Annotated in this window: 56 protein-coding genes, 1 pseudogene and 1 riboswitch (1 of these 58 running past the window's edge); of the genes and pseudogenes, 17 read left to right on the forward strand and 40 right to left on the reverse strand. The window is 41.1% G+C overall.

The genetic code is table 11. From position 1 onward, the window contains the following. A pseudogene (locus WA352_RS13685) lies at positions 1-519 on the reverse strand (alkane 1-monooxygenase); the annotation flags it as partial. Between the two features lie 189 nt (positions 520-708). On the opposite strand from WA352_RS13685, the gene WA352_RS13690 reads away from it, so the two are divergent. Then, positions 709-1,641: a cupin domain-containing protein gene (locus WA352_RS13690; RefSeq protein ID WP_033133110.1), complete on the forward strand. Its 933-nt coding sequence runs from the start codon at positions 709-711 to the stop codon at positions 1,639-1,641. A gap of 43 nt (positions 1,642-1,684) precedes the next feature. Here WA352_RS13690 and lpxA read toward each other — a convergent pair whose 3' ends face one another. The 12 genes from lpxA to rimO form a co-directional block, all read right to left on the reverse strand. Next, positions 1,685-2,473 carry an acyl-ACP--UDP-N-acetylglucosamine O-acyltransferase gene (gene lpxA / locus WA352_RS13695; RefSeq protein WP_033133064.1) on the reverse strand — a complete coding sequence of 263 codons (789 nt, stop codon included), beginning with the start codon at positions 2,471-2,473 and terminating at the stop codon, positions 1,685-1,687. Beyond that, the gene (gene fabZ / locus WA352_RS13700) at positions 2,470-2,955 is read right to left on the reverse strand and encodes a 3-hydroxyacyl-ACP dehydratase FabZ (protein WP_004653316.1); all 486 of its coding nucleotides are present in this window, start codon (positions 2,953-2,955) and stop codon (positions 2,470-2,472) included. Before fabZ ends, lpxA begins: the two co-directional genes overlap by 4 nt. Before the next feature lie 6 nt (positions 2,956-2,961). After that, entirely contained in the window at positions 2,962-4,032 is a 1,071-nt protein-coding gene (gene lpxD / locus WA352_RS13705) for a UDP-3-O-(3-hydroxymyristoyl)glucosamine N-acyltransferase (RefSeq protein ID WP_033133063.1), read from the reverse strand. A gap of 3 nt (positions 4,033-4,035) precedes the next feature. Continuing rightward, complete coding sequence (locus WA352_RS13710; RefSeq protein ID WP_004807405.1) at positions 4,036-4,536, reverse strand: OmpH family outer membrane protein; 501 nt, start codon at positions 4,534-4,536, stop codon at positions 4,036-4,038. Positions 4,537-4,580: 44 nt separating this feature from the next. Beyond that, positions 4,581-7,091, reverse strand: a complete 2,511-nt coding sequence (gene bamA / locus WA352_RS13715) for an outer membrane protein assembly factor BamA (RefSeq protein WP_216077037.1) — start codon at positions 7,089-7,091, stop codon at positions 4,581-4,583. A gap of 34 nt (positions 7,092-7,125) precedes the next feature. Beyond that, on the reverse strand, positions 7,126-8,481 hold the full coding sequence (gene rseP, locus WA352_RS13720) for an RIP metalloprotease RseP (RefSeq protein ID WP_033133061.1): 1,356 nt from the start codon (positions 8,479-8,481) through the stop codon (positions 7,126-7,128). Positions 8,482-8,486: 5 nt separating this feature from the next. Then, positions 8,487-9,683 carry a 1-deoxy-D-xylulose-5-phosphate reductoisomerase gene (gene ispC / locus WA352_RS13725; RefSeq protein WP_005315764.1) on the reverse strand — a complete coding sequence of 399 codons (1,197 nt, stop codon included), beginning with the start codon at positions 9,681-9,683 and terminating at the stop codon, positions 8,487-8,489. Further along, positions 9,684-10,508: a phosphatidate cytidylyltransferase gene (locus tag WA352_RS13730; protein ID WP_004807412.1), complete on the reverse strand. Its 825-nt coding sequence runs from the start codon at positions 10,506-10,508 to the stop codon at positions 9,684-9,686. Positions 10,509-10,510: 2 nt separating this feature from the next. Beyond that, positions 10,511-11,260 carry a polyprenyl diphosphate synthase gene (gene uppS / locus WA352_RS13735; protein WP_004807414.1) on the reverse strand — a complete coding sequence of 250 codons (750 nt, stop codon included), beginning with the start codon at positions 11,258-11,260 and terminating at the stop codon, positions 10,511-10,513. Positions 11,261-11,267: 7 nt separating this feature from the next. Then, positions 11,268-11,822: a ribosome recycling factor gene (gene frr / locus WA352_RS13740; RefSeq protein WP_004807417.1), complete on the reverse strand. Its 555-nt coding sequence runs from the start codon at positions 11,820-11,822 to the stop codon at positions 11,268-11,270. A gap of 76 nt (positions 11,823-11,898) precedes the next feature. Then, positions 11,899-12,627, reverse strand: coding sequence for a UMP kinase (gene pyrH, locus WA352_RS13745; RefSeq protein ID WP_004807419.1), 729 nt, complete (start codon positions 12,625-12,627; stop codon positions 11,899-11,901). 52 nt (positions 12,628-12,679) lie between these two features. Further along, positions 12,680-14,023 (reverse strand): 30S ribosomal protein S12 methylthiotransferase RimO, encoded by a 1,344-nt coding sequence (rimO, locus tag WA352_RS13750; RefSeq protein ID WP_004807421.1) that lies wholly within the window; start codon positions 14,021-14,023, stop codon positions 12,680-12,682. Positions 14,024-14,351: 328 nt separating this feature from the next. On the opposite strand from rimO, the gene glnL reads away from it, so the two are divergent. From glnL to WA352_RS13775, 5 genes are all read left to right on the forward strand, one after another. Further along, entirely contained in the window at positions 14,352-15,461 is a 1,110-nt protein-coding gene (glnL, locus tag WA352_RS13755; RefSeq protein ID WP_004807423.1) for a nitrogen regulation protein NR(II), read from the forward strand. Then, a complete protein-coding gene (gene glnG, locus WA352_RS13760) occupies positions 15,448-16,941 on the forward strand; it encodes a nitrogen regulation protein NR(I) (protein ID WP_033133060.1) in 1,494 nt (497 codons plus the stop codon). Before glnL ends, glnG begins: the two co-directional genes overlap by 14 nt. 145 nt (positions 16,942-17,086) lie before the next feature. Next, positions 17,087-17,728, forward strand: a complete 642-nt coding sequence (locus WA352_RS13765) for a TetR/AcrR family transcriptional regulator (protein WP_336142934.1) — start codon at positions 17,087-17,089, stop codon at positions 17,726-17,728. Between the two features lie 111 nt (positions 17,729-17,839). Continuing rightward, positions 17,840-18,760 (forward strand): ornithine carbamoyltransferase, encoded by a 921-nt coding sequence (gene argF, locus WA352_RS13770; RefSeq protein WP_004807430.1) that lies wholly within the window; start codon positions 17,840-17,842, stop codon positions 18,758-18,760. A gap of 145 nt (positions 18,761-18,905) precedes the next feature. Continuing rightward, entirely contained in the window at positions 18,906-19,430 is a 525-nt protein-coding gene (locus WA352_RS13775; RefSeq protein ID WP_005188959.1) for a protein tyrosine phosphatase family protein, read from the forward strand. Here the strand turns inward: WA352_RS13775 and ispF are convergent. Beyond that, positions 19,418-19,909 (reverse strand): 2-C-methyl-D-erythritol 2,4-cyclodiphosphate synthase, encoded by a 492-nt coding sequence (gene ispF / locus WA352_RS13780; protein ID WP_004807433.1) that lies wholly within the window; start codon positions 19,907-19,909, stop codon positions 19,418-19,420. The genes WA352_RS13775 and ispF overlap by 13 nt on opposite strands. A 98-nt stretch (positions 19,910-20,007) precedes the next feature. Between ispF and WA352_RS13785 the strand changes: the two genes are divergently transcribed. Then, a complete protein-coding gene (locus tag WA352_RS13785; protein ID WP_005315780.1) occupies positions 20,008-20,655 on the forward strand; it encodes an A1S_1983 family putative colistin resistance protein in 648 nt (215 codons plus the stop codon). A 47-nt stretch (positions 20,656-20,702) separates the two neighbouring features. On the opposite strand, the gene WA352_RS13790 is transcribed toward WA352_RS13785, so the two are convergent. Then, positions 20,703-21,947 carry a D-amino acid dehydrogenase gene (locus WA352_RS13790; RefSeq protein ID WP_033133058.1) on the reverse strand — a complete coding sequence of 415 codons (1,245 nt, stop codon included), beginning with the start codon at positions 21,945-21,947 and terminating at the stop codon, positions 20,703-20,705. 179 nt (positions 21,948-22,126) lie between these two features. Then, a riboswitch (glycine riboswitch) is annotated at positions 22,127-22,216 on the reverse strand. 136 nt (positions 22,217-22,352) lie between these two features. Then, positions 22,353-22,844 (reverse strand): hypothetical protein, encoded by a 492-nt coding sequence (locus WA352_RS13795; RefSeq protein WP_004807438.1) that lies wholly within the window; start codon positions 22,842-22,844, stop codon positions 22,353-22,355. Between the two features lie 514 nt (positions 22,845-23,358). Between WA352_RS13795 and WA352_RS13800 the strand changes: the two genes are divergently transcribed. Next, a complete protein-coding gene (locus WA352_RS13800) occupies positions 23,359-24,012 on the forward strand; it encodes a hypothetical protein (protein WP_227505273.1) in 654 nt (217 codons plus the stop codon). A gap of 78 nt (positions 24,013-24,090) precedes the next feature. Here the strand turns inward: WA352_RS13800 and fumC are convergent, their stop codons facing one another. Next, positions 24,091-25,485, reverse strand: a complete 1,395-nt coding sequence (gene fumC, locus WA352_RS13805; RefSeq protein ID WP_033133056.1) for a class II fumarate hydratase — start codon at positions 25,483-25,485, stop codon at positions 24,091-24,093. Positions 25,486-25,600: 115 nt separating this feature from the next. Next, positions 25,601-26,608: an NAD-dependent epimerase/dehydratase family protein gene (locus WA352_RS13810; protein ID WP_336142938.1), complete on the reverse strand. Its 1,008-nt coding sequence runs from the start codon at positions 26,606-26,608 to the stop codon at positions 25,601-25,603. A gap of 66 nt (positions 26,609-26,674) precedes the next feature. Here WA352_RS13810 and tusD point away from each other — a divergent pair, with 66 nt between their 5' ends. Genes tusD through WA352_RS13830 form a run of 4 tightly spaced genes read left to right on the forward strand, consistent with a single transcriptional unit; the run spans position 26,675 to position 28,072 of the window. Then, positions 26,675-27,043 carry a sulfurtransferase complex subunit TusD gene (gene tusD / locus WA352_RS13815; protein ID WP_005203370.1) on the forward strand — a complete coding sequence of 123 codons (369 nt, stop codon included), beginning with the start codon at positions 26,675-26,677 and terminating at the stop codon, positions 27,041-27,043. A gap of 43 nt (positions 27,044-27,086) precedes the next feature. After that, positions 27,087-27,437, forward strand: a complete 351-nt coding sequence (locus tag WA352_RS13820) for a hypothetical protein (RefSeq protein WP_033133055.1) — start codon at positions 27,087-27,089, stop codon at positions 27,435-27,437. Positions 27,438-27,446: 9 nt separating this feature from the next. Continuing rightward, the gene (locus WA352_RS13825) at positions 27,447-27,722 is read left to right on the forward strand and encodes a hypothetical protein (protein WP_033133054.1); all 276 of its coding nucleotides are present in this window, start codon (positions 27,447-27,449) and stop codon (positions 27,720-27,722) included. A gap of 38 nt (positions 27,723-27,760) precedes the next feature. Further along, positions 27,761-28,072: a TusE/DsrC/DsvC family sulfur relay protein gene (locus WA352_RS13830; RefSeq protein WP_336142940.1), complete on the forward strand. Its 312-nt coding sequence runs from the start codon at positions 27,761-27,763 to the stop codon at positions 28,070-28,072. An 8-nt stretch (positions 28,073-28,080) separates the two neighbouring features. On the opposite strand, the gene WA352_RS13835 is transcribed toward WA352_RS13830, so the two are convergent. Continuing rightward, entirely contained in the window at positions 28,081-28,944 is an 864-nt protein-coding gene (locus WA352_RS13835; RefSeq protein WP_033133053.1) for a DMT family transporter, read from the reverse strand. Positions 28,945-29,069: 125 nt separating this feature from the next. Here WA352_RS13835 and WA352_RS13840 point away from each other — a divergent pair, with 125 nt between their 5' ends. Beyond that, a complete protein-coding gene (locus WA352_RS13840; RefSeq protein ID WP_033133052.1) occupies positions 29,070-30,467 on the forward strand; it encodes an aminotransferase-like domain-containing protein in 1,398 nt (465 codons plus the stop codon). Position 30,468: 1 nt separating this feature from the next. On the opposite strand, the gene WA352_RS13845 is transcribed toward WA352_RS13840, so the two are convergent. The 8 genes from WA352_RS13845 to WA352_RS13880 form a co-directional block, all read right to left on the reverse strand. Beyond that, positions 30,469-30,951 carry a winged helix-turn-helix transcriptional regulator gene (locus tag WA352_RS13845; RefSeq protein WP_336142942.1) on the reverse strand — a complete coding sequence of 161 codons (483 nt, stop codon included), beginning with the start codon at positions 30,949-30,951 and terminating at the stop codon, positions 30,469-30,471. Positions 30,952-31,132: 181 nt separating this feature from the next. Then, the gene (locus WA352_RS13850; protein WP_241345100.1) at positions 31,133-32,362 is read right to left on the reverse strand and encodes a molybdopterin molybdotransferase MoeA; all 1,230 of its coding nucleotides are present in this window, start codon (positions 32,360-32,362) and stop codon (positions 31,133-31,135) included. Continuing rightward, positions 32,362-33,285, reverse strand: a complete 924-nt coding sequence (gene moaCB, locus WA352_RS13855; RefSeq protein WP_033133050.1) for a bifunctional molybdenum cofactor biosynthesis protein MoaC/MoaB — start codon at positions 33,283-33,285, stop codon at positions 32,362-32,364. Before moaCB ends, WA352_RS13850 begins: the two co-directional genes overlap by 1 nt. Positions 33,286-33,302: 17 nt before the next feature. Further along, entirely contained in the window at positions 33,303-33,842 is a 540-nt protein-coding gene (locus WA352_RS13860; RefSeq protein WP_033133049.1) for a molybdenum cofactor biosynthesis protein MoaE, read from the reverse strand. A gap of 2 nt (positions 33,843-33,844) precedes the next feature. Next, a complete protein-coding gene (locus tag WA352_RS13865) occupies positions 33,845-34,096 on the reverse strand; it encodes a MoaD/ThiS family protein (RefSeq protein WP_033133048.1) in 252 nt (83 codons plus the stop codon). 24 nt (positions 34,097-34,120) lie between these two features. Beyond that, entirely contained in the window at positions 34,121-35,158 is a 1,038-nt protein-coding gene (gene moaA, locus WA352_RS13870; RefSeq protein ID WP_374755506.1) for a GTP 3',8-cyclase MoaA, read from the reverse strand. Positions 35,159-35,440: 282 nt separating this feature from the next. Continuing rightward, entirely contained in the window at positions 35,441-37,720 is a 2,280-nt protein-coding gene (locus WA352_RS13875; protein ID WP_033133046.1) for a molybdopterin-dependent oxidoreductase, read from the reverse strand. Between the two features lie 18 nt (positions 37,721-37,738). Continuing rightward, complete coding sequence (locus WA352_RS13880; RefSeq protein WP_033133045.1) at positions 37,739-38,614, reverse strand: MaoC/PaaZ C-terminal domain-containing protein; 876 nt, start codon at positions 38,612-38,614, stop codon at positions 37,739-37,741. Positions 38,615-38,941: 327 nt separating this feature from the next. On the opposite strand from WA352_RS13880, the gene dsdA reads away from it, so the two are divergent. Continuing rightward, complete coding sequence (gene dsdA / locus WA352_RS13885; RefSeq protein WP_033133044.1) at positions 38,942-40,267, forward strand: D-serine ammonia-lyase; 1,326 nt, start codon at positions 38,942-38,944, stop codon at positions 40,265-40,267. 74 nt (positions 40,268-40,341) lie between these two features. Here the strand turns inward: dsdA and WA352_RS13890 are convergent, their stop codons facing one another. Both WA352_RS13890 and WA352_RS13895 read right to left on the reverse strand, forming a co-directional pair. Continuing rightward, on the reverse strand, positions 40,342-42,174 hold the full coding sequence (locus WA352_RS13890; protein ID WP_033133043.1) for a DUF1302 domain-containing protein: 1,833 nt from the start codon (positions 42,172-42,174) through the stop codon (positions 40,342-40,344). Positions 42,175-42,404: 230 nt separating this feature from the next. After that, positions 42,405-42,998, reverse strand: a complete 594-nt coding sequence (locus WA352_RS13895; protein ID WP_033133042.1) for an RBBP9/YdeN family alpha/beta hydrolase — start codon at positions 42,996-42,998, stop codon at positions 42,405-42,407. Between the two features lie 300 nt (positions 42,999-43,298). Here WA352_RS13895 and WA352_RS13900 point away from each other — a divergent pair, with 300 nt between their 5' ends. Further along, positions 43,299-44,315 carry an AraC family transcriptional regulator gene (locus tag WA352_RS13900; protein ID WP_033133041.1) on the forward strand — a complete coding sequence of 339 codons (1,017 nt, stop codon included), beginning with the start codon at positions 43,299-43,301 and terminating at the stop codon, positions 44,313-44,315. Between the two features lie 73 nt (positions 44,316-44,388). Here the strand turns inward: WA352_RS13900 and WA352_RS13905 are convergent, their stop codons facing one another. The 8 genes from WA352_RS13905 to WA352_RS13940 all read right to left on the reverse strand — a co-directional run bounded on the left by WA352_RS13905 (position 44,389) and on the right by WA352_RS13940 (position 51,833). Beyond that, positions 44,389-45,393 carry a YeiH family protein gene (locus WA352_RS13905; protein ID WP_033133040.1) on the reverse strand — a complete coding sequence of 335 codons (1,005 nt, stop codon included), beginning with the start codon at positions 45,391-45,393 and terminating at the stop codon, positions 44,389-44,391. Then, positions 45,386-45,712, reverse strand: a complete 327-nt coding sequence (locus tag WA352_RS13910; RefSeq protein ID WP_033133039.1) for a Rieske (2Fe-2S) protein — start codon at positions 45,710-45,712, stop codon at positions 45,386-45,388. The genes WA352_RS13905 and WA352_RS13910 overlap by 8 nt, the downstream gene beginning before the upstream one ends. Before the next feature lie 5 nt (positions 45,713-45,717). Then, the gene (locus tag WA352_RS13915) at positions 45,718-46,365 is read right to left on the reverse strand and encodes a DsbA family oxidoreductase (protein WP_033133038.1); all 648 of its coding nucleotides are present in this window, start codon (positions 46,363-46,365) and stop codon (positions 45,718-45,720) included. Continuing rightward, positions 46,362-47,702, reverse strand: a complete 1,341-nt coding sequence (locus WA352_RS13920; RefSeq protein ID WP_033133037.1) for an MFS transporter — start codon at positions 47,700-47,702, stop codon at positions 46,362-46,364. The genes WA352_RS13915 and WA352_RS13920 overlap by 4 nt, the downstream gene beginning before the upstream one ends. Before the next feature lie 117 nt (positions 47,703-47,819). Beyond that, positions 47,820-48,872 (reverse strand): 3-keto-5-aminohexanoate cleavage protein, encoded by a 1,053-nt coding sequence (locus tag WA352_RS13925; RefSeq protein WP_033133036.1) that lies wholly within the window; start codon positions 48,870-48,872, stop codon positions 47,820-47,822. Positions 48,873-48,932: 60 nt separating this feature from the next. Then, complete coding sequence (locus WA352_RS13930) at positions 48,933-49,781, reverse strand: TauD/TfdA dioxygenase family protein (RefSeq protein WP_005315873.1); 849 nt, start codon at positions 49,779-49,781, stop codon at positions 48,933-48,935. 11 nt (positions 49,782-49,792) lie between these two features. Further along, positions 49,793-50,779 (reverse strand): quinone oxidoreductase family protein, encoded by a 987-nt coding sequence (locus tag WA352_RS13935; protein WP_033133035.1) that lies wholly within the window; start codon positions 50,777-50,779, stop codon positions 49,793-49,795. A 175-nt stretch (positions 50,780-50,954) separates the two neighbouring features. Continuing rightward, on the reverse strand, positions 50,955-51,833 hold the full coding sequence (locus tag WA352_RS13940) for a LysR family transcriptional regulator (protein ID WP_033133034.1): 879 nt from the start codon (positions 51,831-51,833) through the stop codon (positions 50,955-50,957). 102 nt (positions 51,834-51,935) lie between these two features. Between WA352_RS13940 and WA352_RS13945 the strand changes: the two genes are divergently transcribed. Then, positions 51,936-52,061, forward strand: coding sequence for a hypothetical protein (locus tag WA352_RS13945; RefSeq protein ID WP_017402313.1), 126 nt, complete (start codon positions 51,936-51,938; stop codon positions 52,059-52,061). A 19-nt stretch (positions 52,062-52,080) separates the two neighbouring features. Beyond that, entirely contained in the window at positions 52,081-53,238 is a 1,158-nt protein-coding gene (locus WA352_RS13950; RefSeq protein WP_033133033.1) for a YbfB/YjiJ family MFS transporter, read from the forward strand. Here the strand turns inward: WA352_RS13950 and mobA are convergent. The 3 genes from mobA to nirD form a co-directional block, all read right to left on the reverse strand. After that, a complete protein-coding gene (gene mobA / locus WA352_RS13955) occupies positions 53,235-53,861 on the reverse strand; it encodes a molybdenum cofactor guanylyltransferase (protein WP_033133032.1) in 627 nt (208 codons plus the stop codon). The genes WA352_RS13950 and mobA overlap by 4 nt on opposite strands. Continuing rightward, on the reverse strand, positions 53,858-56,638 hold the full coding sequence (locus WA352_RS13960; RefSeq protein WP_033133031.1) for a nitrate reductase: 2,781 nt from the start codon (positions 56,636-56,638) through the stop codon (positions 53,858-53,860). The genes mobA and WA352_RS13960 overlap by 4 nt, the downstream gene beginning before the upstream one ends. A 318-nt stretch (positions 56,639-56,956) precedes the next feature. Next, positions 56,957-57,671, reverse strand: the 3' portion of a protein-coding gene (gene nirD, locus WA352_RS13965) for a nitrite reductase small subunit NirD (RefSeq protein ID WP_033133030.1). Its footprint extends 905 nt past the window's final position; only the last 715 of its 1,620 coding nucleotides appear in the window; its start codon lies off the right edge, out of view; it ends in the stop codon at positions 56,957-56,959.

The raw sequence follows: 57,671 nt of genomic DNA on the forward strand, positions 1-57,671 counted from the left end.
GTTATACCCTGTTGGTACCAACGCCAAATGCGAAAGAATATGGTCAATACGATCAGATTTATGACTTAGCTCATGTGCAGTATTAATGGCAATCCCATTAATTGCGCCCATTGAAATACCTAGAAAAATCTTATCAATGAAAGAGGTTTCTTTACGGCTTGATAAATAACATGCATAAACATTGGCTGCATATTGTAGTGGAATAAAGCTTTTAACCAATCGAGAATAATATGGGTCTTTTTCTAACAGCTTAATATCTTCATCGGTTGGATTATTGGCATCTTTCCCAATAATCGTATCAATTGTTGGAATCACAATGTGTAAAACAATTGGACCACCTAAAGCAAAGATTTTTTTCAATGGACGTGGTGCAAATTGATAACCTGCCAAAATACCAATTCCGATTACAGGCAAAGCTGGGCTAATGGCCCATAAATAACGTTTACGATCCAACTGAGTTTTTGACTTTGGAATGCTTACTGGCGTAAGTTCTTGCTCAACATTTACTGGCGCATTCATCATCGAATCCATGTCTTTGTATATATAAGTATATTTTGAGGAATTATGAAATTCATGACAGTTGCAAGCGTCCAAAAAAGCTATGTCAAAGTCTTTGGCATCATCCACCCTGTTTTTGTCCTATAAACACATATTGAGTTATTGGCGCAGCTCTCTATAATTTAAATGAATACATCGTTAAAAAATCATATGGATGCTTTAAGTAAAATATTTGCTGATATTCATTTAAATCACACTGAATATATCTACTTGAAAACTCAAGGAGAATGGAGTTTTATCTGCCAAGATCAAACCGCCTTAATTGTTCATATTGTTTTAGTTGGTTCTTTTTTTATTCAAATTGACGCACAAAATAGTTTAACTGCACATGCGGGTGAAATTGTGGTTATTCCATCAGGAAAAGCACATACAGGCGCAGATAATACGATTACTAAACTGGTCGATGCTGTTGATATTTCAAAGCTGTTCGATGGTCATAAAGAAGAAGCCATCGAATTCGGCACACAGTCATCCGAAAAAAATCTCATTCTGACGGTACGCTGCCAAATTGACACTATTATGGCGCGTCCTTTTATTCAGGCCTTACCACCCATTATTCATCTCCAACACGGAGATACCAATGCACCAGAATGGCTACAAATTGGCTTACATTTCCTTGCCTTAGAAACACAAAATATTCAAGCAGGCCGCGATATCATCATCGATCATTTGGTCAACATTTTATTAATCAAATGTATTCGAGATCATATTCAACAAATCTCAAGTCAACATGGTTGGCTCAGCGCTTTAAATCATCCTGAGCTCAGTAACAGTTTGGCAGCCATTCACAACCATCCAGAAGATGCTTGGACGGTTGAATTACTTGCCGAACAATGTTGTATGTCACGTTCAAAGTTTGCTAGTCTATTCCACGAAGTGATTGGTGAATCACCTCTTGCTTATCTACAGCAACATCGTATGCGCTTAGCCAGCCAATATCTGCGTAAAAGTAATTATTCAGTTCAACAAATTGCCAATAAAGTGGGTTACTCATCAGAAACTGCATTTAGTCAGGCTTTTAAACGTACTTTTGAACACTCTCCGAAACAATATCGTCAGCAGTTTGTAGAACAGGAAAATTAAGCATAAAAAAAGACACCGCAGTGTCTTTTTTTTAATCTAGCAATTAGCGAACAATACCGCGAGTTGACTGTTCTAAAGAGTCAATAAACAATTGCGCTTCAGGCGTCTTCACTAGAATTTCATTACGAATCTGTTCAATCGCTTGTTCAGTGGTTAAACCAGATTTATAGATTAATTTATAGGCTTCTCTTAAACCTTGAATGGTATCTCTAGACCAGCCCTTACGACGCATTCCTTCGATATTCATACCAAAGGCACGTGCAGGATTACCAGAGGCCATGATATAGGCAGGAACATCTTTAAGAATTAAAGCAGCTCCACCGATCATGCTGTAAGAGTCAATTCTACAGAATTGATGAATGCCCGCATTACCGCCGACAATTACATGATCACCAACATGCACATGCCCAGCGACACCCACATTATTGGCAAAAATATTATGGTCCCCAATGACACAGTCATGTGCAATATGCGTATTCACCATTAATAAGTTATGGCTACCAATCTTGGTCAAACTATGATCCTGAACTGTACCGCGGTGCAACGTACAGTGCTCACGAATCGAATTATGATCACCAATTTCTAGCCAAGTTTCTTCGCCTTGATATTTCAAATCCTGGCAAATTTCCCCAATACTCGAGAATTGGAAAATATCATTATTTTTACCAATTCTCGTAAAACCACCAATAACAACATGTGAATGTAATTTGGTACCAGAGTCAATACTTACATTTGGACCTACAATACAATATGGACCAATTTGTACATCAGAAGCGATTTCTGCAGACGGGTCAATAATTGCTGTAGGATGTATTAAATTTTGACTACTCATGTCTGCTCTATTTTCTGGTGGGAAATAATAATCTCTGCTGTCGCGGCAACCTTGCCATCAACACTAGCGGTACAATTGTACTTGTAAATGCCACGTTTTTGCATCACAAGTTCAGATTTTAAGATGAGCTGGTCACCCGCAACAACTTGTTTTTTAAATCTGATTTTCTCAGCACCCGCAAACAGGAACAAAGAACCTGCTTTTGGCTTTTGATTTGTAAGTACAAAACCTAATATACCAGAAACTTGTGCGAGAGCTTCAATGATCAGCACACCTGGCATAATTGGATAGGTTGGAAAATGCCCTTGTAAAAACTCTTCATTAATCGAAACGTTTTTATAACCGACAATACTATTTTCAGTGACTTCGGTAACACGATCGACTAATAAAAATGGATATCGATGGGGTAAATATTCACGAATCGTAAGAATATCCATCGGTAATTCAGGCATTGTAAATGCTGGAGAAGTAGACTCAGTCATAATAAATTATTTACGCAACTTAAAGGTTGATTCAAGGGACTCTAATTGAGCTTGCATATGATCAAGTCTTTTAGTGATTTGGGTCAATGGCACATCTGCTAATTGTCTTAAGCGCACAATCGTCTTTTTCCAGTGACTATTTTCAAAAAGTCCCATGCCAGAAGAATATGTTCCAGCTTCAGAAATATTTTTTGTGACCATTGACATTGCTGTAAGTGTCACGTTATCTGTAATTTCAAGGTGTCCAACCACACCTGAAGCACCGCCCATGATACAGTTTTTGCCAATTTTCGCGCTTCCTGCAATTCCGCAATTCGCGGCAATCGCAGTATTCTCTCCAATTTGAACATTGTGAGCAATTTGCACAAGGTTATCAATAATGACACCATCTTCTAAAATTGTGTCATCGAGTGCACCACGATCAATACTACAATTTGAACCAATACGAACATCATTTCCAATACGCACTGAACCAAGTTGAGCGATGCGATGCCACTTCCCTTGATAAGGAGCAAAACCAAAACCTTCAGTGCCGATGACCGTATTGGCATGAATACGAACACGGTCTTTTAATTTTGCAGCACCTGTTATGGTAACATGCGCATCAATAAAGCAATCTTTACCAACTTCGACTTCATCATCAAGAAAAGCGTGAGCTTGAATAATGGTATTATTACCCACGACACAGTTTTCACCGATCACAACATAGTGCCCTATATAGGCATCATCAGCGATAATTGCAGATGGATGAATTCGAGCAGTACTCTCGATACCGCATTGAGTTATCTTTTTTTCAAATAAATGTGTAAGTGTGGCAAATGCCAAATAAGGATTATCAACAACAATAAAATTTTGTTTGTTTACAAGCTGCTGTTTAAGTGCTGCGGTAACAATATATACACCAGCGTGACTTGCTTCAGCTGCCGCCAAATATTTTTCACCATTTACAAAGCAAATATGCTGTTTTTCTGCGTGTTCTAAACTTGCCAAATTAGAAATTTGGAAATTCTTCTCACCAAAATGCTCACCTTTGACAAGGTGAGCAACTTCTTCTAAACGATAAGTACGTCTATTCATTGATTATTTAATAGCATTGACCTTTTGGATCATTTTATCAGTTAAATCATACTGTGCGTCAGAGGCAATCGTAGAATTTTTATTTAAAATAAAGTCTAAATTACTTTCTTTACGCAATTGTTCAGCAGCTTGCTTCACACGTGACTCAAAAGTTGTATTCATCGCCTGTAAGCTTGACTGAACTTTAGTCTGTAAGCCCTGTTGAGTCGAATTAAATTCACTTAACTTTGCCTGATATTGAGCAGTAAGTTTCTGAATATCAGCCTGATTCATTTTTTGACCATCAGTCTGTGCTTTTTGCTGCAAAGATTCTAATTCTTTACCCAATTGCTCCAATCGAGTCGAAGTTGGTTTAACTGACTGGGTGAGGCTCGCATTTTGTTGTTTTAGATAAGTACTGCTTTCAACAACTTTCGCTAAATCAACCACACCAAGTCCTGCAGCATTTACAGACGCAGAAACCGTGAATCCCAAACCTAACATGAGCATTGTTAATGTTTTCATTATGACATCCTTTATATATATTACAGCGCTAAATAAGGTCGACCTTAGAAGGTACGACCGATTTCGAATTGGATTGATTTAGTATCATCGCCTTTTTTATCATTCAGCGGGAATGCATAGCTCAATGATAATGGACCAATCATGGTAATCCATGTGAAACCAACACCGACGCTATAACGCATATTACCAAAATCAAAATTGTAGTTGTCTTTACAATACTGCTTAATATCAATATTGCTATTATTCATTTTCATTGTGCCAGTTGGAACATCACATTTCGTATCGAAAACTTGAGCACCCTCGGCAAACAATACTGGACGTACTTGACGTGTCCAATCCCCTTTAAATGGTAAAGGAATCGCAAGTTCTGTACCGAATTGGACGAGTGCATTACCACCAACCTCTTCTGGGTCAAGGTCAGTTTGATCAGTTTTCTGGAAAATTACACTTGGATATCTTGGGCCTAGAGAGCTATTGTCATAACCACGAACAGAACCGTAACCACCCGCATAGAAGTTCTTATAGAATGGTAGATCATTACCATAGCCTAACTTACCGTAACCACGAAGGACAAAACCACCCCAAAGTGATTTAAACGCTTGCGCATCATATGTTACTTTTTGATAATCAACATCGCTACCTGGCAAGCCAATTTCTAAACCGACACGATGTGACATACCTGAAGTTGGGAAAATTGGTCGGTTTAATGTGTTATATGACCAACCCAAGTTCAAGTTATAGGTTAAGAAAGTACCTTCAAATGCATTATCGTAAGTTGTTAAAGGAACCTTACACTGCAAAGTCGTCTCGTCAATTTGTGAATTACCATTCTCATCTAAAGGACAGTAGCTTGAACTACCAGTCGCTTTACCACCATTCGCTAATAAGTAATCACGGATATAAGTCGAAACGCTCGGACCAGTACGTACTTTGGTTTGATCAACACCTAAAGAGGCACTTAAGCTTTGGTTTTCATCGATTGGATAACCGAAACTTACACTACCACCAATACTATCGGTGACGTAGTTGTTAACGTTATAGTCTTTATTCAGCTTGGTTTTACGGTAATAAACGTTATAACCACGGCTGACACCATCAATGGTGAAATACGGGTCAGTTACGCTTAAGTTATAGTAATCTTGTGTTTCAGAACGTGACAAATCGACCGCAACACGATTACCTGTACCCATAAAGTTGGTTTGACTTAAACCCGCTTGGAAAGTTACACCACCATTCTGAGAGTAACCTACTGCAAGCGTAGTCGTACCAGAATGTTGTTCTTCAACATTGACATTTAAGTCAACTTCGTCTGTAGAGTTTGGAACACGGACAGGTTTAACATCAACAGTTTTAAAGAAACCTGTACGCTCTAAACGCACTTTAGATAAGTCAATTTTCTCATTACTTGCCAACGCACCTTCCATTTGGCGCATTTCACGACGCAATACTTCATCCGCAGTTTTACTGTTACCTGTGAAGTTAATACGACGTACTGTTACTTGTTGACCAGGATTGATGTAGTAATTTAAACCAACAATACCAGTTTGGTTATTAATATCAGGTACAACATTCACTTCAGCATAGTAATAGCCAGCATTACCATATTTACGCAATAACAGCTGCTTAACCGCATTTACTCGTTCTTGTGAATAAGTTTCGCCATCTTTATATAGTTTTAGTGCTTGTAACTCTTCAGGTTTATAAAGTGCATCACCTAAGAACTTCGTTTCACCAAATTTAAACTGACTACCTTCATCTACTGAAACTTCAATGAAGATGTGCTTTTTATCTTCACTAATATTCAATTGCGAATTGATGATATTAAAGTTGATATAACCTTTGTTTAAATAGAGTGCACGTAAAGCTTCTAAACTAGCCGCCATTTTCTCACGTGCATAACGGTCGTTACGCGTAACAATCGATGCCCAACCACTTTCTTTGACTGCAAAAGCCTGCTTGATATCACTATCACTAAAGACTGTATTACCAATAATATTGATATCAAATACTTTAGCCGCCGTACCTTCATTAAAGTTAAGCTTTAATTCAACACGGTTATTTGGACGCGCAACAGTTTCAACCGTTACATCCGCATCATAACGACCTTGCTGGGTATATTGTTGTTCAAGCTCAGTTTCAATGGTCTGCAATGCAGACTTCTTAAACACTTCACCTTCAGCAATACCCATCTTCTTTAAGCCTTGTTCTAAGGCTTCTTTCGGAATAAGTTTATTGCCTTTAAATTCCAATTTAGAAATAACTGGACGTTCAACAACTTTAAAAACTAAAACATCATTTTCTTTATAAGTTTTAATATCGTCAAATAAACCTGAGGCATATAAAGTGCGGATTGACTCAGCAATCATTGGATCACTTACTCTATCGCCACTATTTATTGGTAACATAGAATAGATACTTGCAGGTGTTAAACGCACTAAGCCATCAATTCGTATATCTCGTGCAAGAAACTCATCTGCTGCGTATGCTTGTTGTACCACTGCCATCGCACTAACCAGTGCCAAAGGCATTAATAAATGTGTGTGACGCATGCCCATATATTTTCCAGTAAGTTAAATTCCATTTGCGTTGTTATAAACGCATGAAGTCGTTAAATAAAGCCAAAAGCATCATGCTACCGAGCAGTACCATACCAACTTTTAGACCAAACATCTGTATTTGTTCAGAAACAGGTTTACCACGAATTGCTTCGATAAAGTAATAAACTAAATGACCACCATCCAACATAGGAATCGGCAATAAGTTTAGAATCCCCAAACTTACACTCATCAAAGCCATGAATGAAATAAAGGTTTGCCACCCCATTTCTGCACTTTGACCAGCAACTTTGGCAATTGTGATTGGACCAGATAAATTATCTAAACCAATTAAGCCTCGCACCATTTTAATGATGGAGTTGAAAATCATGCCTGAAAGCTGTGTTGTCTTTTCAAAAGCTACCACAAGCGCCTCAACAGGCGAATATTGAATGGTCTGCTTGTAATCATTTGGAATCGTGATTTTGCCAGCATCACTTTTCACGCCGAGCATCCCAGTCGTATTACCCATATTATCGCGTTGCCCTTGAGGCATCACTTGTAGATGTACCAATTGACCTTGACGTAGCACATCAATATTCAAAAGCTTTTCTGGTGATTTTTGAACCACATCAACCACATCAAACCAATCTTTCATTGCAACATTATCAATTGCAACAATTTGATCTCCAACCTTCATTCCTTGACGGACTGCCGCGCCATCCGCACTCAGTTCTTTGACTGTTGCAGGAATAACAGGGCGATAAGGTAAGAAGCCAAGTACATCTAATGGCGATTGGCTCTGATCTTTCAAAAATTCTTTAATCGGTAAACTAAATTGCTTCTCGGTTCCAGCACGATCAACAATGATTGAAACCTGCCCAGTTTCACCTACACGGTTGACCAAAGCATAATTCAACTTTTCCCATGTCGATGTTGTTTGACCATCAACCATCAACACTTTATCGCCTACATGTAGATCAACTTGTGCTGCTGGCGTATTCGGCATGACTTTACCAATACGGGTATTCAGCTGTTCTTGCGCTGGCAAGAATAAAATCCAAAACAGGAATACTGCAAAAATCAGATTAATTAACGGGCCAGCAGCAACAATCGCAATCCGTTTCCACGGAGATTGACGGTTAAACGCATAAGGTAAATCTTGTTCAGCAACATTCCCTTCACGCTCATCCAGCATTTTGACATAACCACCGAGTGGTAATGCTGAAAGTTGATATTGGATGCCTGATTTTTTAGATTGCCATTTCAACAAAGTTGGGCCAAAACCAATGGAATAGACCAGGACCTTAACACCCAGTTTACGCGCGACCCAATAATGACCAAATTCGTGAATTGCGATCAGAGGACCAAGCAATAAAATCGCTGCAACAATCATAAATAGTGCATTCATACGATTTAGCCTCCTATACCCACAATATACTTTTCTGCAATTCGTCTTGCGATCATATCAGTCTGTAAAATGATGTCTATGTTTTCTGCTTTAGCATTTTGTACAGTTTGCAAAGTATTTTCGACTACTTCAGCAATCTGAGTAAATCTAATTCTTTGTTGCAAAAATGCTGCAACTGCAATTTCATTTGCAGCATTTAAAATCGTTGGTGCTAAACCGCCTGCGCGCATCGCTTGACGTGCTAAATCCAATGCTGGAAATTTAACAAGATCAGGTGATTGGAAATTTAATTGAGCTGTCTCAAATAAATTTAATGCAGGAACGTGTGTTGCCAAACGTTTTGGCCACGCCAATGCATGTGCAATCGGTGTGCACATATCAGGATTACCCATTTGTGCCAAAGTTGATCCATCCACATATTGCACCATGGAGTGAATAATACTTTGTGGATGAACAACAACTGTAACAAAATGTTCTGATATTGAAAACAAATGGCAAGCTTCGATCAATTCTAAGCCTTTATTCATCAAAGTTGCAGAATCTACGGAGATTTTTTGCCCCATAGACCAGTTCGGATGCTTACATGCTTGTTGCGGCGTTACGTCTTTTAATTGCTCTAAGGTGTGATTCAGGAAAGGACCACCAGATGCAGTCAATAAAATTTGCGAGACACCTAATTGTGGCTGCCCCGTTCTTTCTGCATTTAGATAATTATGTGGTAAAGACTGGAAGATTGCATTGTGCTCAGAGTCTACAGGCAATAATAGCGCATTATTCTCTTTTGCCGCCTGCATCATAATGTCGCCAGACATTACCAATGATTCTTTATTCGCGAGTAGAACACGCTTACCAGCTTTTACTGCAGCAAGTGTTGGCAGCAGACCAGCAGCACCGACAATCGCTGCCATCACTATATCAACATCAGCATGTTCAGCGATTGTGATCAAGCCTGTTTCATCAGTTAAAATTTCAATCTGTTTTAGATTTTCTTGATTGAAACGTTGTTGCAACTCCAATGCTTTCTCATTTGGCACAACAACAATTTTCGGATGATATTTTTTACAAATTTCTAAAAGTTCATCTAAACGACTATATGCAGAGACTGCAAATACAGTGTATTGATCTGGGTGTTGTTCCAATACTTTTAAAGTACTTTGGCCAATTGAACCCGTAACACCCAATATACAAACAGCTTGAGTCATTTAAAGATCTACACCAATAAGTTTTAATATATACATACCTGTCGCAAAAATCGGTGCGGCAGCAAGCAAAGAATCGATACGATCCAATACACCACCATGCCCTGGAAGAACACGACCTGAATCCTTAATTCCCGCACGACGCTTAATCATAGATTCAAACAAGTCACCCAATACCGAAGCAAACACGGTAATAATTGAAAGGACCAAAAATAAGATCAGTTGTATAACACTTAAATTTAGATAGAAATACTGCACAACCAACATAATGATAATGGTTGTTGCAATACCACCATACAAACCTTCCACAGATTTGTTCGGGCTCACAAAGGGTGCAAGTTTTTTCTTACCGAATTTACGCCCAACAAAGTAGGCACCACTATCCGCTCCCCATACCAAAAGGAACAAATACATCAGCCACCATGGTGAACTATGCCACACGCCATAAAGGGCGGTCACTGCAGCAGAAATAAGAATAAATCCAACAATATGTAATGATACATTGTACCAACTATCAGATTGTGGGAAATTCTTAACCCAATAGATACTACCCAACCAAGTGAGAATGGATGCAGCCCAAAGTAAAAGTGCTACATCATCAAAAAATAATGCCAGTGTTGATATTAGCGCAACACATCCCCCATATACCCAAGCCTTAGGTTTTGACACAGGCGTTGTAGTTCTAGGCATAAGCTTAAACCACTCATAACCTGCAACCCCCGCGGCTAAAATCATAAGCACAAACATTGGATAATGTGATTGCGTTGCAAACATGCAACTTAAAACAACAGCAACTAACACCAATGCGGTAATAATCCGCTCTAACATTATTAATTCTCTATTTTCGCTTGTTGAATCTGTTCTGAGGTTTTACCAAAGCGTCTTTCACGTCCTGAAAAAACACGAAATGCGCGATCCAACTCTTCTATGGTAAATTCTGGCCACAAGGTATCGGTAAAATACAACTCCGCATACGCAGCTTGCCACAATAAGAAGTTAGATAAACGGTAATCTCCGCCTGTACGAATTAACAAATCCACAGCAGGAAGATCATTTAGACTGACATATTTATCAAATAAATCAACATTTATCTGATCTGCTTGAAGTTTTCCAGCAAGTACTTCTTGCGCAATCACTTTTGCTGCATGTGCCATATCCCACATACCACCATAACTAATGGCAATGGTAAGCGTCATTGAATCAAAAGCTGCGGTTTTCTGCTCTGCATATTGCATTAAATCACGCAACTCATTTGACAACCGAGAACGGTCTCCAATGAAGCGTAGCGCGATATTGAACCTCTCCATACGCGGTAATTGCTCATGAATTGTTTCTTCTAACAACTTCATTAACAAATCAACTTCGTACTGTGGTCGATTCCAGTTTTCGCTTGAAAATGCAAAAACTGTTAATGCACGAACACCTTCTTTTTTGCAATGTTCAACAATAGGATCCAAGACATTTTTGCCTTCACGATGCCCATCACCTTTTTGCATTTGCTTTTTTTTGGCAAAACGATTGTTGCCATCCATAATGATGGCAACATGTTGGGGAAGAAGCGGTTCTTCTTGCAAGGTCATAATAACATTAGACCTTCATCAATTCTGCTTCTTTCGCTGCAAGACGCTTATCAACCTCTGCAACATATTTATCAGTCATTTTCTGAATCTCATCTGACGCACGGCGATCATCATCTTCAGAAATTTCTTTTTCTTTCAACAATGCTTTGATATCACCTAACACATCACGACGAATATTACGAATCGCAACTTTGGCATTTTCAGCTTCGCTACGCGCAACTTTTTGCATGTCACGACGAGTTTCTTCAGTTAACGCAGCCATTGGTACACGGATTGCGTCAGCAGTAATTGGGTTCAATCCCAAACCGGCTTCACGAATCGCTTTATCAATCGCAGCAACCATCGAACGTTCAAATGGTTGTACCAATAGTGTACGCGAATCCTCAAGCCCAACGTTTGCCACTTGATTCAATGGAACATCAGAGCCATAGTAAGAAACCATCACACCATTTAAAATAGATGGGTGCGCACGACCTGTACGAACTTTAGCAAAGCCTAACTCTAACGAGTCAAGCGACTTCTGCATACGCTGTTCGCCATCTTGTTTGAGATCGTTAATCATATGATCTTCCTTACTTATTCATAGGTATTACAAAATATTTAGACATTAGTATAAAGAGCTTTATGGCTCACGTACATTAGTTCGTTACGTGAGTACCCTCTTTTTCGCCCATTACAACAGAAAGCAATGCACCAGATTTGTTCATATCAAAAACTTGCAATGGAACATTATGGTCACGGCATAAACAAATTGCCGTAAGATCCATTACACCCAGCTTCTCATCAAGAACCTGATCAAAAGTTAAATGATCATATTTAACCGCATCATCGTATTTACTTGGATCTTTGTTATAAACACCATCAACCTTAGTTGCTTTCAAGATCAAGTTTGCTTCAATCTCGATACCGCGCAAGCAAGCAGCTGTATCCGTAGTAAAGAATGGATTACCTGTACCAGCAACAAATACGCATACTTCATTTTGGCTTAAATGACGAATCGCATCACGGCTTGAATATGGTTCCACCACCGTACCAATCGACAATGCAGACATAAGACGTGTTTTGATATTGCGGCGCACCAATGCATCGCGCAGTGCCAAACCGTTCATCACAGTTGCCAACATGCCCATCTGGTCACCAGTAACACGACCAACCAAGCCGTCTTTCTGTAGTTGGCTACCACGGTATAAATTACCACCACCAACAACAATACCAACCTGAACACCTAAACCAACCAAGTGAGCGATTGAAAGTGACATTTGATCTAATACTTGGGCATCAATACCCATATCTTTATTACCAGCTAAAGCTTCACCCGAAAGCTTTAGCAAAATTCGTGCATAACGTGGATTTTTAGAAGCTGACATACCTATACTCCAAACCGACTAATCTCAAAACTTTCTTAAATTTAATTCAACATCAAGCAGATTTAATCTGAATTAACTTTGCATACAAATCATATTCATCTGCATCGGTAATCTCGACTTCTAGCAAATCGCCAGCTTTAATCACACTCTTATCAATATCTTCAACAAAAACATTGCCATCAATTTCTGGTGCATCCGCATATGAGCGTGCCACAGCAACTGGGAATTCGTCTTCTAGACCATCCACCAATACAGTCATAGTTTGACCAATACGTTTTTGCAGTTTTGCAGCAGAAATCTCTTGCTGGACTTCCATAAAACGCTCATAGCGATTTTGTTTAATTTCTTCTGGCACATGATCAGGTAGATCATTTGCTGTCGCACCTTCAACTGGTGAATAGGTAAAACAACCAACGCGATCGAGCTGAGCTTCTTTGAGCCATTCCAACAACATTTGGAAATCGTCTTCAGTTTCACCAGGGAAACCAACAACGAAAGTTGAACGAATCACCAATTCAGGGCATTTTTCACGCCACAATTTAAGACGTTCTAAAGTATTTTCACTATGGGCTGGTCGCTTCATCAATTTTAAGATGCGCGGACTGGCATGCTGAAAAGGAATATCTAAATAAGGCAGGATTTTACCTTGTGCCATCAAATCAATGGCAGCATCTACATGCGGATATGGATAAACGTAATGCAAACGAACCCAAATCCCAAGCTGGCCAAGCGCTTCACACATGTCATAGAATTTGGTTTTTACTGGCTGACCATTCCAAAAATCTAGCTTGTACTTGGTATCAACACCATATGCAGACGTATCTTGAGAAATCACAAGGACTTCTTTTACACCGGCGCGTTTAAGTGCAGCTGCTTCATCCAACACTTTCCCTACAGGACGAGACACGAGGTCGCCACGCATGCTTGGGATAATGCAGAATGTACAACGGTGGTTACAACCTTCCGAGATTTTTAAATAAGCATAATGCTTCGGTGTTAAACGAACACCTTGCTCAGGAACTAAATCAATAAATGGATTGTGCTTTGGAGGAGCTGGCACATACTCATGCACTGCTTCCATTACATCTTGATAAGCTGCCGCACCTGTTACTTTAAGCACATTTGGGTGCATTTGGCGAATTTTGTCTTCGTCTTTACCTAAACAACCGGTGACAATCACTCGACCGTTTTCGCTCATGGCTTCGCCAATGGCATCTAAAGACTCTTGCACTGCAGATTCAATAAAACCACAGGTGTTAACAACAACCAAATCTGCACCGTCATAATCTGATGCAACCTGATAACCTTCAGTCTTTAACTGAGTTAAAATTCGTTCAGAATCTACCAATGCCTTAGGACAACCTAAAGATACAAAACCGACTTTGGGGGTCTTCATGAATCTGCGCTCCACTTGAATCGGCGTATTGTATGACTTTTCTTTGCTTCCGCATAGCTGCAAAGCCATCTCTTTGTGTAATGCACCAAAATACGACCAAATTTTTAAACAAAATTCAACAACGCACCAATTTGGAACATAATAAAATATTGAAATAAGCAGATGTATGTGAAAAATACCGTATAAATCGATTCTTTCAGATTTAAGTGATTGAAATTTAGTTAATACAAAGTTGGCTTGTATTTTGCATAAAGTACATTTTAGAAGTTAATGGCTATTCATTAAAATTTATATTTATTGCGCCATTTTAAAACAGGATGATTCACAAATGGATCAACAGAACACTATCGACTATCGACTCTTAGTAGATAATCTGAGCACTGCCATTTTATTGGTCGATAGTAAGCTTAATATTTTTTATTTAAATTCTGCTTGCGAAGCATTATTTGATATCAGCTTGCTCCGCGCCTCGGGTCAACCTGTATTAAATTTACTGCATGCGCATGATGATTCATTTAATACACATGAAGCATTATTAAACACTTTAGAAAGTGGGCAACACTATACCCGTCGTGAAGCCGTGATCAATGTGAATTTTAAACCGATTCATGTCGATTACACTGCATCACAACTCAATGCAGGCAAAAGCTATCATCCACTCCTGTTAATTGAACTCAATCCGATTGACCGCATGTTGAAAATTTCGAAAGAAGAAAACCTAGTTCAACAACATCAAGTCGCTCGACAGTTAGTTCGCGGTGTAGCACATGAAATTAAAAACCCACTAGCAGGTATTCGTGGCGCAACACAACTACTTGCCCGTAGTTTGGGTGATGATAACTATCGTGAATTTACTGACATTATTATTAGTGAAGTCGATCGTTTGACCAATCTTGCGGATACCATGCTTGGCTCTCGTCAGTTACCAAGTTATGAACATGTCAATGTACACGAACCCTTAGAGCGCGTTCGCTCACTCATTGCAAATCAAACTAAGAAAAAAATTAAGATCACACGCGACTATGACTTGTCCTTGCCTGATGTCATGGCCGATCGGGACCAATTGATTCAGGTCATGCTCAATATCAGTGTTAATGCCGTACAGGCCATGACTGAGAATAAAGACTTTTTTACCGACTCAGAACCAGAGCTGGTTTTAAGAACCCGAATACAACGCCTTGTCACCATTAATGGTGTGCTGAATCGCTCAACGGTTCGCATTGACATTGAAGACAATGGCCCTGGTGTTCCTGAAAGTATCTTGGAGTCTGTTTTCTATCCGCTAGTCACTGGCCGCGCCAAAGGCACAGGACTGGGTCTCAGTATTGCTCAAAATATTATGCATCAACATAACGGAATGATTGAGTGTCAATCAGTTCCAGGAAAAACCGTATTTAGCCTATATCTACCTTGGGAGTTAAACCATGTCACGAAATAAAATTTGGGTAATAGATGACGATCGTGCCATGCGCTGGGTACTGGAAAAAACCTTTAAAGAAGAGGGTTTTGATGTCACCAACTTTGAAGAGGCACAAACTGCGCTTGAGCGTTTACATGATGATGCGCCCGATGTGATTTTAACCGATATCCGTATGCCAGGGATTGACGGTTTAACCTTCTTATCTAAAGTTAAAAATACGCATCCAGATCTACCTGTCATCATCATGACAGCACACTCTGATTTAGAGTCAGCTGTTTCGAGTTATCAAACAGGTGCTTTTGAGTATTTACCAAAACCATTCGATATCGATGAAGCATTAGCTTTGGTTAATCGTGCGATTTTGCATATCAATAAGCTGCAACAACAAGAAGCAACCAAAACCGCTTCACCTTTGCAATCGACCGAAATTATTGGTGAATCACCTGCAATGCAGGAAGTATTCCGTGCAATTGGTCGCTTATCACAATCCCATATTACCGTATTGATTAATGGTGAATCTGGTACAGGTAAAGAGTTGGTTGCCCATGCACTGCATAAACACTCACCTCGTCGCGCCAAACCTTTTATCGCACTAAACATGGCAGCCATTCCAAAAGACTTGATTGAAACCGAGTTATTTGGTCATGAAAAAGGCGCATTTACAGGTGCAAACACACAACATCAAGGCCGCTTTGAACAAGCCAATGGTGGTACTTTATTTCTTGATGAAATCGGCGACATGCCGTTTGAAACGCAAACACGTTTGCTTCGTGTTTTAGCAGATGGTGAGTTCTACCGCGTAGGTGGTCATATCCCAGTCAAGGTGGATGTACGTATCGTGGCTGCAACCCACCAAGATTTGGAAAAACTGGTGAATGAAGGACGTTTCCGTGAAGACTTATATCACCGTCTAAATGTCATTCGTATTCACATTCCAAAGCTGTCTCATCGTAGCGAAGACATTCCGATGTTAGCGCAACACTTCTTGGCACGTGCGGGCAAAGAGCTTGGAGTCAGTCCTAAAATTTTACGCACAGAAACTACGGATTATATGCAACAACTGCCATGGCCAGGTAACGTGCGCCAGTTGGAAAATACTTGTCGCTGGTTAACGGTGATGATTACGGGTCGTGAAGTCTATCCGGAAGATCTGCCTGCTGAGCTTAAACAAGCGTCTGTGCATAAAAACAATGATGCTCAAGCTGCGTCTAATACCAGCCCTGCTTTGGTTGAACGCATTGCCGTTCATCATTGGGATGAATTATTGGCACAATGGGCAATCCAAAAGCTTAAAAATGGTGAAATGAAACTTTTAGACATCGCCACACCTATGTTTGAGCGCACGCTGATTAATGCCGCACTACAACAAACACGTGGACGTAAACGCCATGCCGCTGAGCTTTTAGGTTGGGGACGTAATACTCTTACCCGCAAACTCAAAGAGCTCGGTATGGATTCTACCGATGACGATGACGACGAAGAAATTCGTTCTGCATAATTAAAAGACAATGAAAAAGCGAGTACAAGTTACTCGCTTTTTCATTTGGATTGAGAAATTTTGAAACACTCATCAATTCCATAACCATACAATGGATATGGTTTTTGTTATACTAGAATCAACCCCAACCACCCCAAAGTAGATAATGTCTGATATTTGCTATCCAAGCTGTGCTAAACCTCAAACTCGCCGCGGAGAAGAACGTCGTCTCGCACTATTATTGTGCGCAACCGATTTATTCCTAGAAAAAGGTTATGAGGCAGTCTCTTTGGATGATATCGTCAATCATGCTGGTGGTTCAAAAACATCTATTTATAAATATTTTGGCAATAAAGAAGGTCTATTCACAGCGATTTGCGATTATCGCAGAGAAGTTTTCTTTAAAGGTGTTTGTTTTCCTTATACGCCTGAAAAACCTGATTTAAGAAGCTACCTCACACAAACCCTTCAACGTTTTTATCACCACATTATTCAACCTGAAAATATCGCTTTCATGCGGATGTTTACCGAGCAAACTCAAAAAGATGCACAGCTCGCTCATTATTTCTATGATCAATGTGCACTCAATATTCAAAATACTATTGCTTTTGCACTTGAGTATGCCCATAACAGCGGCGAGATTTATTGTACGAAACCAAAATTCTCTTCGACCATGTATTTTGGCATTTTACGCGATGTCAAGTGGCGCAACTTAATGGGCTTAGACGTACCAGCCGATGATGAAGAAACCATTGATTATATTAACTATTCTGTAGATTTGTTTTTAAAAGCCCACCAAAAGGTCTAATTCTTTTGCTTTTTTTTACGCGTATAGTATAGTATTCAATTCCTTTTTTTCTACACCCATTAATCATCACTTAATTATTGTTTTTATTCAATAATTATTGGGGGAGCAAATATGGCGCTTCGGCATTTTCTTACTTTACGAGACCTATCCTCTTTAGAATTGCAGCGTATTTTAGATCGCGCACAAGAACTTAAACGCATGCAACATAGCAATACGGTCTATCAACCTTTTGCTGGTAAAGTTTTGGGAATGATTTTCGAGAAATCGAGCACACGTACGCGTATTTCTTTTGAAGCAGGTATTTGCCAATTTGGTGGTAACGCAATTTTTCTTTCACCACGCGACACGCAATTAGGGCGTGGTGAACCGATTGAAGATTCTGCTCGTGTCATTTCGAGCATGCTGGATATCGTGATGATCCGTACTTTCGGTCACGATATTGTAGAGCGTTTTGCATCTTACTCGACCGTACCTGTCATTAATGGTCTGACGGATGATCACCACCCTTGCCAGTTACTTGCTGATTTGCAAACCTTCCAAGAACACCGTGGCAGCATTGAAGGTAAAACCGTAGCGTGGATTGGTGATGGCAACAATATGTGTAACTCATATATTGAAGCGGCACATATGATGGGCTTTAAGCTTAAAATCGCATCGCCTGAAGGTTATGAGCCACAAGCAAGATTCCTCACTGAGTTTGCTGATTGCGTAGAAGTCTTTAATAAGGCTGAAGATGCAGCTGTCAATGCAGATCTTATCGTAACTGATGTCTGGGCTAGCATGGGTCAGGAAGAAGAACAGAAGTTACGTGAAAAAGCATTCTCAGATTTCCAAGTCAATGAAAAACTTATGGACTTGGCACACCCTGATTGCTTATTCATGCACTGCTTGCCCGCACACCGTGGTGAAGAAATTTCTGAACACATGTTAGACCACAAAAATGCTGTGGTTTGGGATGAAGCAGAAAACCGTTTGCATGCACAAAAAGCGTTGATGGAATTCTTACTGAATGAGAATCTGAAAAAAGACTAAGTTTAAAAAAAACAGCATCATTCGATGCTGTTTTTATTTGTGCGTTCTAAATTGAACACTGAAATAAAAACACTTATAGTAAGACAAGCCCATTAGATTAAGTTTCTCATGATATGAGAACTTCACTCAATACACAGCGGACGTTATGACTTCACTTGAACAAGCCCTATCTCAAATACCAAGCTTTTCTTTGGTGCATGAACATCTGTTTAGCTCTGCTCAACCGACTGCTGAGCAACTGCAACAGATCAAAGAATATGGTTGCAGTACTGTCATTAATCTTGCGACCAGCAAATCAGATAACCATCTATCTGAGCAAGATCAAATTTGTTTAGACTTGGGTTTAAACTACATTCATATTCCAATCGGCTGGGATGTGCCTTGCTCTGAACAATGTCTTTTTGTTTTGGATCTCATTGATCATCTAGTTCAAAACGAGATCATTTGGTTACATTGCGATGACAATATGCGTGTCAGTAGTTTGATGTATCTCTATCGCCAATTCTATATGAATATCGACCTACCCACCGCCCAAGAACTTTTACACCAAATTTGGGAACCGAACGAAACTTGGACAGGCTTAATTCATAGCATTACTTTACAACTACAAGGCCGTAAAGCAACACAAGAACTAGAACAATCATTAATTAACAGCAATCACTTTGCTTGATGCGAAATTAACACCGTTGCCGTTGCCAAGATCCCTTCTTGGCGACCAGTAAATCCCAATTTCTCAGTTGTTGTGGCTTTAATACTGATTTGAGTCACATCAACATCTAACACATCTGCAATGCTTTGGCGCATCTCTAGATTATGCTTCGCTAATTTAGGACGTTCGCAAGCAACCGTGATGTCTGCATTATTCAGCTGATAGCCACGATCCAAAATCAATTGATAAACATGTTTGAGTAACAAGCGACTATCTGCACCTTTATATTCAGGGTCTGTATCTGGAAAATGCTGACCAATATCACCGAGTGCCAACGCGCCCAACAAGGCATCACTCAGCGCATGTAATACCACATCCCCATCCGAATGTGCCTTTAAACCATGCGTATGTGGAATTTGAACACCCGCCAAAGTAACAAAATCACCTTCTTCGAACGCATGTACATCCATCCCTTGTCCAATCCGAATTTGAGCAACCATATGATTTTCCTTTTACAATATACCGAACAAATCTTGTATTCAGGCTTTCTATTTCGCTATAGTACGTTGAGCAAATTAGACTGAAAGTATAAGTGATTATGCTGTTTAACACTGTAAGAAATCAATTAAAGAAATCTGGCTACATCATCACATTGAGTTGTTTTTGCTCAACATTTGCCTATGCGGAATCAATTGACTGTACGAGCAAGGATTTGGAAGCGCAAAAAATCTGCGCTAAGCAATATAAAGAGCAGCGTCTGAAGCTCAATGCCAAGTTTTTAACCGCTTATTTGGTGACCGATGCTCCATTACAGTTATTACATGACACCCAAACCTTGTGGCTGAATCAAGTACAGCAATGTAAAAGCAAAAGCTGTTATCAGCAGCAATTTGATGCACGTTTGGATGATTTGAATTTTTATACCTCAATGAACCAAACCTTGACACAGCATTATTTGAAATATGAACACGGTAAACTAGCAGCTCAACCGGTGCATTTACAGATCCATCAGTTGGATAAGGATAAACTCAAAATAGAAGGCACGGCATACCGCAATCCCAATAATCGTCTAGAAACTCAAACCTTGTCTTTATTGGCATATAGTACGCCTGAACAAAAAGGCCAAATCATTGATAATGAAAAAAAATGCCAGTATCAGTTTGATTTTCAAAAAGCCTTATTGATTATTAAATCTACGCAGAAAGATTGCGGCAGATTTACAGGGATCTACCGCCTGTACGATTAGTGGTCTTAACATTTAAAAGCCGATGTTTTCACATCGGCTTTTTTGCTTCAGTTTGGGAATTTTTCAGCAATTTCTTGGCTAATCAATACCGCTGTTGCCGCAGATAAAGTCCAGCCCAAATGTCCATGTCCAGTGTTATAAAACACTCGTGGTTGCTTACCCTGTTTTACCACAGGCAGCATATTCGGCATCATTGGACGCAAACCGGCCCATGGCACAACATGCTCAGTCGAAATATCAAAGTTTTGGTTGACCCAATTAATTAAAGGCTGAATACGATCTGCACGAATATCTCGGTTATATCCATTAAACTCAGCTGTACCCGCGATACGTAAACGATCAGCACCGAGGCGAGAGGTCACAATCTTGGCACTTTCATCAAGTAAGCTCACCCATGGCGCATTTTTTACACTACGCTCATCTTTCAGCTGCACCGTAATTGAATAGCCTTTGACTGGATAGACATTCACACTATCACCGAGCATGTCGGCTAATTGGTAGCTTCCTACACCACCACAAACCAAAACTAAATCGGCAATAATTTCCGTGATTCCATCCGCACTTGGATTGACATTTTCGGAACTGTTTTTACAGTGAACAATCGCTTTGTCTTGCGTAAATTTGACATCAACAACATCTAAGCCAAAACGATATTTCACACCATTTTGCTGAGTTTTTTCAGCCAAGCCAACAGAGAATTTATGAATATCTCCTGTTGCATCCCCAGCCGTGTAATATCCCCCAAAATAATCACCTGTTAGCGTAGGTTCAATGGCTCTCATTTCGTCAGGTGTAATCGCATTTCGTTCAAGTTTTCCTTCAACCAACACATCATTGACCTTTTTGGCAATCTCATAGTCTTCCTTGGTGTGATACATATGTAAAATGCCACGCTTTTCCAAGTCAAACGAAATACTTTCTTTTTCTGCAATCTCAAACAAGCGTTGTCTCGCCAAAAGTGCCAAACGTACAGTCTCAATGGTATTGGCTTTATAATTTTTAATATGCGTTAAGAATTCGATCAACCAGCGATATTTATGTGCACTAAAGGATGGATTGAGCAATAAAGGTGCATCCTTTTTACTCATCCATTTAATACCTTTAAGTACGGTTGCCTTTTGATTCCAAACCTCGGCGTTACAGGCAGACAACTGTCCGCCATTGGCAAAAGACGTTTCCATGGCTGGAAAGAGATGACGATCGATCACCGTCACTTCATAACCTAATTTATTTAATTCATAAGCAGACGTTACACCCGTAATCCCCGCACCAATGACAACAACATGTGGCATAGCAAACTCCTAGAAATGCATAACATTTCTTAATGCATAGCCCCATCTGTCATGGTACCTGAGAGTTTCGGCAGATGATTACCAATTAATCATTGAGCCTTCCCCTTCGGTGAGTGTTTATCATAGAAGAAAAAAGTTGTTAATTTCTACAAGTTGAGCACTGCTCTCCAGATTGTATTTCTATTATTACAGTCCTTCTGCCTGAGAGTTTCCGGGGTCGTTGCTCCTTCGGCGAGTTCATTGAAGAACTTCTCTCCCGCAATAATATTTATATCCTTATAAGCAATATATATGCCGCCTAAAAATACCGACACTAAATTCTTGTAATTGTTTGTAGGCGAAGAAGTGTTCTATTTCAAGTTACTTAAGCCATAAAAAAGCAGACTCTAAGTCTGCTTTCAAATATTAAAATTTACATTGCAAAATTTGTTCTGGGAACTGACCTTTCCAGAGTTCGCGTAACGTTGGTAAATAGAATTTCTCCCCAATCATGACTAGTTCAGCATCAATCAGCGCATGAATTTCATGCATCAACACATAATCCAAAGCAATGAGTGATAATTGCGGCTGACTTTGGGTTATTTGCTTACGTCTAACTTGCGCTTTTTTTACCAGTTCATTGGCAAAGTTTTTGTCTTTATAGGTGGTGATCGCACTTAAACGTAGCTCGATAATGCCCCAGCCTTCCAATAATTTTTTAAAAGTCTCAAAGTCTTTTGATGTTGCTTCCCATGTCACATTGTCTAAATTACTGTCTTCAGGTAGTACGGGCAATAATAAATCTGCAGTGCTAGGAAAGATTTTCTTTAAATTCAACAGAAACTTAACAGGATTTTCATTCGGAAGATCAGAAAATTGGATGTTGGTTTGGGTATCTGTTAAATAGATAGAGAGCATCAAAAAAAATCCTAAGGTAAAATACTGTTTTATATAAAGTTAATTTCAGCTCTGCACAGTTTTGGCAAAACAAAAAAGATAAAAACAGAAGGAGATGATCATTCTAACAATTATGACAATTTATTCAATGTTAGTTTCGCTCTAAAGACTTTCCTCTACACATTAAGTAGCTCCTACAAAATCATAATCTCAAGCATAAAACATAGTCAAAGAGAGATCTTTGACCTTAACCAACTGCCTACCACATCATGGAGAATAATTATTTACATCATCATCGTGTAGCAGATACATAAAAGTTTGCTATCCGTTCTCTACCTTTGGAATAATAGAACTGACCATGCAGGTCAGTTCAAAATTACTCATTTCACAGCTTTTTGAAGATAAAAAAACATGTGAAATATCTATTAATTCAATAGGCTTTAAAACAACGGACATCATTTACTGATTACCTTATGTCCGTTCTGAATAGGCTTTGTAGGAGTTAATCAAAGTGATTAAGATCAAAGAATTGATAATGTCTGAACGTATAGTCTTAGATAAATCAAAACTATTAGATACATTAGACAGCACATCCATCTCATTAAAAAATAAACTTGTATTTCTACCTTTTATCGCCCATTTCGTTATGAATTTTGGTGACTTTAATAAATATGTATTGCCATTTAAAGCGCCAACAAATGAATTGGAAAATCTCGTAAACATACATGCAGCAGAAGATGCCGAACATTGGATTTGGTATGTGCATGATTTAGAAAAACTAAGCTATGATCTTCCTGAAAAATTTACGACAACTTTAAAAAAATTATGGTCAAAAGAAAATGAAGAAAACCAAATCCTTTTTTTCGAGTTAGTCCATCTAGTTCACAACCAACCAGCCAATATTCGACTTGCAATTATCGAAGCAATCGAGATTACAGGTCATATCATCTTTTCAAAATTGAGAGATATCACCCAACATTCTAATTACCAGTTAAGTTATTGTGGAGACATCCATTATCATAAAGAAACAGGTCATACCATTGGAGCTGAAGAAAAAATCATAGATCAGCTAACCTTCTCAACATATGAAAGTGAAATTGCAACTCAATCCATAAAACAAGTCTTTAAAGCATTTAGTCGCTGGTATCAGTACTTGGATTTCCTTATTTGTACACATCATAGATCCTGACCAACTACAGTACTTGATATCTCTATTTTATAAAGAAATCCCTCTATTAAAGAGGGATTTCTTATTCAGGAATCAAGCTTACTTACTATTCGGTGACACCATATTTTCAGGTTTCACCACCTCATCAAATTGTTCAGCAGTCACTAAACCAAGTTCAACCGCGACCTGCTTTAAGGTTTTATTTTCCTTATAAGCCGTTTTCGCAACTTTGGCAGAGTTTTCATAGCCAATCACAGGATTCAATGCAGTGACCAACATCAATGAGTTATGCAAGAAATGATCGATCTTGTCACGATTCGGTTCAATACCCACTGCACAGTGATCGTTAAAGCTATTGCAAGCATCGCCCAACAATTGAATCGATTGCAGTAAGTTATAAGCAATCACGGGCATAAATACATTGAGCTCAAAGTTACCTGAAGCACCCGCTATATTAATTGTGGTGTCATTCCCTAAAACTTGAGCAACAACCATGGTCATCGCTTCGCTTTGGGTCGGATTAACTTTACCTGGCATGATACTTGAACCAGGTTCATTTTCTGGAATACGAATTTCACCAAATCCGCAGCGAGGGCCACTTGCCAACCAACGAATATCATTGGCGATTTTATTTAAGCTTGCAGCAAGTGTTTTTAATGCACCTGATGCAAACACAGCAGCATCACGACCAGCCAACGCTTCAAATTTATTCGGTGCTGTCACGAATGGCAGACCGGTTAATTCAGCTAATTGCTCCGCTGCTTTAACCGCATAATCTGGATGTGCATTTAATCCAGTACCAACCGCTGTCCCACCTAAAGGCAATTCATATAAACCAGACAGTGCTTGTTGTAAACGCTTCAAACCATGCTCTAATTGTGAAACATAACCACTAAATTCTTGGCCCAAGGTCAAAGGTGTCGCATCTTGTAAATGGGTACGGCCAATTTTGACGATATCATCAAATTCTTCTGACTTACGCTGTAATGTATCTTTTAGCTTCGCAACGGCTGGAATGAGTAATTCATTAATTTGAATACTTGCAGCCACATGGATTGCAGTTGGGAATGAGTCATTGGTTGATTGTGCACGATTGACATGATCATTCGGATGAACTGGTTTTTGTGCACCCAATACTTGACCTAATTTCTGATTGGCGATATTGGCAATCACTTCATTACAGTTCATATTGCTTTGCGTACCTGAACCAGTTTGCCAAACCACCAATGGAAATTGTGCATCCCATTGTCCAGCAATTACCTCTTCAGCAGCACCAACGATATATTGGCTTAAATCTTCAGGAAGTTGTTTTAATTCAGCATTGGTAATGGCAGCAGCTTTTTTCACCAAACCCATTGCTCGAATCATGGCACGTGGCAAGCGTTCTTGACCAATCTTAAAGTTTTGTAAACTTCGTTGCGTTTGCGCACCCCATAAGGCTTCATTCGGGACCTCAATGTCACCCATTGTGTCGTGTTCAATTCGCATTTGCATAAACAACCTCTACTCTATTTGGTTAAAGTTCTCACGGGCTGAAGCAAAGTGATGCTTTGGCTAGTTGCCGTTATCCTAATCAAAGCAGATATAATTGTAAATAATAATCATTATCCTAATTGCCTTTTAAGGTATTCAGATAAAAGCGCCATTCATCTTCAATCATCTGTGCTAAAGGTCGTTTTGGTGACCAGTTAAGAATCTTCCCTGCCTTATCAATTATTGCACCTAATTGTGCAATCTCATCATGCTGAAATACTGCGGGCTGAACATGCACTTTCGCCTGAGTCACTTTCTCAATTTCATTTAATAAGTTTTGAATTGAGGTCAGTTGTGAATGTGCGATGTTGAATGACTCCATACAGTTGTTCTGCGTACTTAACCAATTTAGAGTCATTAAAATGGCATCACATGCATCTAAAACATGCAGAAAGCTTCTCTCAACAGTTCCATCAGTAGTTGCGGCCTGATTCTGCAATTCAATACATTCACGCTGCATAGCAGCAACTTGTAAAGCTAATGGCACGATATTCTTAGGCAATTGAGTGACAAACTCACCTAACACACCATGCTCAAATGCACCAACAATATTGGACAACCTCAGATTTACAATCCTCCACTCGGGATCGACATGATAAGTATCTGCAATAATATCTTCAACCATTTGCTGAGATCGAACATAAGGGTTCGAATATTTATAATTAAATTCAGTCTCTTCCTTAAGCTCAGTACTTGATTGCCCATAAACCGCCAGACTGGACAAATTGATTAACTGTCTCACCCCCATGCGTTGCATGGCTCTTAACAGGCTCATAATGCTGCTAACATTGTCATTATAATATTCAAGAGGTTTTAAAGTAGATTCTTCTAATGATTTAAAACTGGCAGTATGAATCACAGTGTCGATGGAATATTGTTCAAAAACTTTATTAAGTGCAGGTGTATTTCGAACATCAAGTTTCGCAAATGGAATATACATTCCTGAGATATATTCTAAACGTTCTAAAGTTTGTAAGGTCGAATTGGCTAAATTATCCACAATGACGATTTCTTGCCCGTGAGCCAAAAGGCTCAAAGCAATATGTGAACCAATAAAGCCTAAACCACCTGTCAGCAAAATCATTGTATACTTACCTTCCTTTATATCTGTCCATCATTTTTTGCCAATTATGACCATAGTGAATATTCCATGAGCACACTATTGCTAATTACTTCCTCTCCTACGTCGATTATGGCTTGGCATGCTTTTGGTCTAGCTCAAGCGCTTCAAAATAAGGATGAAGAAGTTCGTGTCTTCTTTTACCAAGATGGTGTTCAGGTTGCGAATGACTTACAGTGGTTTCCCGATGATCAACGCAACTTAAAACAAGAATGGCAAAAGCTTGGCATCCGACTCCCTGTCTGTGTCAGTGCTGCCCTTGCTCGGGGTATCACTGATGCGGACAATGCAAAACGTCATTCACTTCAACATCACAACTTAGCCAATGGCTTTGAACTTGTGGGTCTCGGAGAACTTGCTGACGCAGTACAAAGCTGTTCTCGTTTAATTCAATTTTAATTAAAGTTCTTTACTAGCGTGTTGCTTTGAAAAGGTAAATTGTGTGAAATCTGTACTCGTCATTCTAACTCAACCTAACTTAACAAGTTTGCAAATCAATGAAAGCTTGTCCGCTACTATGGTTTTAGCAACCTTTGGTATTTCTGTCAAAGTATTATTAAAATGTGCAGCAATTAACTTATTGGATAATAAATTAGAATTTGATCAACTTTTACACGAGTTTAAAATTGCATCCAACTTGGTTGAAAGTTTTGAGTTCTATGATTTAACCCCAATTTTAATTGAATCAAAAAATCAAGAACTTAACGCTGTTAAAAATACAGAACAGGAAATTGAATTTGTTGATCTCTGTTCTGAATTCATTCAATCATTTGATCATATAATGTACTGGTAAGGCCACTCCATGCAAGCAACAACACTGTTCCTCGTGCAATCTAATGCTGATCAAATTTGGTCGGATTTAATTAAAATGGCACAATCTGATGACTATATTGTGATTATGGGTAATGCAGCAATTCAAATACCTAGCGCGATTACAGCAACTTATTACAACATTTATTGTTTAACAAATGAGCACAACTTACTTGATGATGAAATTAAATCTCGGATTCAAGCGATCGATTATGCACAATTTGCGGATTTAACTCTAAAATTCAAACGTTGTGTTTCTTTGAAATAAGACATCTTCAATTCATTTTAAATTTGTTAGGCTATTTTATGCAGTTAGAGTTAGACCAAGACGGCCATTTAGTTGATTACACCATTTGGAATCAAGACGTTGCACAAGAATTAGCGAAGTCTTTAGATTTGCAGTTAACCGACTGGCATTTTGAGATTCTTTATGCAGTACGCCAGTTTTATCAGCAATTTGGACATTCACCTGCAACACGTCCGCTGATTAAGTTTTTAATGAAAACCTTCAGTCCTGAAATTGATAATGCAGCATTACAGCAGAAATTTAATACAGGTTTAGTCGCTCGACATTTAAGTCGTTTAGCTGGCGTACCTAAACCTGCAAATTGTTTATAATTTTTTATTTACGCAAATTTCTTGGCACAAGCAACACAGGCAATTACTGCAATCGTGACGCCAAACATGGCAGGACTTACTTGTTCATGTAATAAGACTGCGGCAATCGCCAAACCAAAGATCGGTTGCAACAGCTGGAGTTGCCCAACAGTTGCAATCCCACCTTGTGCCAAGCCCTTATACCAAAAGAAAAAACCAATCAGCATACTAAATAAAGACACATAGGCCAAACCAAGTTTTGCCGATGTTGAAATTTGATCAAAGCTCATAGGCATATAGAGATATGAAATGAGCAGCATGATCGGCAATGTAATAATCAATGCCCAGCAAATCACCTGCCACCCTCCCAAATGTTTAGAGAGTTTTCCGCCTTCGGCATAACCAAAACCACAGAATATAATTGCCAATAACATGAAAATATCACCATAGTTAAAGGCCCAACTCCCTGTTTGGACTAACATATACCCAAAAACCAGTGAAGCACCTAAAACTGCGAATAACCAAAATACGAAATTCGGTCTTTCTCCACCTCGTAGCACACCAAAAATAGCAGTCGCCAAAGGCAATAAGCCTACAAAGACAATGGTGTGTGCAGCACTGACATATTGAAGTGCTAATGCTGTAAATAACGGAAAGCCAACTACAACCCCAATCGCAACATAAAATAATGGCAACCAATCTTTTCGTGTTGGTAATTGCTGACGTGATAATAAAATCAAGGCCAAACCAAGAAGACCCGCGATTGCGGCACGAGCAGCAGTTAAAAAGGTAGGGCTAAAATCCATAACCGCAACGCGTGTGGCTGGTAGTGAACCGGCAAAAATAATCACACCGATCAGACCATTCATCCAACCACGACTTAAAGTTTTCATTTAAATTCTCCAAATCTATATGAAGAATTTAAACTGTGATATGGTTTAAGCACCATACACAGTACAGTACAATTCCAAATAACCGTATTGGCTTACTACCCCATACAGTTTAAAGATAGATCGAGATGAAAAGTACAAAAATTGATTTCGTGATCCAGCACATTCAGGAGCAAATCAAAACCCGCTCTTTACTGCCAGGTTCTCGTCTACCTTCAGTTCGCGCTTTAGCTGGCTTGCTGCATTTATCTGTTTCAACCATTGTTGAAGCTTATGAACGTCTTGCCTCTCAAGGGATTATTGAAGCTAAAACAGGATCGGGCTTTTTTGTTGCAGGACCACTTGCACCCTTGTCTATCTCTGAAATCTATCCAAAGATTGATCGAAGTATTGATCCACTCTGGATTTCTAGACAAGCTTTGGAAGCAAAGCCAGATGTATTAAAACCAGGATGTGGTTGGTTACCTGATGACTGGATGCCACACGAAAATATCCGCAAAGCCATTCGTAAGATATCTAAAGCCACTTCCAACATTTTGACTGATTACTCAACACCTTTAGGCCTAGCACCTTTACGTGAATTACTTTCAAGAAGAATCTTGAGCAAAGGCATTGAAGCGCGTCCAAATCAGATCTTATTGACAGATTCAGGTACGCAGGCGATCGATTTAATTTGTCGTTATTTTCTTAAACCGAACGATGTAGTTCTGGTTGATGATCCCTGTTATTTCAACTTTCATGCCCTACTCAAAGTTCATCAGATACAAATCATCGGTGTGCCTTATACGCCGACTGGACCTGATCTTGAAGCATTTTCGCAGGCAATCCAAAACTACAATCCACGCCTCTACATTACCAACTCAGGCATTCACAACCCGACTGGTGCTGTGTTAACGGCATCAACGGCTTATCAGGTGTTAAAACTGGTTGAGCAATCTAATTTGATTGTCATTGAAGATGATATTTTTGCAGATTTAGAATTGCATAGTGCCCCTCGTCTCGCAGCTTTGGATGGCTTATCTCGTGTCATTCACATCGGCAGTTTTTCAAAAACTTTATCTGGCTCAGTCCGTACAGGATACATTGCAACCAAAACAGAATGGATTGAAGATTTAACTGATATCAAAATCGCGACTTGCTTTGGAGGGAGTAATTTATCTTCAGAAATTTTGTATGCTGCATTAACTGATGGAAATTATCGTAAATATCTAGAAGAATTAAAGGTCCGTTTGTCTAAAGCAATGGATGCAACAATCAAACAACTTGAGAAACTAGAAATCAACATCTGGGTTAAACCCACTGCTGGGATATTTGTATGGTGTGAATTACCACACCACTTCGATACAGCACGTATTGCACAGCGCTGCTTAGACAATGGCGTGATTTTGGCTCCAGGAAATGCATTTAGCCAGAGCCAAAATTTCAAAAACTTTATTCGTTTTAATGTGGCGCAATCACTGCAACCCAAAGTTTTTGAGGTTCTATCTCATGCCATTCAACAAGAGACAGAACGACAAAATTTATAAATCAAGCACTTAGCTTTTTTTGCTCGATAAAAGCGAAATAGCCGGGTCCAGCCGCGACACGAACATCTTTGGCTTGAATCGGTTCATCACACTCAGAACACACCACTTTGGGGTTGATTTTTCTGCCACAGGTTTTATGGGTAAATTCAACAGGTTTGCCCAGTCCCATATCCATCCATTTATCGGCCCACTGCACCATCGAGAGAATGATTGGATAGAGATCTAAACCCTTGTCTGTCAATTGATATTCAAAACGCTCTTGACGATCAACATACGGCACTTTAGTCAAAATCCCATGCTCGACCAAACGCTTTAAACGCTCTGAAAGTACATGACGTGTCAGTCCTAAACTACGCTGAAAATCATCAAAACGGCGTATACCCATAAATGCGTTACGTAAGATGAGCATTGTCCAACGATCACCCAATACTGAAAGCGTCCTCGCCACTGAACATGGCTGGTCGCCAATTTCGTCCCATTTCATTATTATCACCTAATCATTTTTTTAAAGTTTTATTTAAAAGACATCTATGTCTTGAACCGTCATGTTTAGAAACTAAACAATATAAAATATACACTAAACCACCTTATCCATCAGATGCAATATTGGCACTTGGCTAAAAATACCAATATTCAGTCATTTTACATAAATTCATCAAAACAATTTAGTTGTAAATGAATAGCCCAGAAAGGATTTGTCCTGCTTCTAATTTCGTATTGGCTGGGATACGTACCAGACTATTTGCTTGCATTAAGTTGCTCAGCATATGTGATTGTTGCTTCGCTAAGCTTTGTAGCTTGAGCTGCCCTTGATCAAAATAAGCATGCATTCTTAAGAAACGTTCTCGTGCGTCTGACTTCAAATCATGTGTCAGTACGCCACTCAACCACTGCAAGGGTTGGCGTTGGTTCTGCAAGGCATCAAGCAAAGCTTTGCCATAGACTTGCATACACACATACACTGCGGCAGGATTGCCGGGTAAACCCAACAAATAGCAACGATTATCTTGCTGTGTGTATTCGGCAAAGAATAATGGCTTTCCGGGTTTTTGTTTTACCTTCCAAAAGATTTGTTCAAAACCTGTTTCAAATGCACATGGGCGAACAAAATCATAATCGCCAACAGAAACACCACCCGTGGTTATGATCAGATCATATTGTTGTTTTAAGCGCTCAAAACACTGCATCACCTCTGCGGCTTCATCTACAATATGTAAGATTTCCGCATCTATGCCATAGTCTTGCAACCAAGCTTTCAGTAATGGGCCATTGGCATCAAAAACTTTCCCTGCCTGCAAGTCCTCAGGAGTTTCAGCAACTTCATCCCCTGTAATGACCACAACCACTTTAGGTGATTGAAAAACATCAATACTTTGCACACCCGCCATACTTAGCGCTGCCAGTGCACCAATATTGATTCGTTGTCCAACATCCGCCAATTGCTGACCCCGTTGCACTTCTTCACCGACAAAACGAATATCCGCTTGAGGCTGAATGTGTTCAGTCAAGCGAATGGTTTGATTGGCTTCAACGACGACAATTTCTTGTCGAGCAACATGCGTTGTTCCCTCAGGTGTTTTCCCGCCTGTAAAAATACGAATCGCTTGCCCATCTTTGAGCTGATAATCAGATTCACTACCCGCTTTAATTTCACCAATCACGTCAAAGACTGCATCTTGCAGATGATCGGCAGCACTATTCAGTGCATAACCATCGACAGCACTTTGTGAGAAACTCGGTAGATCCACATTTGAACAGACAGCTTTGGCTAAATAGCGATTCAGACTATCGGCTAAAGACAATGTCTCAATCTTTAAAGCTTTCGGTTGGGTTTGCACCAACGCTAATGCCTCATCAATACTGATCAAACCTTTTTCAGCACCACATCCTGACATTATTCATAACCTCCTGGATGTGGTAAATCACGACATACATCAAAAATATGGACGAGGGCTGGTAAAATGGCAGCCATCGATTCACTCGCACCACCACGACTTCCTGGTAAAGTCACCAACAATGAGCGATCAATAAAGCCTGCAACACCGCGTGACATGGCTGCATATGGCGTGCGTTTTTGTCCAAATGAACGTGCCGCCTCCATTAAGCCGTCGAGTTTGCGTTCTAATAGTGGTTCTAGGGTATCTACAGTGATATCCCGCCTACCAATACCAGTACCTCCGACCGTCATAATGCATGCATAAGATTTGGTCAGCTCTAACACTAAATCTTTGAGCTGATCAGCTTCATCAGGCAAAATCTGATAATGAATCGGATCAAAGCCTGCTTCAGTCAAAGTCTCAACCACGGACCTACCTGCGGTATCGGGTTTACGACCCGCTGCAACTGTATCTGACAGTACAATTACAGCCGCTGAAACAGGTTGGCGCAACGTACGTTTAAAGTGTGATTTTCCACCCTTTTTCTTGAGCAATTTACACTGATCTAAACACAGTTCTTCTGGCTCACAGTGCGGTTTTAACATGTCATATAAGGTTAAGCCCGCTAAGCTCGCAGCCGTTAGAGCTTCCATTTCCACACCTGTTGGGCCAATGGTTTCAACTGTGGTCAGAATCACCACATGGTCGTCATTTAGATCATAATCAACATCAGCGCGGTAAATCGGCAATGGATGGCAGAGTGGAATCAGCTCATCGGTACGTTTAGCCGCTAGAATCCCTGCAATACGTGCCGTTTTTAAGGCATCGCCTTTTTCGGTATTACCATCTCGCAATAACTGAATGCAATGCGCTGGCGCATGTAAAATCGCTTGTGCTTCTGCAACACGATAACTCTCGGGTTTCATCCCAACATTTTTCATTTTAACTTCCTGACGCTTTATTCGTGTGTATGCTCATGGCTACAATTTTCATGGTGATGCACGGGTAAATCCCTCTTTAATAAAGGGGGACTTAGGGGGATTTTCGCTTGAACATCATCGGTTTGATCTTTACGAATACAACAGCCTTCTACATATTGACTGGTGCCATCCATAAAAAACTCTTCTTTCCAGATCGGCACTTCATGTTTGACCCGCTCTACTGCCTCTTCACAGGCTTGAAAGGCTTCACGGCGATGTGCTGCATAGGCAATCGCGATAATCGCGGTTTCACTGACATCCAAGTAACCGATCCGATGCATGACACGTACATAAGAAACCTGATATTTATCTTTGATTTCCTGTTCAATTGCGCGAATCATCTTTTCTGCGACAGGCGTATAAGAGGTATATTTCAGTGCTTTAACCGCTTTTCCTTCATGGTGATTACGCACAGTTCCAATAAAAATATCAACCCCGCCACATTCAGGAAATGATTGAATCGGATCAAAGTGATCGAGGCTTAAAGCCTGATCTTGGACGCGGGCAAATTCACGCATATTTATCCTCCCGCCACTGGCGACAACAAAACTAAAGTACAGGATGTAGCTAATGCAGTTTGACGTGTCACGATATCCTCACCAATCGCACAGGCGCATTTTTCCATCGTGGGGCTGGCATCTGGATAAAGATTAGTAATATGTGACAGTACATCTTTGACCATTTGGTCTTTTGCAAACTCAAATGCCAGCGCTTTGGGTAATAACCGTTCAATTGCACCAAAGGCTTCTATTTTTATCTCAATGGTTTGCATATTTTCTCCAAACAACTTCCCTCACTAACCACCAAGCATATGCATACTAATTTTACGTACTTGCTGATGTTGTATTGCATGATAACCCTGCGCTTTCTTCCAAATATAAGGCTTAATTTTTTGATCAAGTTGATGGAATGCTAACGATTTGAGCTCAGCTTTTTGTTTGATTGCCTGTTGCAGATCAGGTTTTATATTTAGACCTTGTTTTGCAAATAAACAATTATATAACTCACCTTGAGCCGTCAGTCGAATTCGATCACAGTCCCCACAAAATGAATGGGTAATGGTTGAAATAATACCGAGTTTATATTGGCCATCAAGCTGATAGAGCCGTGCAGGTTCATGCTGTTGTTCTAAGACCTGAATGTCATAATACGCTGAGAGCTGCTTTAAGATTTCCGCTTCACTGACCACGGCTTGATCTGTCCAGTGCTGATCACCATCCAGCGGCATAAACTCGATAAAACGCAACGGAATATTATGTTGTTTGGCCCATTTCACCATCGGCACAATTTGGTCATCATTCTGACCTTGCATCAATACACAATTAATTTTGAACGGTAGACCAGCTTTTGTTGCGGCTTCAATACCAGCAAATACAGGGGCAAGCTCTTTTTTAGTCAGTTGTTTAAATTGAAGCGGATCAAGGCTATCCAGACTGATATTTAGATCATCCAAACCTGCTTGTTTTAATTGTTCTGCATACTTGCCCAGATAATGTCCATTGGTGGTGATTGAAATACGTTTTAGCCCCAAAGCTCTTAAACTTTGCAAATCACGGATAAAATGCACCACACCTTGACGCATCAAAGGCTCACCACCAGTGATACGGATATTTTCAATGCCCTGTCCAACCATATATTGACAGAAAATAAACAGTGCCTCGAAACTGAGTAAATCGTGCTTTTTCATCCATTGTGGATGCTCAGGCATACAATAAACGCATTTGAAATTACAGCGGTCGGTCACGGAAATCCGTAACTTACGCTTAATACGACCATACTGATCTTGCAAGATCGCTAAGCTCGTTTCAGGTCTCTCATGCTTCATCATACGCACTCATTTTGTGAATCTTTTGACTGGGCTTAGCACAGCTTCTGTGCATCCTTGTTGTACTCATCACAGTGAATTATTTTTTATTGCAATAATTATTCCAATCACACAGCAACTTTATGATGATGTTGCTTATTTAATTGAATAAGTCACACTTTCAATCTACAAATAAAAATTGCACCTGTCAGCATATTTTTGTTCAGTTTATATTGCACCAATTTCAAACATGATTTAACTAATATGAAAGAATTTGGTGCATTTAAGCAAAAATATCAATAGGCTAATCGTCTAAGCTGTGAGTCGCTCTAAACGTACAGGCACATATTTATGATATGGTGTCTTGGATAATGGATCACAATGCTGAGCAGAAGTAAGACGATTCAATTGTGGCCCAATCGGCTCTCCACCTCGATAGCGTAATCCGTATCCATGCGGTAACGACACCACGCCTTTGCGCATTCCCTCATCAAGTTCGACCGTCACTTGAATCTTGCCGTGCTCAGAAATACAGTGCAGTACATGACCTGTTTCAACGCCAAAACTCAATGCATCATCAGGATTCATTCTCAAACGACCTTCAGCATCAACTTTACGCCATGCAGGATCACGATAAATTTGATTGGCGTTATAACTACGACGTTCACCCGCAAGCAAAATGAAAGGATATGCATCGGTTAAGGTCAAAGACTGTTGTTTTAACTGTGCTAACTCGATAAACATCTCAGGAATCGCCAAACGAATTTTCTTGTCTTTATAAGCAATCAAGCTCCACACATCAGCATAGTCATGTTGTGATAACACCACACCTGAACGTTGCTGCAAAATGGTCTGGAATAATTTTACCCCCAGATTAAATCGATTACCTTCGTATCCTGCTTGCTTAACCGCTTGATAATGTTGAGCTGCATATTGCATACATAAGGGTAATAACAGCGCGGTAGATGCGGCATCATTCGGCAAAGTCTTACCCAAGGTACGATATACAATGGATGCCGCATAGGGAATTAACTTTTTATTTTTCGCAAAACTGACCCCTAGCGCACCGAAGTAAGCAAGATACGCGGTATTGGCCGAATCTTTTTCTGCAATTTTATTCAATATCGGAAACTGCCGAGGGATCACCTGCATGGCTTCAAGCAAGCGCGTGTAGATCTCGGCTTCAGGCAGGCTATTACCTTGTGCTTTAAAAAGTGGATGGCGTAAATGAAAGCCATTCTTCGGAAATTCCAGATTAAAGCCTGTGAATTCCCACTTTTCAAATTGGCTATGTGCAGGCAACACATAATGCGCTAAACGTGCTGTTTCAGTCATGGCCACATCGACTACCACCAATAGCTCAAGTGACTGGAATGCTTGCTCATATGCTGCGGTATCAGGATAGGTCAACAAAGGATTACAGCTGTCCACAAACACCGCACGAACCCGTTTCTCGCCCGCTTTTAAGATTTCATCGGGCAATATATTCGGAGGAAAAAAACCTGAAATCGGGAACATTTTATGATGTACGGTACGGCGATATTTAGGATTACGCTCATCGGTATTGCTTAGGATGGGAATAAACATGGTATGTAGATTATTAGCACCTTGTTTACCAAAATTTCCTGTGAGTAAATATAAAAGCTTTTCCAAATAACCATTTAAAGTGGTATTTAAGGTGTGTTGAATACCAAGGTCAATCCGGACACACGCACGATGTGCTTGAGCAAAATCACGGGCAATCTGGTAAATCAGTTCGACTGAAACATCGGCTTTCTGAATATATTCTTCGATTGGAATCGCTAGAAAAGCCTGTTTAATCTGATCAAAGCCATGCGTATGCTGCTGAATAAACTGCTGATCATATAACTCTTCTTTCAGCATGATCGCGATCATAGCTGACATCAGATAAGCATCGGTTCCTGGTTTTAATTGCACATGAATATCGGCTTGCTTAGCCGTTTCGGTCACGCGTGGATCAAACACCACCATGGTTCGGTTTGGATCTTTTCTGATATGTTTTAAGGTATCTCTGGCATTTGGAATACCGTGCGCCTGAAAAGGATTGGTTCCGATAAACAGCACATAATCTGCATATTCCACATCTTCAGTGGTATGACAAGCTTGACTGCCAAACAGACGTCCATTCACCCAGAAATCACCTGTTTTTTCCTGCGCCAAAGAGTTGTAGGCATAGAAACTTTTCATGGCGTAGAGCAACTGACGACCATAGGCTGCACCCAAGTGATTGCCCTGACCACCACCACCAACCGATGCAAATGCAGTTCCACCATGGATATTTCGAATCTGTACAAGCTGCTCAGCAATTTCCTGAATAGCTTGATCCCAACTAATCTCTTGATAGGAACCATCTGACTGACGTTTTAACGGAGTGGTTAAACGATCAGCATGTTGTTGGTAATGCTGTAAACGTGCGGCTTTTTGACAGATATAACCTTGCGAGAAAGGATGATCATCATCGCCTCTAATTTTCTTGAACTGATTATCTTCAATTTCTACACTGAGTCCGCAATTACGTGAACATAGAATACAAGCGGTTACATCCTGTTTGATTGCTGTAGCAGTCGTCATTTTTCTCACCTTATTATTTTATGAATATTGACCCATTAAACAGATTTGCCCTGCCGAACCGACAACACGGACATACTTTTGCATCTGCTCAGTACTGGTTTCAACTCGATTATGTTCTGAAGGAAGTTTAACTGGTTTGAGGAATCGAATATCGATTTGCTGTATTGTTTCAGGCAACAATTCAAAGCTACGTGCAAACACACCAAAGCCATGCAGCACTTTTTGACCAAAGTTTGATAGTTTGGCTAATGGTGTAATCCAATGAATCGGATTAAAGTCGCCTGTTAATAAGGCAAATTTCAAACCATCATCCGCTGCCGCAGACCATTCACCTAAACGCTGCCAAGTTTTATGATCTGCTGTTTCTACACGTTTAGTTTTCTCAAAATGCGGCAGAATAAATGCCATATGCAGCACTGTTTCGACTAACTCAGGTTGTGTGATTGTACCTGTGGTAATTTGCACGGAAACACGCGCTAGTCCATTACGTTCATCGACATTGGCAATCTTGGCTTGGATCAGCAACTTTTGATCTCGTGGAAGCTTGCCATGAATTTTCAGGCTGACGCCCTGATTGATGACTTGACTCAATGGGTAATGAGTTTGCAGCAATAATCGCGTTGCAAACGAAAGTCCCCATTGTGACACCATATGCGGTGGGATGGTGTCTTGATATTTAGTCAGTTCAGCACCACTCCATTGTACATAGTGGTCTATCAATTCAAGGCTTGGTGGGTCAATCACTTCATTCATCGATGCTAATGACTGCCAGTCCACTGGAGCAATCTTTGTTTTTTTAAGACTACGTAAGCCTATTTTTCCAAGTCCTGCCAAAGTTGCCCGATGTTCAAATAAAAATTGCAATGGAATCTGTTGGTAACGAATCGCAAACATATGAAACTCCTGTTCCTTTTATTTTTCTCAGTTCTCAAACCATAGTTGAGTTAATTCTAGTCCTGATTAGACAAGCCTGATATGGTCAAAAATCAATTAAGTTCCAAAATAGAACTCATTTTAATAAAGGTCAAGTGCACTAGTCAGAAATTAACAAAAGTTAATCTCCAATCAAATAATATCATTCAGCAAAAGTCTGCATTAAAAACGTGAAAAATCATTGTTCTTGGTTTAATCTTAAGCATACTGGAAGACTTATCCAAATGCATAGAATCGCTTTGGGCAATTCGCTGTTATTGATGTATGTAAAATTTTATGAGAAACCGAATGGATTCGAATCAAATTCAAAACCTTGTTACACACTATCCCATTGTTAAAGACCTGATTGAACTTAAAGAGACAATCTGGTTTAACCCGTCATTCACCACGCTTGAGCAAGGCTTGCCCTATGTTGGGCTGACACAAGCCGATATTGATGATGCTCGCGACCGTTTACAGCGTTTTGCACCCTACCTCATAGCTGTTTTTCCAGAAACCCTTGCAGCTCAAGGCATCATTGAGTCTGATCTGATCGATATCCCGAATATGCAGCAATCACTTGAAACGCACTTCGAGCAAAAAATTGCAGGCAAACTATGGTTGAAAAAAGATAGTCATCTCCCTATTTCGGGATCAATTAAGGCACGAGGTGGTATCTATGAGGTACTTTATCGAGCCGAGCAGCTTGCGCTACAAGCCAATTTGCTCACTCTTGACGATGATTATGCCAAACTGAATAGTCCAGAATTTAGAGCGTTTTTTAGTCAATACAGCATTGCGGTCGGCTCAACAGGCAATCTTGGTCTCTCGATTGGTATCATGAGCGCACAGTTGGGTTTTGATGTGACCGTGCATATGTCAGCCGATGCACGACAATGGAAGAAAGATAAGTTACGTGCGCATGGTGTAACCGTGATTGAGTACGAACAAGACTACGGTGTTGCTGTAGAAGCAGGCCGAAAGGCAGCATTAGAAAATCCAAATTGTTTTTTTATTGATGATGAAAACTCTAAAACCCTGTTCTTAGGCTATGCCGTTGCGGGTGAACGTTTAAAGAAACAGTTAGATCAACAGCGTATTGTTGTGGATCAAGCACATCCTTTATTTGTTTATTTGCCTTGCGGTGTGGGTGGCGGGCCTGGTGGCGTTGCATTTGGCCTAAAAATGGCTTTTGGCGATCATGTACATTGTATCTTTGCCGAACCTACTCATTCCCCATGTATGTTACTCGGCGTATCAACTGGTTTACATGATGAAATTTCAGTTCAGGACATTGGCATTGATAATATTACGGCGGCAGATGGCCTTGCTGTGGGCCGCGCTTCTGGCTTTGTTGGTCGTGCCATGCAACGATTATTAGATGGTTTTTATACACTGGATGACCCAACCATGTATCGCTTGCTCGGAATGCTCAACCAGTCTGAAAACCTGAAACTTGAACCTTCTGCGCTCGCAGGTATGTTAGGGCCAATTTTAATCAGCAACCATCAAGCTTATATCGATTTGCATCAATTTACTGAACCGCAGTTACAGCAAGCCAATCATATTGTATGGGGAACGGGTGGTGGGATGGTTCCAGCAGAAGAAATGCAAAATTATCTGGCAAAAGCTTAAAGCACTGATTGAACAGCCAAACAGCGCGACGCAAGCCACGCTGTTTGAATACTTATATGATTTACTTAAACGAGTTAAAAACTATATTTAAAGGCAAGTGATATAAAGTCTCTGTCATCAATGGTACTAAAGTCATTTGATCCAAAAAAGTTTTGATACAGAACTTCTGCTGAATATTTTTGTCGAAAGTTGGCCGATACTGCGGCAGCCAGACTCATTTGCCCTTGCTGAAAATTTTGGCTATATCCAGATACATCATGGCGGAAAGTTAAACTGGGTGTAATCACCGTTGCAGGTAAAAGGTCTTGATAACTTAGAGCTGCACGTAAGCGATAACCATATGACCATTCACTAAAGAAACCATCTTTATTGCAATAACGTTCATTCAAACGATCAACAGCATCATTCGGAAGGTTTGCTGTGCCATATGGCGTACACTTAAACTCACCTGTTTCTGAATCATAAGCGCCTGTTGATAATTCACTGCGACCAAAAACCCCAACCCGACCAAAGCGATGATTGCCAATATTGGCGATATGATTCACAGCGAATTCTGCACCCCAAGACAAACCATCTGCTTTTAAAATGCCTGCAATGCTATCAGTGGCGCCAATGGAGAATTGTGTGACTGGCAAGCGGACATATCCTTGCAGATACTCGCCAAACTCAGCAGCAACACCTGCAGGTTTCAGTGGTGTTTCTTTTGAGAGCACCTGAGCATAGACAATATCTGTTCCATTCAGCTGTAAGGGTTGATTGGGTTTATAGCTCAACTCACTGAATAGCTGGGTTGTACCGACCTTTCCACTCAGGCTTAGACCATAGATCTTGATATTTTCAGGATAAATAGAAAAAAAACGTGCCGTTTTAAAGTTTTCAACGCCAGCAGCAGTCACGGCGATACCATCAAAGTTTGCATTTCGATTATGATAGTTGGCGAAATAAAAACCCAATTCAGCTTGATTCAGGCTCGATAAATTTCGTTTCAGTGCAACACCGTATTGCCCACTGTCTTTTGCATAATGACTGGCTGAACGAGGGATATAAGTTTGCGCCTTGGCAGCAGTTTCAGTTAACTTGTCACCCGGTGTTACTGTTAACATAATCGGTCCACAATTTTCGGGAACAAAATCTGAAATTGCAAAAAACGTCCCACAGCCATCTACCACCGACGGTCTAAACTTGAATTGATAGAATCCTTCTAATTTTAAGTTTGGTTGAATCACGGCTTCAAAAGACAACATCTCAACTGGAATTATCCGTTCTTTGGCTTCACTGGCAGGTCGATTAATGGCTGCAAAATCAAAGGCGCTGACCGAGTTCAAGCCATTTTGGAAAAATTGGGATTTCCCCCAATTCAAGCGATGTTTACCCAGTTTTAGCTTCAGAGACTGCTTGGAATCAAATTCGATATTTTTCCAGAGATAGGCATCCCATAACTCGATTCCTTTAAACTTCACCAAGTTTGGCCATTCAGAATCATCGAAAGGTTTTAAATCACCTTGCCCAGTTTCATAGGCATGGTCATACCAATACTTGGCGCTCAACACCGCACCTTGCTGTGCTCCGTTTAAACGAAATTCGGTTAAACCTTTAACCATTTGTGAAATGGCATCCCCGCGATCAAAGTTAGCACGTCCATCATCACCGTTAATATCTACACTCATGCCATTCTTGCCAATATGATTGGCATCGGGTTTATATAACAATGCGGCTGATGGCGCTTGGGTACTCCAACTTGCCCCCAGCGCAATCGTGCTATTGCTCTCTAAACGCCAGTCTTCATTGATTTGATAACTGGCTGCTGAAGCATCTGAAAGTGAACACAGCAATCCCAACAGCAGCGTTGTTTGAGCTAAAATAGCAGTGGTTATTTGTTCATTTGGATGTTTAATATGACAAACCATACCATCTCCATATCGATATGATGTATGAATAATTAACACCTGACCCATTCAGCAAAATGCAATCATTTCAGGTCGTTCTATTTTTGTTTTAAGCAACTGGGCTCAAACCCAGCCTTCCGATGGGTCTTTATGCTTCAAGGCGTGTCGTACTTAAATGCGAAATTAAAGAAATCTAGCCAAACATAGCTCGGCATAAGACAATGTTTTAGGTTGGTTTATAGCAAGATTAATTATGCAATCAGGCTCGGTTGATCGACCTTACAATCCAGTTGCTGAATCAATTGTTCTGCCTGAGGCCATGGACCAAACCCAGATACAGGATTGAGATGCCCGACAGCACCTAAATTAATCAATACACTGCCCCATGTTTTCGCCATTGCCGCCACGGCATTAAAATGCGCTAGTGGATCATTAACACTAGCAGCCACAATACTTGGAAATGGCAGCACTTGATTAGGCAATGGCGACCATCCTGCTTGTCTAAGCATTTTGGGCGAAGGATAATGTTCTGGCCAAACGTCATTCAAGTCAGGTGGTGTCACCAGCAATGCCCCTTGAATAGCGTGTTGATATCGCGCGGCCCAATGTATCGCCATCAGTACCCCTGCGCTATGCGCCACCAGAATCACTGGACCCTGTATTTTTTCCAGTTCAGCCTGTATCGCAGCAACACGTTTTGCACAGTTGAGCTTATCTTCTTGCAAAGGTGGTACTGAACGGACCTTGGCTAAGCGTGTTTCTAAAATGGTTTGCCAATGCGAAGCCACATGGTCCCGCAAACCTGGGATAATTAAAACTGTCGCCTCTGTTTGTATTTTTTCCATCTTTACACCAATCAACCCTTGTTTTGATAAAAATAACGGGGATGCATCACGTCATATTCAACATAGAGGGTCAATAGAGCGACGGATATACATGGCACGACAGGCACTTTTCATTTGATGACAGCACACTTCAAACGATCTCATATATATCAATATGCTTAGCAGAAAAAGTCGCTTCAAAAACAATAATCATCATGCCAACATCAATTTATATAAGCCTTAGTGCTTTTCTAAACAGCATATTTTAGTTATAAATAATGCATAACTAGGAAGGTTATTTTAAAAAATCGGGAGATCAGCATGGTGCCACTCGCCCATACTGCTGTGCTTAAAAATTATTTAGCTGTCAGCCAGCAATTAGACCTGAATCCATACCAACTGTTGTCCGATGCAGGCATCTATCCTGCACAGCTACAAGATAGTGCACAGCGTATTCCCGTAGACAAAGCGGTGACGCTACTGGAACAATCAGCACAGTTAAGTGGTTGTGAATACTTCGGGTTACATATGGCAGAACAACGCCAACTCGCAGATTTTGGTGAGCTGAGTTTATTATTGAGTTATCAACATACCTTGCGTGATGGCTTATACACCCTTGTGCAGTATCGAAATCTAATCAATAACGCATTGGAAATGTATATTGAAGAAGTCGGTCATACCGTCATTATTCGAGTCGAGGTAATTACTGCAGCGACAGAGTACAGTCGCCAAGCGATCGAGCTTGCTTTAGGCATTACCCATCGTTTCTGTGCTGCTTTTTTGCAGAAATGGCACCCTTTGAGTATTCATTTTACCCATGATGCCCCGTATGATACGGCGATGCATCAACGTATGTTTGGTTGTTCGCTAGAGTTTGGCAGCGAGTTTAATGGTATTGTTTGCAATGCAACGGAATTAGATAAAACCAATCCACATGCCAATACTACGATGCTGGCACATGCCAAACGTTTTCTTGAAACGGATCTATTGCATCGTGAAAGTGAATCTTCAATTATTTTTGATATTCGTAAAAGTATTCATCTGCTGTTACCGATGGGACGGGCCACGATTGATCAAGTCGCCCATACTCATGGCATCAACGTCCGAACCCTACAACGCCGACTGGAAGCTGCGCATACCAACTTCAGTGTGTTGATCAACGATGTACGTCGTAATCTGGTTTTTCGCTATCTAAAAAACCTAAATTACTCTCTAGGACAGGTCTCGGACATTTTAGGTTATTCAATGCCAAGTTCATTTACCCGTTGGTTTAGCAGTGAATTTGGTATGTCACCCACCACTTGGCGGAATAATAACAAGACAGTTATGAAGTCCTAAACACAAGGTTTAGAGATCAAAGCCGACTACTTGTCTTTGATCTCGACAGCATATGATGATGAGGTATTGCCCTCTAAAACATCCAATGCATTAACAGTAAAACCAGCATCACCAAGAAAATGGTTTCACCCAGCATCAGTAAAATCGGCTTGATTCCAACAGAAGCCAGTTCCTTCAGTTGTGTTTTCATGCCTAAGGCACTAATTGCAATCACTAAACACCATTTCGATAATTCATTCACCCCTTGTTGTAGCATGCTGGGAACCCAACCCGTGCTATTGATACAGGCAAGAACTAAAAAACCAACGGCAAACCAAGGCAATAAAGGTGGATGTTTACCGGTAGCGTCTCCACCTTGCATACGTGTGATCATTGCCGCACAAATAATGACAGGCAATAACATGGCAACCCGCATCAATTTAACTACGGTTGCAGTATCACCTGTTTCTGGCGACATGCTATAACCCGCTCCAACCACCTGTGCGACGTCATGGATAGTTGCCCCTAAAAATACACCTGCCTGCTGTGGCGCTAGTTCTAACCATCGTGCAATCATCGGATAAACAATCATAGCCAACGTGGACAGTGCAGAAACACCAATGACAGTGAATAGCGTGGCTTTTTCTTTTTGAGGATGTTGAGGAAATGCAGCGGAAAGCGCTAAGGCTGCTGATGCACCACAAATTGCAGTTGCACCGCCGGTCAACATCCCGAAAAGTTTTTTAAAACCCAGAATTTTAGCCGTGATCACTGAAACTGAAATCGTCACGATCACCAATGTGATCACCAGTACAATCGGTTGCCAGCCCAACGCGGTAATTTGTCCTAGCGTAATCCGCATCCCCAACAAGGCAATCCCAATGCGTAACACTGTTCGTGCCGTAAATTCGATGCCTGCTTTACATTGACTTTCACTAGAAAGAAAGTTCAAACCCATTCCCAACAGCAAAGCAAATAACATCACAGGTGCACCATAATGCTCTGAAAGAAAACAGGCTGCTGCTGCAACAACGGTACTGACAATAAGGCCTGGCATCAACTCACGGGTACGCAGACGAAAATCCATGAATTTAGTCATTGTTTTCTCCTGTATCTATCAGGATAAATAGCTGCGCTGCATCGACTTCAACTGGATAGGTCGCCACTTTTAAATGCTTTGAATTCAACATATATCCCGTCGCCAGATCAAAAACCAAACCATGGGCACAACAACGAATCGCTTGCCCTTCTAATTCGCCGCTAAATAAAGACGCACCTTGATGTGGGCAGCGATCCTCAATCGCATAAAACTGTGTACCAATATGAAACAGTGCAATATTTTTCCCCTCAATTTGGAGAAAAGCTCTCGCACCTGATACTGGGATTTTTTCTTGTGGAACCTGAAAACGAATAGTCATTGCCCTTATCCTTGTACCACCAAGGCTTCTAACATGGCTTGATAGAGCACATCGACTGAATGTGCACCAGCCAAGGTCAGGTAACCATCAAAAATAAAATAAGGCACGCCATTTGCTCCTGTATAGGTCGACTGAAAAGACGGGTTGACTTCCGACCATCCACGGCCCTGTTCATTCACCGAGTAACCACATTGCTTGAGAATCCTTTGCAACACAGCGCTATCTCCCAAGTTTTCACCTGCTTCAAAATAGGCAGCAAAAAGCTGTTCCAATAAATGCTCTGCTTGCTGCGCTGTTCCCAGTTTTAAAACGCTTTGAAACAGATGATGCGCTTGAGCCGTATTTGGCATCCATTTGATTTTTTCAAAATGCAGCTCGACACTAACTGTCTTGGCTGCCTGACGCACTTGGGTTTGGCGTTGTTTTACAGCGTCTAAACTGCCCAATCGTTTTTGATAGAACTGTTTGAAATCGACACCCGCTATAGGAATCTCAGGGAGTAACTGCATACCATGCCAATGTACAATGACCTCAACCTCAGGATCACTTTGCTTTAATTGCGCAATTGCAGTCTGTAACTGACGTTTGCCGATCAAGCACCATGGACAAATAAAATCAAAAAAGACATCAATATTTAATTCACGCATCATCATTTTTCTTCCGCACCACTTGAACGAGTGCTGTCTAGATTGGGTAAAACTGCTTGCTCAGTCAGTCGTGCAATATCTTGGTGGTAATAGTTTTTGGCATAGAGAAACACGGCTGCTGCGACCATGCTGACCAAAGGCATCCATTGAAAGGCATGATCTAAACCAATCACATCGGAGAGCTTGCCTATAACTAAAGGACCGAGTGCCAATCCCAATAAATTGTTGGCTAAGGTTAAGGTCGCGAAAGCTGTACTGTGGACGCTGTTATGAGTGAGATTGGCCACCATTGCACTGGATGGGCCATTGGTTCCTAACGCAATAAACATGCCCATGCATATCAGCAACAATTGGGATTTTCCTGCAGGCATTGCAAACGCAATCGAAAGTAGTAAACAGCTCCCGATACAGTAGCCAATTGCTAAACTCACCTTACGATCTGGGCAGTTTTGACCAAAGCGATCACTAAGCATGCCACATAGAATGCTCCCGACCGCACTACACAGTACAATCACGGCGGCCAGTACACCTGCAGAATCAGTATTCATGCCGTAATAACGATTTAAATAACTCGGCATCCACACAATGACGGTGCCGCCAACAAACAGTTGAAAGCCACTACCGATATAGGTTGCGATCACTGATCGACTTGAATAAATCGTGCTTAAACATTGTTTGCTCTGTTGCTGTTTCTGAGTGTTGTTGGATGTTTTGCTGCTTAGATTGACTCTTTTTTCTTTAACCACCATGGGATAGAGCAAAGCCAAGATCAAACCAAACAATGCCATACCACCAAATGCCCAACGCCAGCCAAAATGCTCTGCCATCACACCGCCCAGTGCCATCCCGAGAAATGAGCCGAATACCCCACCTGCCATAAATGCACTGGCCAGCGTAGCTCGCATTTCGCGTGGAAAAATCGCCACTACCACTGCAATGCCAACACTGCCATAAGCAGCCTCACCCACACCGACCATAAAACGGGCCACAAACATTTGCTGATAGTTTTCAGCAACAGCACAACCCAAAGTCGCTAAACTCCATAGCACCGCCATAATGACCAGGCTTTTCACTCGCCCAAAACGGTCGGCCAGTAAGGATAAGGGCAAAGTTAAGATCCCGACCATCAGTGCCACAATGCCGCTTAATAAGCCAAGTTGGCTATCGGTCAAGGCCCATTCAGTTTTAATCAATGGAAATACGGCATTCAGCACTTGCCGAGACATATAGTCTGAAATCAACAAGCCAAATGTCAGCGCAAATACCAGCCACGCATAACGGCGCGGGACATTCGTTGAGGTATCAACATGATCCGTATGCACGGTATATGGATGAGCATCCATAGCAACCTCCTTGTATTGTTATGATTTATATTTTTGATTGCAGTACGTGGCTTGCTATTTGAATACGCTTGCTGCGTACTGCATTTATTGTGACATTCAATCCATTGCTGCTCAGACTTAATGGCGCTGAGGTACACCTTTTTGTTTTGGTTGGCGGTTTGGTGACATACCATTAGCCTGCAAAGTTTCTTCAATACTTTGATATTGCACACCAATCCGATAGATTTCTCGTGCCTCTGGGCCTGTTGCCACTTCACGACCTAATTCATGTGCAATACGTACAGTTTGCTGAATTTGTTGTACAGATGAGAAGCGCTGACCACGATGATCGATAATGGTATCTTCATTACCAACCCGTGCATGAAAACCCATCGCCATCGACATGGTATTGAATGGCAATACATTTTTAAGCAATGATTCCGAAGTCAGGGTGCAACCATCTGGTACACGATGAATAAAATTAAAGAAATTAAATGGATTTGGCCCATCGAATCCGCCGCCAATTCCGATCCAAGTCAAATTCAATGGCCCCATGTATAGGCCATTACGTACCATCCGTTCTAAGGTCTCTAAGCCATGCATTCCAGTGAGTTGAAAATGCGGTTGAATATTATTTTGGCAAAGACGTTTTAAATGCTCTGTGACCCACGCAGGTCCTGCCGGAACGGTCATTTCAGCATAAGCTTCCTGAATTGCAGGATGTGCCAAAGATGTGCCTTCCAAATATTCTGGATAGAGCAACTCCATAATATTCATTTGTGTGGTGTTAATTGCGACCGTGACCTGATCAGGTTTTGGTGTTAATTCAGCCAGCATATGACGGGTATCATCACTCAGCCACAAAGCTGCCTCACCTTCGCTTTCAGGTGCAAATGAAATCGAGCCACCGACTTGAATAATCATCTCGGGTACGGCTTCACGCACCCCTGCGATGAGTTCATTAAACTTGGACAACCGTTTAGAGCCCTTACCATCCAGTTCACGCACATGCAAATGCAGCACTGTCGCGCCTGCCTCATAGCATTCCACCGCTTTCTGAATCTGCTCATCCATGGTCACTGGAATATCTTCGGGAAAGTCCTCTGGCATCCACTCTGGGCCATAGGGCGCAACGGTAATGACCACTTTTTCCATATTTTCTGGGTGCAAAGAATCGTCAAAGAATTGCATGTGCATCTCCTGTTTATAGTTTATAAAACGGTATTGAATTAAAAAGTTTGGATTTGGAATTTAATAGGTTGCATCACCGACGATACCTGCCCGCTCCATTTTGCGATGGCATGGCGGATAATCCATCACTGCATAATGTTGGGTACTTCGATTATCCCAAATAGCGATGCTATTCGGCTCCCAACTCCAACGCACCTGATATTCAGGAATCGCAGCTTGGGTGATTAAGTAACGCAATAGATCTCCTGCACCTGGATTGGCATCTTGCCCAAACCGTACGCGGTCTTTGGTGTGGTAATTACTAAAATGGGTAGTGAATGCATTGACGTAGAGAATCTGCTCACCTGTCTCTGGATGTGTTCGTACGACAGGATGTTCAGCATCTGGAAACTGTGCCTTCAATGCCAAACGTTTTTCGATAGGCATGGCAGCGCCAAAACTGGCTTCGATACTGTGATAGGCACGTAAAGGCGCAATCTTTTCCTTGATATCTTCAGGCAAATTTTCATAGGCCATCACCATATTGGTCCACATGGTATCGCCGCCAACAGGTGGACATTCCACACAACGCAGTACACATCCCATCGGTGGAATTTTGCGCCAGCTGGCATCGCTATGCCATGCATTTTCATACCGATCAATCGGGCTGTCAGGATGTTTATAAATTTGTACCAAACCTGGATGATCTGGATGACTACCCACCGCAGGATGATCCTCCAACGGCCCAAATCGTTCGGCAAAAGCCACATGTTCAGCCCGCGTCATCTGCTGATTACGCAAGAACACCACGCGATGTTTTAGCAATTGCGTCCGAATTTCAGTGAATAGCCCGTCATCATGAATCGCATCGGCTAAGTGGACACCATGTAGTTCTGCACCAATATTGCAAGTTAACTGTTCAATTTGCATCAGAAATCCCTTCAAATCACAAAAATGGATGAACCTATGGTTTTACGTGCTTCCAGATCACGATGTGCTTGTACGGCATCTTCAAGTGCATAGCGATGATTGATCTCGATCTTGATGCGTCCACTGCTGACATGATCAAACAGTTCCTTGGCTAAGGCTCTTTTTTCTTCTGGATCGGCAATATAATCGGCTAAAGCTGGACGGGTGATAAACAACGAACCTTTCATTGCCAGTAACACAGGGTTAAAGTCAGGAATTGGCCCTGATGCGGTACCTACGCAAACCAATAAACCACGGCGTTTGAGTGAGTCTAATGAGGCCATAAAGGTATTTTTGCCCACACTATCAAAGACCACATTGACCCCAATGCCATCGGTCAACTCACGCACCCGTTCAGCCACATTCTCATGGCTATAATTAATCACATGATCACAGCCATAGGCACGTGCTACCGCTGCTTTTTCATCCGTCGAGGTGGTCCCAATCACGTTTAGCCCCAACAGTTTGGCCCATTGCGAAACGATTAGCCCCACACCACCTGCGGCTGCATGTAATAAAATGCAATCGCCTGCTTTAAAGTCATAGATACGACGCATCAGATAGGCCGCCGTTAAACCACGCATGGTCATTGCAGCCGCAGTTTCACAGGAAATATCGTCAGGGAGTTTGATTAATGCATCTGCGGCAATAAGGCGTTCGGTGCTATAAGCGCCAAGCGTATTCAAAAACCCTGTATAGGTGACACGATCACCCACCACAAAATCGGTTACACCGTCACCCACCGCTTCGATAATGCCAGAGGCTTCAACACCTATACCATTTGGTAAGGGAATCGGATAAGTCCCATTGCGGAAATAGGTATCAGCATAATTGAGACCCACCGCTACGTGGCGTAGACGTACTTGACCAACCGCAGGTGCGCCGACTTCGATGTCCTCATAGCGCATCACCTCTGGTGTCCCTGTTCCGTAGAACCGTATCGCTTTATTCAACGTCATTTTCCTGTCCATCTTGTATTTTTATTCAGTGCCGAAGCAATATGACTAAAAAATACAATACTCAGGAGAACGTCGACTTTACTTAACACGACACGCACATCACCTTTGACGACAAATACTCAATCGATAGGATTCTTTTATAGAACGGCGCAAAGCTTAGGGGTTATTTACCAAGCTACTGATTCATGCCTTTCACATGCTCAACGAAATGATGCATATTGGTTGCCCATGTACTCATATCACGATGTGCAACCAGATAGGTATTGATCTGCGCTGTAGCCGAGTCAATGGGATGAATCTTCACACTTTGGGCAAAATGAGATTGCTGTACATAGCTGATCGGTAAAATTGCAAGGCCAACATCGAGACTGACACAGCTGATAATGCCATCTAGGCTGCCCATTTCAATCACATTGGCTGCGGGTAAATGATGGGAAGATAAGAACTGATCAATGGCTTTGCGGTAACTACAACCTTGCTTAAAGGCAATAAATTTCTTTTGAATCAGATCGTCATTTGTAAATCGTTCAGGCATATGCTTTGATGAAATAAGCACCAATTGCTCAGTCCAGACATGTAAATTGAACATCCCATCAATCGGTGCATGATGTGCCACAAATGCACAATCTAGCTTAGATGCATGGACCAAATCAATTAGATCTCGTGTGGGTGCGGTCGATAAGGCAAAAGGAAAATCTGGGCTGTGCTGTTGTAAATCGCGGATCAACACTGGCAGTCGAACCGCAGCCGTGGTTTCCATACTCCCAATCGCTAAAGGAAAATTGGCTGTCAGCTGACTATGGGAAAACGTGTCCAATAGCTCTTTTTGTAGATGCAGCATTTTTTCAGCATAACCATACAGTTGCACTCCAGCTCTAGTGGGTTGAATGGGGTTCTGCCGATGTAGCAACTCGACATTCAACTCTGTTTCCAGTTTTTTGATATGACTGGTGACATTGGATTGTACGGTATAGAGCGTTTTTGCCGCCTCGGAAAAACTGCCTAACTTCACCACCATCATAAAAATTTCTAAAGATTTAATCTGCATCGCCATCACTATTAGAGATAGTTAGTATCAATTCAAATCATTTTACATGATTAATAGCGCTTGTTTAAATAGCTATTCATTTCTCAACACCTAAAGATGGTTCAAACAATGTCTGGTACTAAGCTGTTATTTTTAATCAGTATTTTAAGTTGTTTCAGCTATGCACTCTATGTATTTGACTATAAATTTCTTGCCAAAGCACAACCTCTTGCGCATATGAGTCATAGCGACTAATTGATGGAATGAACAGGTCATGACTGAGCCAGCAAAAAACAGCAACCGCGGCCTGCAATCAGCGATCAGTGCAGCCTTGATTATGGCAATTGGTATGGGTTTCGGGCGCTTTGCGTTTACTGCGGTCTACCCGCATATGATTGATGAAGGCATCATTAATCTACAGCATGCCAGTTTGGCTGCTTCTGCAAACTATGCGGGCTATCTGTTGGGTGCTTTATTTGCGATCAAGATGAAATCCCAGCAGAGTTATCTCGGTAGTATTATTGCCACTGTAGGTACGGTATTTTGTCTGATCCTACTTAGTTGTATTAATACCATTGGCCTGATCATCTTGACTCGTGGTTTGGCTGGGATTTTTAGTGCTTTCGCCATGGTATCTGCTTCATTATGGCTGCTTGAACAGCAGAAACAAACACAACAACCCCCTATCTTGTATGCAGGCGTTGGTCTCGGGATTGCGCTCTCTGCCGAGCTTTTGGTTTTCGGTACGCATCTCAGTTGGCACAGCAAAATGCTTTGGTTATCACTCGGTCTATCCAGTCTGGTCCTTGGTTGCATTGCAATGTTTGGTTTATCGCAAGCTCAGCCAAATGCTGTTTCAACTCATGAGATATCAAGCACAAATCGCAAAGCTCCCCATGCCTACGCCCTGATTCTGATTTATGCCTTGGCAGGTTTTGGCTACATCATTACCGCAACCTATTTACCTTTATTTGTGAAACAGGCCTTACCGAATATTGATGCGGCACAGATCTGGGCAATCTTTGGTTTAGGTGCGATTCCTTCGTGTTTTTTCTGGCATCGTATCCACCGCAGCTTCGGCACACAAATCGCCTTATCCTCTAATTTAGGATTACAGGCTTTTGGTGTTGTATTGCCGATCATCCTACCAACCGCTTTGGGTTATCTGTCGAGTGCATTACTCGTGGGTGGAACCTTTATGGGAACGGTGACCATTGCCATGCCTGTGGCACAGCATATCGCTCGCCAAGCACAAAATAATTTAATTGCCTTGATGACTGTCGTGTATGGAATAGGTCAGATCATCGGTCCAATCGTAGCGAATGCCCTATTCTCGATCTATCATACGCTTAATAGCTCACTAATTAGCGCAGCTATGGCATTATTGATTGCAACAGTGATTAGTCTGAAATCAGCTGAGACGATCCATTAACCAGAAATAGATTGTTTAAAAACCTTCATCTGCTTGTATTGTTGCAGTTCATCTAATGAGTTAATACTATGACAAAACAGGCCTTGCTTTTGAAATGCCACCACCTGTGCATCCAATTGTTTAAAACAATCTCGCAAACTCAGTTTATTCTCAGCAATCGCTTGCTCCAACACAGATAAACTTTCTCGCTTAAGTAAACAAAATGGATATAAGGCATCTCCATTGATATTGACATAAGTCACTTGCGCCAGCGGTTGCTTTTGTAAAGCACGATGCAGTTTGTGTATAACCTGATTGGGAATATAAGTCACATCACAGGGAATAAATAAAGCATAGTCAGCTTGCAGATGTGACCAAGCACTTTTCATCCCCATCAACGGACCAAGGAAACCATTTTGATCATCTGCATAACATCGAATATCAGGTTCAATCTGTTTATATATCGAGTTATCACGGTGGCTATTCACCCAAATGTGTTTAACCTGAGTCTTAAAACTTTCACAAATTTTTGACAGCTGAATCTGATCATCAAACTGTTGTAGCAGTTTATTAGTACCGTTCATACGGCGCGCTTGCCCTCCCGCCAAGATCACTAGATCTGTAGCGGGATATTCTGTATTCATGCTTCTGCCTCCAATTGACAAGTTTTAATCAGACCACGAATCTCAGGTAAACAAGAACCACAATTTCCACCCGCTTTTAAACATGCTGTAACTTGTTTTTCATGGGTGATATTTTGCGTTTTGATGGCTTCAATAATTTTATTCTTACCCACTTTAAAACAACTACAAACCAATGGTCCATCGTTATTTGCCGCAGACATCGGCATTCCCGCCAGCAAAGCTTTACGATGCAAGGCACTTAATCGTTCACGTTTAAATAGACTCGCCACCCAATCCCGATTTGGCAATAAATCGACAGGTGCAATATATAAACTGGCAATCAGGATACCATCTTTTAAAATCACACTATGGCTGAGCTGCGATGAAATATCCTCCAGACTTAACCATTCATAGGTTTCATCTACAAAAGGCAGGAAGCTTTTCAAATTCTTTTGGGTCTCATCAATACTATGACGATCAGCAATTTCATAACGCATCGCTTTCGCTGTTTTGATCTTGGTCCACCACGCACAACGTTGTAAAGATGCTTTAATCTGATGTTCAAAGCCTTCACGGACATAGAGTACCCCTTGCCAAGTGGTATGGAATGGCTGAATGACCACAGGGGTATGTTTAAACTCAGGCTCACCTGAAATCGCATCCACCACAGGATTCACCACTTTACCAATCCGCGCATCAGAAGCGACTTGCTCAGTCCAGTGAATCGGGGCAAAGATTTGGCCACGACGCACACCTTGTGCCAGTGTCACCCGCAATACACAACGGCCCCATTGGGAGCGGACTTCCACTAAAGCTTTATCACGGATACCAAATTTTAATGCATCATTCGGATGAATCTCACAAAATGGTTCAGCGCGATGCGTGGTGAGGTTTGCCGATAAACCTGTACGGGTCATGGTGTGCCATTGATCACGGATACGTCCCGTATTCAACACCAATGGATAATCTTCGGAGATGGCATGCACTGGATCAATGGCAACAGTAGGAATCAGTTTGGCCTTTTTGTTTTTATGACTAAAACTACCACGATCAAACAATTGCTCCACGGCGATGCTTTGCCCTTTCTCCCAAACTGGCCATTGGGTTGGGCGTAAATGGTTATATTCATCCAGACTTAAATTCATTAAGCCTTTTAAATTGAAATAACGGAAGTTTTCGACCTGATCACGTTGGTCAACACTGGCATTTTGATAGGCTGATAAAGCCGCGTGTTCATTAAAAATGTCACAGGCATTGCTAAACTCAAAACCTGTAAAACCCAGTTTTTTCGCAACCTCTGCCACCGCCCACCAATCCGCTTTGGCTTGCTTTGGCGGATTTAAAAAGGCACGTTGCCGTGAAATACGGCGTTCAGAATTGGTGACCGTACCATCTTTCTCACCCCAACCTAATGCAGGCAACAACACATCTGCATAGGCTGTGGTATCGGTATCTGCACAAATATCAGAGACCACCACAAACTCACATTTTTCCAAAGCACGTTTGACTTGGTCTGCATCGGGTAAGCTCACCACAGGATTGGTTGCCATAATCCAGATCGCCTTGATTTTGCCGCTTTCTACCGCCTGGAACAAATCAACTGCTTTTAAGCCTGATTGCTTGGCAATCACAGGACTGTTCCAAAAACTTTGGACTAAATTTTGATGTGAAGGATTGTCCAAATCCAGATGCGCTGCCAACATATTGGCCAATCCACCTACCTCACGACCGCCCATTGCATTAGGTTGACCCGTCATTGAAAATGGCGCTGCACCTAATTTACCAATTTTTCCAGTGAGTAAATGACAGTTGATAATGCTATTAGCTTTATTTACACCTTGAGAGGATTGATTAACGCCCATTGAAAATAGCGTAATCACTTTCTCCGTCTTGGCAAACTTATCAAAAAACAGCTGTAATTTTTCTGCGGATATTCCTGTCCGTTTGACTAAAGCATTAAAATCTTGTTCACTTTCACTCGCAGCTAAAAGTGCCGCTAGACCTTCGGTATAAGTCTCAACAAAATGCTGGTCGATATAATCATGATGGTAAAGATGCTGAAACAGACCATTAAATAGAGCCACATCCTGACCGGGTAAAATTGGCAAGTGTAAATCTGCTTGCTCGCAGGTACTGGTAAAACGAGGATCGACCACCACCACAAATAAATCTGGATTCTGACTCTTAGCCTGCATGATGCGTTGATACAGTACGGGATGACACCATGCCGTATTAGAGCCAACCAGAACCACCATGTCAGTATGTTCAAAGTCTTCATAACTGGCAGGTACGATATCTTCACCGAAGGCACGTTTATGCGCTGCAACTGCAGACGACATACATAGACGTGAATTGGTATCAATATTGGCAGTGCCCAAATAGCCTTTCACAAACTTATTCACCACATAATAGTCTTCAGTCAGCAACTGTCCTGAGACATAAAATGCAACGCTGTCTGCTCCATACTGATCAATACATGCTTGAAACTGATTTGCAATTTTTTCAATTGCTTGATCCCAAGTGGTGGCTTGACGATGGTTTTTACGGCCAAACATCGGATGCAAAACACGAGTTTCCAAACCTAGCGTATCAGCTAAGTTGCTGCCCTTAATGCAGAGTCGTCCGAAGTTTGAAGGATGCTCTAGATCTCCTGCAACTTGTACTGTCGTCCCATGCGTTTTATGTTGGACACTGACATCCACGCCACACCCCACGCCACAATAGGGACATGTTGTTTTTGTAATAATTGTTTCTGCTTGATCGGAGCGACTGTGTTCTAGATTTTGAATACTGTTCATGACTGCCCCTTTTACCTAGTTAATCCGCTGAACTTTACACTCAACTAAAAAATCATTCTGAGTTCTTCTCCAGTTTCAGCTTATGGATAAACTTTCTAAAACTAGATTTTTCTCATCACACACTATCGTGACAGGCGGCATGGATGCCGCCTTGTTGAGCTGCGGTAGCAAGGATGTACCGTCAGCTTAACAAAGGATTTTTGTTACTTTTCATCCTTGAAAAGTAAGGCAATGCCTTTACAAAAATTATCGGCTCATACATCACATATGCGGCAATGCCATTCATCCTTTACCTATTCTTCTCGAATGGGTAAGCTTTCACCCTGCCTTTTTCATTGCAAAATCCTTACCAAATAACAGCTTATTTCTAAAAGTAGAAACAGGCGTTTGATCTGCAATCAACTCGGCATACCACATCCCATCTTCCGTATCACCAAACAGAACCGCACCAATCACTTTATCTTTCTGGATAATGATACGTTTGTAAATCTGACGTTTATCATCATTGAGGATGATGTCTTCATAATCTTCTTTCGGTTCAAAGTTCCCAGCAGAGAACACATCGACACCGCTGACTTTTAACTGCGTTGGTACCGTCGGTGATTTAAAGGTTAAGCTGCCATGTTCAGCCAAATGCGTTGCACAGATAAAAGCTTGTCCCCAAAGTGGCTCAACCAAACCAAAGGTTTGATTACGATGTTCGATGCATTCACCCACAGCATAAATACTTGGATCAAAAGTTTGCATGGTGTCATTGACCAAAATACCTCGGTTACAACGCAGTCCAGCACTTTGAGCCAAGGCAATATTCGGGCGAATCCCGACCGCAAAAATCACTAAATCCGCATCCAGTACCGTTCCATCTTTAAGGCGGACTTGACTGACATGACCATCCTCACCGATCAAAGCTTCGGTATTCGCCTCAGTAATGATATTGATCCCTTTTTGCTCAATACTATGACGCAACATACGGCTGGCACGCCCATCCAACTGACGCTCCATAATTCGATCCATCAGGTGTAGAACCGTGACA

The sequence above is a fragment of the Acinetobacter sp. 102 genome (assembly GCF_037028485.1).
Classification (GTDB): Bacteria; Pseudomonadota; Gammaproteobacteria; order Pseudomonadales; family Moraxellaceae; genus Acinetobacter; species Acinetobacter higginsii.

Coding starts and splice junctions, on each gene's coding strand:
- rseP (WP_033133061.1), bottom strand. CDS start 8,481: ATGAATGCACTATTTATGATTGTTGCAGCGATTTTATTGCTTGGTCCT.
- dsdA (WP_033133044.1), top strand. CDS start 38,942: ATGGATTCGAATCAAATTCAAAACCTTGTTACACACTATCCCATTGTT.
- WA352_RS13930 (WP_005315873.1), bottom strand. CDS start 49,781: ATGCAAATTGAACAGTTAACTTGCAATATTGGTGCAGAACTACATGGT.
- uppS (WP_004807414.1), bottom strand. CDS start 11,260: ATGACCTTGCAAGAAGAACCGCTTCTTCCCCAACATGTTGCCATCATT.
- tusD (WP_005203370.1), top strand. CDS start 26,675: ATGAGCACACTATTGCTAATTACTTCCTCTCCTACGTCGATTATGGCT.
- WA352_RS13915 (WP_033133038.1), bottom strand. CDS start 46,365: ATGATGATGCGTGAATTAAATATTGATGTCTTTTTTGATTTTATTTGT.
- WA352_RS13880 (WP_033133045.1), bottom strand. CDS start 38,614: ATGTTTGCGATTCGTTACCAACAGATTCCATTGCAATTTTTATTTGAA.
- WA352_RS13835 (WP_033133053.1), bottom strand. CDS start 28,944: ATGAAAACTTTAAGTCGTGGTTGGATGAATGGTCTGATCGGTGTGATT.
- WA352_RS13790 (WP_033133058.1), bottom strand. CDS start 21,947: ATGCCACATGTTGTTGTCATTGGTGCGGGGATTACGGGTGTAACGTCT.
- argF (WP_004807430.1), top strand. CDS start 17,840: ATGGCGCTTCGGCATTTTCTTACTTTACGAGACCTATCCTCTTTAGAA.
- WA352_RS13960 (WP_033133031.1), bottom strand. CDS start 56,638: ATGAACAGTATTCAAAATCTAGAACACAGTCGCTCCGATCAAGCAGAA.
- WA352_RS13810 (WP_336142938.1), bottom strand. CDS start 26,608: ATGATTTTGCTGACAGGTGGTTTAGGCTTTATTGGTTCACATATTGCT.
- mobA (WP_033133032.1), bottom strand. CDS start 53,861: ATGAATACAGAATATCCCGCTACAGATCTAGTGATCTTGGCGGGAGGG.
- WA352_RS13895 (WP_033133042.1), bottom strand. CDS start 42,998: ATGGAAAAAATACAAACAGAGGCGACAGTTTTAATTATCCCAGGTTTG.
- WA352_RS13900 (WP_033133041.1), top strand. CDS start 43,299: ATGGTGCCACTCGCCCATACTGCTGTGCTTAAAAATTATTTAGCTGTC.
- rimO (WP_004807421.1), bottom strand. CDS start 14,023: ATGAAGACCCCCAAAGTCGGTTTTGTATCTTTAGGTTGTCCTAAGGCA.
- WA352_RS13865 (WP_033133048.1), bottom strand. CDS start 34,096: ATGCAAACCATTGAGATAAAAATAGAAGCCTTTGGTGCAATTGAACGG.
- fabZ (WP_004653316.1), bottom strand. CDS start 2,955: ATGACTGAGTCTACTTCTCCAGCATTTACAATGCCTGAATTACCGATG.
- WA352_RS13795 (WP_004807438.1), bottom strand. CDS start 22,844: ATGCTCTCTATCTATTTAACAGATACCCAAACCAACATCCAATTTTCT.
- lpxA (WP_033133064.1), bottom strand. CDS start 2,473: ATGAGTAGTCAAAATTTAATACATCCTACAGCAATTATTGACCCGTCT.
- glnL (WP_004807423.1), top strand. CDS start 14,352: ATGGATCAACAGAACACTATCGACTATCGACTCTTAGTAGATAATCTG.
- WA352_RS13945 (WP_017402313.1), top strand. CDS start 51,936: ATGTCTGGTACTAAGCTGTTATTTTTAATCAGTATTTTAAGTTGTTTC.
- WA352_RS13920 (WP_033133037.1), bottom strand. CDS start 47,702: ATGGATGCTCATCCATATACCGTGCATACGGATCATGTTGATACCTCA.
- WA352_RS13775 (WP_005188959.1), top strand. CDS start 18,906: ATGACTTCACTTGAACAAGCCCTATCTCAAATACCAAGCTTTTCTTTG.
- WA352_RS13910 (WP_033133039.1), bottom strand. CDS start 45,712: ATGACTATTCGTTTTCAGGTTCCACAAGAAAAAATCCCAGTATCAGGT.
- WA352_RS13850 (WP_241345100.1), bottom strand. CDS start 32,362: ATGTCAGGATGTGGTGCTGAAAAAGGTTTGATCAGTATTGATGAGGCA.
- WA352_RS13875 (WP_033133046.1), bottom strand. CDS start 37,720: ATGACGACTGCTACAGCAATCAAACAGGATGTAACCGCTTGTATTCTA.
- lpxD (WP_033133063.1), bottom strand. CDS start 4,032: ATGAATAGACGTACTTATCGTTTAGAAGAAGTTGCTCACCTTGTCAAA.
- pyrH (WP_004807419.1), bottom strand. CDS start 12,627: ATGTCAGCTTCTAAAAATCCACGTTATGCACGAATTTTGCTAAAGCTT.
- WA352_RS13860 (WP_033133049.1), bottom strand. CDS start 33,842: ATGCGTGAATTTGCCCGCGTCCAAGATCAGGCTTTAAGCCTCGATCAC.
- WA352_RS13730 (WP_004807412.1), bottom strand. CDS start 10,508: ATGTTAGAGCGGATTATTACCGCATTGGTGTTAGTTGCTGTTGTTTTA.
- WA352_RS13800 (WP_227505273.1), top strand. CDS start 23,359: ATGTCTGAACGTATAGTCTTAGATAAATCAAAACTATTAGATACATTA.
- WA352_RS13925 (WP_033133036.1), bottom strand. CDS start 48,872: ATGCAATTCTTTGACGATTCTTTGCACCCAGAAAATATGGAAAAAGTG.
- WA352_RS13940 (WP_033133034.1), bottom strand. CDS start 51,833: ATGGCGATGCAGATTAAATCTTTAGAAATTTTTATGATGGTGGTGAAG.
- WA352_RS13765 (WP_336142934.1), top strand. CDS start 17,087: ATGTCTGATATTTGCTATCCAAGCTGTGCTAAACCTCAAACTCGCCGC.
- bamA (WP_216077037.1), bottom strand. CDS start 7,091: ATGGGCATGCGTCACACACATTTATTAATGCCTTTGGCACTGGTTAGT.
- WA352_RS13825 (WP_033133054.1), top strand. CDS start 27,447: ATGCAAGCAACAACACTGTTCCTCGTGCAATCTAATGCTGATCAAATT.
- WA352_RS13890 (WP_033133043.1), bottom strand. CDS start 42,174: ATGGTTTGTCATATTAAACATCCAAATGAACAAATAACCACTGCTATT.
- WA352_RS13785 (WP_005315780.1), top strand. CDS start 20,008: ATGCTGTTTAACACTGTAAGAAATCAATTAAAGAAATCTGGCTACATC.
- WA352_RS13710 (WP_004807405.1), bottom strand. CDS start 4,536: ATGAAAACATTAACAATGCTCATGTTAGGTTTGGGATTCACGGTTTCT.
- frr (WP_004807417.1), bottom strand. CDS start 11,822: ATGATTAACGATCTCAAACAAGATGGCGAACAGCGTATGCAGAAGTCG.
- WA352_RS13950 (WP_033133033.1), top strand. CDS start 52,081: ATGACTGAGCCAGCAAAAAACAGCAACCGCGGCCTGCAATCAGCGATC.
- WA352_RS13840 (WP_033133052.1), top strand. CDS start 29,070: ATGAAAAGTACAAAAATTGATTTCGTGATCCAGCACATTCAGGAGCAA.
- WA352_RS13935 (WP_033133035.1), bottom strand. CDS start 50,779: ATGACGTTGAATAAAGCGATACGGTTCTACGGAACAGGGACACCAGAG.
- moaCB (WP_033133050.1), bottom strand. CDS start 33,285: ATGAAAAATGTTGGGATGAAACCCGAGAGTTATCGTGTTGCAGAAGCA.
- glnG (WP_033133060.1), top strand. CDS start 15,448: ATGTCACGAAATAAAATTTGGGTAATAGATGACGATCGTGCCATGCGC.
- WA352_RS13830 (WP_336142940.1), top strand. CDS start 27,761: ATGCAGTTAGAGTTAGACCAAGACGGCCATTTAGTTGATTACACCATT.
- ispF (WP_004807433.1), bottom strand. CDS start 19,909: ATGGTTGCTCAAATTCGGATTGGACAAGGGATGGATGTACATGCGTTC.
- ispC (WP_005315764.1), bottom strand. CDS start 9,683: ATGACTCAAGCTGTTTGTATATTGGGTGTTACGGGTTCAATTGGCCAA.
- fumC (WP_033133056.1), bottom strand. CDS start 25,485: ATGCAAATGCGAATTGAACACGACACAATGGGTGACATTGAGGTCCCG.
- WA352_RS13905 (WP_033133040.1), bottom strand. CDS start 45,393: ATGACTAAATTCATGGATTTTCGTCTGCGTACCCGTGAGTTGATGCCA.
- WA352_RS13845 (WP_336142942.1), bottom strand. CDS start 30,951: ATGAAATGGGACGAAATTGGCGACCAGCCATGTTCAGTGGCGAGGACG.
- WA352_RS13690 (WP_033133110.1), top strand. CDS start 709: ATGGATGCTTTAAGTAAAATATTTGCTGATATTCATTTAAATCACACT.